At 44.1% G+C, this 57538-nt stretch carries 62 protein-coding genes and 1 other annotated feature (2 of these 63 only partly in view); of the genes, 10 read left to right on the forward strand and 52 right to left on the reverse strand.

Translation table 11 applies throughout. From position 1 onward, the window contains the following. The 13 genes from NX903_RS14000 to snaA all read right to left on the reverse strand — a co-directional run. A protein-coding gene (locus tag NX903_RS14000; protein WP_086344189.1) for a CBS domain-containing protein crosses the window boundary here: on the reverse strand, positions 1-353 show its 5' end (the start). The gene continues 967 nt to the left of window position 1, outside the view; only the first 353 of its 1320 coding nucleotides appear in the window; the start codon lies at positions 351-353; its stop codon lies beyond the left edge, outside the window. Between the two features lie 177 nt (positions 354-530). Further along, the gene (locus NX903_RS14005) at positions 531-1433 is read right to left on the reverse strand and encodes a sulfite exporter TauE/SafE family protein (RefSeq protein WP_086344190.1); all 903 of its coding nucleotides are present in this window, start codon (positions 1431-1433) and stop codon (positions 531-533) included. A gap of 18 nt (positions 1434-1451) precedes the next feature. Continuing rightward, positions 1452-2702 (reverse strand): S-alkyl-N-acetyl-metabolite deacetylase SndA, encoded by a 1251-nt coding sequence (gene sndA, locus NX903_RS14010; RefSeq protein WP_086344191.1) that lies wholly within the window; start codon positions 2700-2702, stop codon positions 1452-1454. Positions 2703-2719: 17 nt separating this feature from the next. After that, positions 2720-3412 carry an RNA-binding riboflavin kinase RibR gene (ribR, locus tag NX903_RS14015; protein ID WP_086344192.1) on the reverse strand — a complete coding sequence of 231 codons (693 nt, stop codon included), beginning with the start codon at positions 3410-3412 and terminating at the stop codon, positions 2720-2722. Between the two features lie 46 nt (positions 3413-3458). Further along, on the reverse strand, positions 3459-4787 hold the full coding sequence (locus NX903_RS14020; RefSeq protein WP_024572706.1) for an LLM class flavin-dependent oxidoreductase: 1329 nt from the start codon (positions 4785-4787) through the stop codon (positions 3459-3461). Continuing rightward, complete coding sequence (locus tag NX903_RS14025) at positions 4784-5065, reverse strand: glutaredoxin family protein (protein WP_032726390.1); 282 nt, start codon at positions 5063-5065, stop codon at positions 4784-4786. Before NX903_RS14025 ends, NX903_RS14020 begins: the two co-directional genes overlap by 4 nt. Positions 5066-5079: 14 nt before the next feature. Further along, positions 5080-6084: an LLM class flavin-dependent oxidoreductase gene (locus NX903_RS14030; RefSeq protein WP_086344193.1), complete on the reverse strand. Its 1005-nt coding sequence runs from the start codon at positions 6082-6084 to the stop codon at positions 5080-5082. Then, a complete protein-coding gene (gene tcyN / locus NX903_RS14035; RefSeq protein ID WP_003229383.1) occupies positions 6081-6860 on the reverse strand; it encodes a sulfur-containing amino-acid ABC transporter ATP-binding protein TcyN in 780 nt (259 codons plus the stop codon). Before tcyN ends, NX903_RS14030 begins: the two co-directional genes overlap by 4 nt. Beyond that, positions 6857-7564: a sulfur-containing amino acid ABC transporter permease TcyM gene (tcyM, locus tag NX903_RS14040; RefSeq protein ID WP_015714510.1), complete on the reverse strand. Its 708-nt coding sequence runs from the start codon at positions 7562-7564 to the stop codon at positions 6857-6859. Before tcyM ends, tcyN begins: the two co-directional genes overlap by 4 nt. Positions 7565-7593: 29 nt before the next feature. Then, a complete protein-coding gene (gene tcyL, locus NX903_RS14045) occupies positions 7594-8313 on the reverse strand; it encodes a sulfur-containing amino acid ABC transporter permease TcyL (RefSeq protein WP_086344194.1) in 720 nt (239 codons plus the stop codon). Between the two features lie 21 nt (positions 8314-8334). Continuing rightward, a complete protein-coding gene (gene tcyK / locus NX903_RS14050) occupies positions 8335-9147 on the reverse strand; it encodes a sulfur-containing amino acid ABC transporter substrate-binding protein TcyK (RefSeq protein WP_086344195.1) in 813 nt (270 codons plus the stop codon). 13 nt (positions 9148-9160) lie between these two features. Continuing rightward, positions 9161-9970 (reverse strand): sulfur-containing amino acid ABC transporter substrate-binding protein TcyJ, encoded by an 810-nt coding sequence (tcyJ, locus tag NX903_RS14055; RefSeq protein ID WP_086344196.1) that lies wholly within the window; start codon positions 9968-9970, stop codon positions 9161-9163. 12 nt (positions 9971-9982) lie between these two features. Next, positions 9983-10519: an N-acetyltransferase SnaA gene (snaA, locus tag NX903_RS14060; protein ID WP_003245971.1), complete on the reverse strand. Its 537-nt coding sequence runs from the start codon at positions 10517-10519 to the stop codon at positions 9983-9985. 152 nt (positions 10520-10671) lie between these two features. Between snaA and ytlI the strand changes: the two genes are divergently transcribed. Next, on the forward strand, positions 10672-11598 hold the full coding sequence (gene ytlI / locus NX903_RS14065) for a LysR family transcriptional regulator YtlI (RefSeq protein WP_024572164.1): 927 nt from the start codon (positions 10672-10674) through the stop codon (positions 11596-11598). Between the two features lie 50 nt (positions 11599-11648). Here the strand turns inward: ytlI and NX903_RS14070 are convergent, their stop codons facing one another. The 14 genes from NX903_RS14070 to sppA all read right to left on the reverse strand — a co-directional run bounded on the left by NX903_RS14070 (position 11649) and on the right by sppA (position 22781). Continuing rightward, a complete protein-coding gene (locus NX903_RS14070) occupies positions 11649-12332 on the reverse strand; it encodes a metal-dependent hydrolase (RefSeq protein WP_003245964.1) in 684 nt (227 codons plus the stop codon). Positions 12333-12394: 62 nt separating this feature from the next. Then, on the reverse strand, positions 12395-13162 hold the full coding sequence (locus NX903_RS14075; RefSeq protein ID WP_004398521.1) for an SDR family oxidoreductase: 768 nt from the start codon (positions 13160-13162) through the stop codon (positions 12395-12397). A 126-nt stretch (positions 13163-13288) separates the two neighbouring features. Next, positions 13289-13420 (reverse strand): hypothetical protein, encoded by a 132-nt coding sequence (locus NX903_RS14080; RefSeq protein WP_009967976.1) that lies wholly within the window; start codon positions 13418-13420, stop codon positions 13289-13291. Between the two features lie 64 nt (positions 13421-13484). Beyond that, the gene (gene argH / locus NX903_RS14085) at positions 13485-14870 is read right to left on the reverse strand and encodes an argininosuccinate lyase (protein WP_003229359.1); all 1386 of its coding nucleotides are present in this window, start codon (positions 14868-14870) and stop codon (positions 13485-13487) included. Beyond that, positions 14867-16078, reverse strand: a complete 1212-nt coding sequence (locus NX903_RS14090) for an argininosuccinate synthase (RefSeq protein ID WP_003229357.1) — start codon at positions 16076-16078, stop codon at positions 14867-14869. Before NX903_RS14090 ends, argH begins: the two co-directional genes overlap by 4 nt. A gap of 169 nt (positions 16079-16247) precedes the next feature. After that, positions 16248-16760, reverse strand: a complete 513-nt coding sequence (locus NX903_RS14095) for a MogA/MoaB family molybdenum cofactor biosynthesis protein (protein WP_003229354.1) — start codon at positions 16758-16760, stop codon at positions 16248-16250. Positions 16761-16844: 84 nt separating this feature from the next. Next, positions 16845-18032: an acetate kinase gene (locus NX903_RS14100; RefSeq protein WP_003223511.1), complete on the reverse strand. Its 1188-nt coding sequence runs from the start codon at positions 18030-18032 to the stop codon at positions 16845-16847. A gap of 172 nt (positions 18033-18204) precedes the next feature. Then, complete coding sequence (locus NX903_RS14105; RefSeq protein ID WP_119899691.1) at positions 18205-18408, reverse strand: hypothetical protein; 204 nt, start codon at positions 18406-18408, stop codon at positions 18205-18207. Next, positions 18380-19369, reverse strand: coding sequence for a class I SAM-dependent methyltransferase (locus tag NX903_RS14110; protein ID WP_086344197.1), 990 nt, complete (start codon positions 19367-19369; stop codon positions 18380-18382). The genes NX903_RS14105 and NX903_RS14110 overlap by 29 nt, the downstream gene beginning before the upstream one ends. Positions 19370-19429: 60 nt before the next feature. Continuing rightward, positions 19430-19933: a thiol peroxidase gene (gene tpx, locus NX903_RS14115; protein ID WP_003223506.1), complete on the reverse strand. Its 504-nt coding sequence runs from the start codon at positions 19931-19933 to the stop codon at positions 19430-19432. 109 nt (positions 19934-20042) lie between these two features. After that, positions 20043-20498: a GerW family sporulation protein gene (gene ytfJ / locus NX903_RS14120; protein ID WP_003223504.1), complete on the reverse strand. Its 456-nt coding sequence runs from the start codon at positions 20496-20498 to the stop codon at positions 20043-20045. A gap of 13 nt (positions 20499-20511) precedes the next feature. Beyond that, entirely contained in the window at positions 20512-21192 is a 681-nt protein-coding gene (locus NX903_RS14125) for a DUF2953 domain-containing protein (RefSeq protein ID WP_004399127.1), read from the reverse strand. 74 nt (positions 21193-21266) lie between these two features. Then, positions 21267-21761, reverse strand: a complete 495-nt coding sequence (locus NX903_RS14130; protein ID WP_014477652.1) for an RDD family protein — start codon at positions 21759-21761, stop codon at positions 21267-21269. Positions 21762-21773: 12 nt separating this feature from the next. Beyond that, positions 21774-22781 (reverse strand): signal peptide peptidase SppA, encoded by a 1008-nt coding sequence (gene sppA, locus NX903_RS14135; RefSeq protein ID WP_043857045.1) that lies wholly within the window; start codon positions 22779-22781, stop codon positions 21774-21776. A gap of 185 nt (positions 22782-22966) precedes the next feature. Here sppA and NX903_RS14140 point away from each other — a divergent pair, with 185 nt between their 5' ends. Continuing rightward, positions 22967-23770: an NAD kinase gene (locus NX903_RS14140; protein ID WP_086344198.1), complete on the forward strand. Its 804-nt coding sequence runs from the start codon at positions 22967-22969 to the stop codon at positions 23768-23770. Positions 23771-23801: 31 nt separating this feature from the next. On the opposite strand, the gene NX903_RS14145 is transcribed toward NX903_RS14140, so the two are convergent. From NX903_RS14145 to NX903_RS14165, 5 genes are all read right to left on the reverse strand, one after another. Next, a complete protein-coding gene (locus NX903_RS14145; RefSeq protein WP_086344199.1) occupies positions 23802-25391 on the reverse strand; it encodes an amidohydrolase in 1590 nt (529 codons plus the stop codon). A gap of 19 nt (positions 25392-25410) precedes the next feature. After that, positions 25411-27000 (reverse strand): acyl-CoA synthetase MbcS, encoded by a 1590-nt coding sequence (gene mbcS / locus NX903_RS14150; protein WP_015714519.1) that lies wholly within the window; start codon positions 26998-27000, stop codon positions 25411-25413. Positions 27001-27178: 178 nt separating this feature from the next. Then, positions 27179-27388 (reverse strand): alpha type acid-soluble spore protein SspA, encoded by a 210-nt coding sequence (gene sspA, locus NX903_RS14155; protein ID WP_003223491.1) that lies wholly within the window; start codon positions 27386-27388, stop codon positions 27179-27181. Positions 27389-27481: 93 nt separating this feature from the next. Beyond that, positions 27482-28687: a tRNA uracil 4-sulfurtransferase ThiI gene (gene thiI / locus NX903_RS14160; protein WP_086344200.1), complete on the reverse strand. Its 1206-nt coding sequence runs from the start codon at positions 28685-28687 to the stop codon at positions 27482-27484. A 3-nt stretch (positions 28688-28690) separates the two neighbouring features. Beyond that, the gene (locus tag NX903_RS14165) at positions 28691-29836 is read right to left on the reverse strand and encodes a cysteine desulfurase family protein (RefSeq protein ID WP_086344201.1); all 1146 of its coding nucleotides are present in this window, start codon (positions 29834-29836) and stop codon (positions 28691-28693) included. Between the two features lie 194 nt (positions 29837-30030). Between NX903_RS14165 and brnQ the strand changes: the two genes are divergently transcribed. Continuing rightward, complete coding sequence (brnQ, locus tag NX903_RS14170) at positions 30031-31368, forward strand: branched-chain amino acid transport system II carrier protein (RefSeq protein WP_003229322.1); 1338 nt, start codon at positions 30031-30033, stop codon at positions 31366-31368. 95 nt (positions 31369-31463) lie between these two features. Here the strand turns inward: brnQ and ezrA are convergent, their stop codons facing one another. Next, complete coding sequence (gene ezrA / locus NX903_RS14175; protein ID WP_014480561.1) at positions 31464-33152, reverse strand: septation ring formation regulator EzrA; 1689 nt, start codon at positions 33150-33152, stop codon at positions 31464-31466. Between the two features lie 196 nt (positions 33153-33348). Between ezrA and hisJ the strand changes: the two genes are divergently transcribed. After that, positions 33349-34155 carry a histidinol-phosphatase HisJ gene (gene hisJ / locus NX903_RS14180; RefSeq protein WP_029318252.1) on the forward strand — a complete coding sequence of 269 codons (807 nt, stop codon included), beginning with the start codon at positions 33349-33351 and terminating at the stop codon, positions 34153-34155. Here hisJ and refZ read toward each other — a convergent pair. Then, a complete protein-coding gene (refZ, locus tag NX903_RS14185; protein WP_014477663.1) occupies positions 34152-34775 on the reverse strand; it encodes a transcriptional regulator RefZ in 624 nt (207 codons plus the stop codon). The two genes, hisJ and refZ, sit on opposite strands and share 4 nt — an antisense overlap. 126 nt (positions 34776-34901) lie before the next feature. Between refZ and NX903_RS14190 the strand changes: the two genes are divergently transcribed. After that, positions 34902-35393, forward strand: a complete 492-nt coding sequence (locus NX903_RS14190; RefSeq protein ID WP_014477664.1) for a GAF domain-containing protein — start codon at positions 34902-34904, stop codon at positions 35391-35393. A gap of 37 nt (positions 35394-35430) precedes the next feature. Here the strand turns inward: NX903_RS14190 and NX903_RS14195 are convergent, their stop codons facing one another. Continuing rightward, positions 35431-37170, reverse strand: a complete 1740-nt coding sequence (locus NX903_RS14195) for a diguanylate cyclase domain-containing protein (RefSeq protein WP_086344202.1) — start codon at positions 37168-37170, stop codon at positions 35431-35433. 294 nt (positions 37171-37464) lie between these two features. On the opposite strand from NX903_RS14195, the gene rpsD reads away from it, so the two are divergent. Then, entirely contained in the window at positions 37465-38067 is a 603-nt protein-coding gene (rpsD, locus tag NX903_RS14200) for a 30S ribosomal protein S4 (RefSeq protein WP_003223474.1), read from the forward strand. Between the two features lie 21 nt (positions 38068-38088). Here rpsD and sr7p read toward each other — a convergent pair whose 3' ends face one another. The 3 genes from sr7p to acsA form a co-directional block, all read right to left on the reverse strand. After that, the gene (sr7p, locus tag NX903_RS14205) at positions 38089-38217 is read right to left on the reverse strand and encodes a small protein SR7P (protein ID WP_284690775.1); all 129 of its coding nucleotides are present in this window, start codon (positions 38215-38217) and stop codon (positions 38089-38091) included. A gap of 129 nt (positions 38218-38346) precedes the next feature. Beyond that, a complete protein-coding gene (gene tyrS / locus NX903_RS14210; RefSeq protein WP_003229300.1) occupies positions 38347-39615 on the reverse strand; it encodes a tyrosine--tRNA ligase in 1269 nt (422 codons plus the stop codon). A gap of 50 nt (positions 39616-39665) precedes the next feature. Continuing rightward, positions 39666-39902 (reverse strand) — a binding site (T-box leader). Positions 39903-39956: 54 nt separating this feature from the next. Next, on the reverse strand, positions 39957-41675 hold the full coding sequence (gene acsA / locus NX903_RS14215) for an acetate--CoA ligase (protein ID WP_004399030.1): 1719 nt from the start codon (positions 41673-41675) through the stop codon (positions 39957-39959). A 160-nt stretch (positions 41676-41835) separates the two neighbouring features. Between acsA and acuA the strand changes: the two genes are divergently transcribed. Genes acuA through NX903_RS14230 form a run of 3 tightly spaced genes read left to right on the forward strand, consistent with a single transcriptional unit; the run spans position 41836 to position 44299 of the window. Beyond that, positions 41836-42468 (forward strand): acetoin utilization protein acetyltransferase AcuA, encoded by a 633-nt coding sequence (acuA, locus tag NX903_RS14220; protein WP_003229296.1) that lies wholly within the window; start codon positions 41836-41838, stop codon positions 42466-42468. 26 nt (positions 42469-42494) lie between these two features. Next, positions 42495-43139 (forward strand): acetoin utilization AcuB family protein, encoded by a 645-nt coding sequence (locus tag NX903_RS14225; protein ID WP_086344203.1) that lies wholly within the window; start codon positions 42495-42497, stop codon positions 43137-43139. Beyond that, entirely contained in the window at positions 43136-44299 is a 1164-nt protein-coding gene (locus NX903_RS14230; protein WP_015714526.1) for an acetoin utilization protein AcuC, read from the forward strand. The genes NX903_RS14225 and NX903_RS14230 overlap by 4 nt, the downstream gene beginning before the upstream one ends. A gap of 10 nt (positions 44300-44309) precedes the next feature. On the opposite strand, the gene motS is transcribed toward NX903_RS14230, so the two are convergent. The 13 genes from motS to NX903_RS14295 all read right to left on the reverse strand — a co-directional run bounded on the left by motS (position 44310) and on the right by NX903_RS14295 (position 56401). Continuing rightward, positions 44310-45038, reverse strand: a complete 729-nt coding sequence (gene motS / locus NX903_RS14235) for a flagellar motor protein MotS (protein WP_003229290.1) — start codon at positions 45036-45038, stop codon at positions 44310-44312. Continuing rightward, a complete protein-coding gene (gene motP / locus NX903_RS14240) occupies positions 45028-45846 on the reverse strand; it encodes a flagellar motor protein MotP (protein ID WP_077671509.1) in 819 nt (272 codons plus the stop codon). Before motP ends, motS begins: the two co-directional genes overlap by 11 nt. A gap of 62 nt (positions 45847-45908) precedes the next feature. Then, positions 45909-46913: a catabolite control protein A gene (gene ccpA / locus NX903_RS14245; RefSeq protein ID WP_003229285.1), complete on the reverse strand. Its 1005-nt coding sequence runs from the start codon at positions 46911-46913 to the stop codon at positions 45909-45911. Between the two features lie 275 nt (positions 46914-47188). After that, positions 47189-48265, reverse strand: a complete 1077-nt coding sequence (locus tag NX903_RS14250; protein WP_003223454.1) for a bifunctional 3-deoxy-7-phosphoheptulonate synthase/chorismate mutase — start codon at positions 48263-48265, stop codon at positions 47189-47191. Between the two features lie 235 nt (positions 48266-48500). Next, a complete protein-coding gene (ytxJ, locus tag NX903_RS14255) occupies positions 48501-48827 on the reverse strand; it encodes a bacillithiol system redox-active protein YtxJ (protein ID WP_014665009.1) in 327 nt (108 codons plus the stop codon). Between the two features lie 23 nt (positions 48828-48850). After that, complete coding sequence (locus NX903_RS14260) at positions 48851-49306, reverse strand: YtxH domain-containing protein (protein WP_004398549.1); 456 nt, start codon at positions 49304-49306, stop codon at positions 48851-48853. Positions 49307-49336: 30 nt separating this feature from the next. Further along, entirely contained in the window at positions 49337-49759 is a 423-nt protein-coding gene (locus NX903_RS14265; RefSeq protein WP_003229276.1) for a DUF948 domain-containing protein, read from the reverse strand. Between the two features lie 161 nt (positions 49760-49920). Then, positions 49921-51219: a UDP-N-acetylmuramate--L-alanine ligase gene (murC, locus tag NX903_RS14270; protein WP_003229274.1), complete on the reverse strand. Its 1299-nt coding sequence runs from the start codon at positions 51217-51219 to the stop codon at positions 49921-49923. A 249-nt stretch (positions 51220-51468) separates the two neighbouring features. After that, complete coding sequence (sftA, locus tag NX903_RS14275) at positions 51469-54318, reverse strand: DNA translocase SftA (protein ID WP_144486737.1); 2850 nt, start codon at positions 54316-54318, stop codon at positions 51469-51471. A gap of 159 nt (positions 54319-54477) precedes the next feature. Further along, on the reverse strand, positions 54478-55083 hold the full coding sequence (gene ytpR, locus NX903_RS14280) for a YtpR family tRNA-binding protein (RefSeq protein ID WP_003229269.1): 606 nt from the start codon (positions 55081-55083) through the stop codon (positions 54478-54480). A 15-nt stretch (positions 55084-55098) separates the two neighbouring features. Next, positions 55099-55908: a DUF1444 domain-containing protein gene (locus NX903_RS14285; RefSeq protein ID WP_009967991.1), complete on the reverse strand. Its 810-nt coding sequence runs from the start codon at positions 55906-55908 to the stop codon at positions 55099-55101. Between the two features lie 14 nt (positions 55909-55922). Then, positions 55923-56246: a thioredoxin family protein gene (locus tag NX903_RS14290; protein WP_003229265.1), complete on the reverse strand. Its 324-nt coding sequence runs from the start codon at positions 56244-56246 to the stop codon at positions 55923-55925. A 38-nt stretch (positions 56247-56284) separates the two neighbouring features. Beyond that, a complete protein-coding gene (locus NX903_RS14295; protein WP_004399150.1) occupies positions 56285-56401 on the reverse strand; it encodes a hypothetical protein in 117 nt (38 codons plus the stop codon). A gap of 79 nt (positions 56402-56480) precedes the next feature. Between NX903_RS14295 and NX903_RS14300 the strand changes: the two genes are divergently transcribed. Further along, the gene (locus NX903_RS14300; protein WP_003229263.1) at positions 56481-56927 is read left to right on the forward strand and encodes a YtoQ family protein; all 447 of its coding nucleotides are present in this window, start codon (positions 56481-56483) and stop codon (positions 56925-56927) included. Positions 56928-56981: 54 nt separating this feature from the next. Here the strand turns inward: NX903_RS14300 and NX903_RS14305 are convergent, their stop codons facing one another. Continuing rightward, positions 56982-57538, reverse strand: partial view of a M42 family metallopeptidase gene (locus NX903_RS14305; protein ID WP_015251442.1) — the 3' portion only. It continues 517 nt past the right edge of the window; 557 of the gene's 1074 nt are visible here — the last part of the coding sequence; its start codon lies beyond the right edge, outside the window — the gene reads right to left on this strand; its stop codon occupies positions 56982-56984.

A 57538-nucleotide genomic window follows, 5' to 3' on the forward strand; every position in this document is an offset into this window, starting at 1 on the left:
AGATTCCCCGCTGCGGTGTAACGCATCATCGCGTCAAGCTCCATCGCGCCGATGACGAATTTATTCAATGTCTTATGGAGCCCTGCCCTGCCTCCGAGCACTTGTCCGTCTATAACATTTACAACCTCTGCATAGGTAAGCTTTTCAATGTTCTCTTTTTTCTTTTGTTCAATTCTGATTGTGCCCACACGTTCAATTGTGCTGACAAACCCTTTATTCTCTGCTTCCTTGATCGCTCTGTACGCGGTTCCTTCGCTTACTTTCATTTCCTTTGCAATTCTTCGGACAGAAATTTTTTCACCGACAGGCAGTGAATCGATATACGTTAAAATTTGTTCATGCTTCGTTGCCAAGCCTTTCACCTCTAAGGACAGTCTTCTTGTTTTTATTATAAGGTTTCAAAGGATTTATACGCAATGAGGCTGGAAAATAAAAAAGAAGCCCGACCGGCTTCTTACAGCGTTGATTTCGTTCCAGTCAAGCGCAAGGACCCCGTGGCTCCTTTTACATCGTAAAGCGGAAAAAACCCTTTATTTTTCTTTTAAATGGACATCAACCGCTGTCTTAACAATATTTCGATTCCCTATTTTAGATAAAACAAATAAAACTGCGAATAGCCATATCGCCCCTATGACCGTATAGATCAATGGATAAACAGCTGTGTTTGTGATCCATTCACTTATTAATGTTCTGGCATTTACCAGAATAATAAATCCTCCTACAAGCACACCCATCAATTGGGGATGAAACTTCTGCACCAGCCATGCTGCGATAGGGGCAGCGATAATTCCGCCGGCCATTAGTGAAAACACCCATAACCAATTGACGTCCTCCCATCCTAATGAAATAAGAAAACCGGCAGTTGCAGATACCGCGATGGCAAATTCACTTGTGTCTACAGTCCCGACAACTTTCCTCGGGCTCAAGCCTTTGCGGGATAATAAAATCGGAGTGGTCACCGGTCCCCAGCCGCCTCCGCCTGTGGCATCTGCAAAACCAGCGATCACGCCCAATGGGATGGATTGTTTTCGGTTTAACGGCACATGCTTCTTCTCAAGAGCCGGCTTATATTGAAATAAAAACCTGATCAATACATATCCGCCCAGAAGGAGCAAAAACAAAGAAATATAGGGTTTCGCCACATCTCCAGGTAATTGGCTGAGGAATGCCGCGCCTAAAAAAGCGCCTATAGAGCCGGGAATGACAAGCTGATAAACGGTTTGTTTGTCAACATTGCCAAATTTAATATGCGACACTCCCGATGCGGCAGTCGTTACGACTTCCGCTAAATGGACAGAAGCCGAAGCCACAGCAGGTGTGATGCCAAACGCCAATAACAAAGAAGTTGAGGTAACCCCATAAGCCATACCTAACGAACCGTCTATTAACTGCGACAATAAACCAATAAATGCAAAAACGATTAATTTCTTCATCAGAACACCCCATCTATATCAATCAGATATTTTTGACTCTTCATTCGAATCTAACAATCTCTTGGCGCTTTCATATAAAAAATAAGAGGCTTTGATAATGGCAGTTTCATCAATTGTAAATGCAGGGTGGTGCCAATCATGATCACCGTCTGTTCCAAAAAACGCAAAGAATCCCGGAATATGCTCAAGATAATAAGCAAAATCTTCCCCCGCGGTTGATGGGGCGGGATCAATGACTTGAAGTTTCGCTTTATGTGCAGCGTCTCGCACCAGCCCCGTAATTGCCTCATCATTACAAAGCGGCGGCGGTCCGGAATGCCACTTCACATTTGCCTTTAACGAGAAAGCAGCAGAAATCTGCTCTGTGACTGCCAAAAAACGCTGTTTCACTTGATTACGAACCTCTGAATCAAATGTACGAACAGTGCCCTCAATGACAACTGTATCCGGAATGACATTCCAAGTGCTGCCGCCGTTGATTTTCCCTACGGTTAAAATCGCGCTTTGCAGCGGGTTTACATTTCTGCTCACAATCGTTTGCAGGGCGACGATAAGCTGAGAGCCGCCGACAATTGGATCAAAACCATTATGCGGCAATGCTGCATGAGCTCCTTTCCCTTCTATCTCTACTTTAAATCGGTCAACAGCAGCCATAAGCGGGCCTGTTTTTAACCCTACAGTCCCAACCGCGATATCCGGTTTATTGTGAAGGCCAATAACCGCATCAATGCCATCCAGTTGGCCGTCCTCTATCACTTTTGCAGCGCCTGCACCCGCTTCCTCTGCCGGCTGAAATAATAAACGAATCTTTCCTTTCAGACTGTCTTGATTTTCCTTCAATAAAAAGGCCGCACCAAGAAGCGCTGCCGTATGAAAATCATGACCGCACGCATGCATGATCCCTTTATGTTTAGACGCATAAGGCAATCCTGTTTTTTCTTCAATTGGCAAGGCGTCAATATCAGCCCTCAAAGCAATCGCCGGACCTTCTGACTCCCCTGCTATGTCTGCGAACACACCCGTTTTTAGAGCAGTAGGGCGAATCTGTACCCCCTTTTCTTTAAGGCATTTTTTTATAAAAGCAGTTGTTTCAAATTCTTCTTTTGACAGTTCAGGATATTGGTGCAGGTGCCGGCGAATGCCGATGAGCTGCTTTTCTAGCGTTGAGAGATTTACGGGATTAGACTCCTCTTTCAACGTCAGGATGTCATTTCCTGTAGTCTGATATGGATAGGAGCCTTCTATATTTCTCCAATAATCCAAAGACATATGTTCCGCTCCTTTCCCTATCCCAATATATTTTCTTCAGACTCTTCAACATAAGATGAAATAAATCGGTTCAATTTATCAGCAAGACCACCCGCCCCAAATCTTATATACTTGCTGGAAACTTTCGGATTATCCTCTTTCAAAAAGCTTAAAAAAGATAAAATATAAATGCGCCTGTAAACTACTTGTGTAATTCCGTACTCAAAAAACCAGTTATCAATGACATTGTATACGCCTCGGTTGACGCCATATAGGTTGTTACATTTCTTGTAAAAGCAGAGATCCGGAAGATTTAACTCCTGATGGGAAAGCAGGCTTTCTTTTTTGTTCGGTGCCATAATTCCAATCAGCTCAAAGCGTTTTGCAGCGCACGAAATATCCTTTTTAATTTGCTTTGTTAACGACTCCAAAGAATCAAACCTTCTTTCTTCTCTAATTTTAAAGAGAATGCTGCATTCGATTTTTTCTCCATAAATGTCTCTATGAAAGTCAAACAAAAAAATCTCCAATGTCTTTTCAAGGTTAGAGCCCACCGTCGGTTTCACACCGATATTCATAACCCCTAAATGAAATTGATGATTGACTGTCGCCAGAACCCCATAAACTCCATTACGCAGCCCATGCATTTTTGCATCTACATTTGCCGTGGGGAATCCAAGTTTTCTGCCTAATTGTTTTCCTTTCACAACCGTACCGGCAATGATCGTCAAAAAAGTCAGCCTCCCCTCTCAGCTTCCGCATTCGATCAGACGAAACCTAATGATGTGATGAATGTAAAACGGATTGATGCTGCGGAATGCCAAGACCGAGATTTTCCCGCAATGTCCCGCCGCGATAATCTTGACGATAAAGCCCTCTTTCTTGAAGAATCGGAATCACCTTTTCTACAAAAGCATCAAGTGTTCCCGGTATATCCGACCCAATGATAAACCCATCCGCCGCCTCAGCGTTGAACCAAGTTTCAATTAAGGATGCGACACGCTCTGGTGTTCCGATGAATAGAGTCCGTGGAAAAGCCATTTCCTGTGCTACCTCCCGCAATGTCAGATTTCTGGCTTTTGCTTCTCTCTTAATCCGGTCTGTTGTGCTTTGAAACGCATTCTTTCCCACATCGCCAATATCGGGAAATGGCTCATCCAACGGGTAAACACTCAGATCATAATCATCAAAAAAACGGGCCAAATAAGTAACAGCATTTTCAATCGGTATCAATTCTGCAAATTCACGATACTTCTTTTCCGCCTCTTCTTCCGTATCTGCCACAATCGGGCTGATCCCTGGAAAAATCCGCACACTTGAAGGATCACGCCCTTCATCAGCAGCTCGCCTTTTCACATCCGCATAAAACGCTTTTGTCTCTTCTAATGAATTGGAATGGGTAAAAATCGCATCCGCATTTTTAGCAGCAAACTGCCGGCCTGTTTCTGATGAACCCGCTTGAAACACTACAGGCTCTCCCTGCTTAGAGCGCCCGATATTCAAGGGCCCCTCTACTTGAAAATACTTTCCTTTATGATTCAGGCGATGAAGCTTCGCCGGATCGAAAAACTGCCCTGTTTTCTTATTGTGTATAAATGCGTCATGCTCCCAGGAATTCCACAGCCCGCGCACAACATCCAAATGCTCTTGTGCGATCTCGTAACGTTCAGTGTGTTCTGGCAAATTAGACTTACTATGGTTGCGCGCCGCTCCTTCCTGTGGAGAAGTAACAAGATTCCAGCCAGCCCTGCCCCCGCTGATATGGTCCAGCGACATCAATTGTCTGGAGATAGTGAATGGCTCAGTAAAAGATGTAGAGAACGTCCCTACTAAACCAATATTTTTGGTAACCGATGCCAGCGCAGATAAAATGGTGATCGGTTCAAAACGGTTTAAAAAATGAGGAATCGATTTTTCAGAAATAAATAAGCCGTCTGCAATGAAAATAAAACTAAACAAACCTTTTTCAGCTGTTTGCGCCTTTTTCATGTAAAATTCAATATTCGTGCTGGCCGAGGGATCAACATCGGGATGACGCCAGCCGTCAGTTGTTCCCCCGACACCGTGAATCATGGCTCCAAACTGAATAAAATCTGAACGTGTCATCTTTTTGCCTCCTTTATCTGTGCATGATTAGCAAGTGCAAGATCAAGGTGTTCAATGCCGATTTCAGTTATCCCTTGATACTGATTGCCGCGCCCGATTTCGACCACAGGCACATGGCGCACCCCATATTTCACCTGTAAAATATCCCGAAGCTTTTCTTTCTCTGAAACATCGATATTTTGGAACGGGAACCTTTTTTCATTCAAATAATTCTTGACTTCCTCACAATACGAACAGCCTTTTTTACTCCAAACCACAATGTTCAAAACATCACTCATTCTTCTGTCCCTCCTTAACGTTTTGCAGCTAAAACTGCATCGCTCAGCAGCTGATAAGACAGCTGTTTTTCTTCAGCATTTTTGATCGGTGTAAAAATAACAAAATCATTGATTTTGTATGTGCCTGATAAACGTGTTAATTCTTCTGCCACTTCTTCCTTTGTTCCGGCAATAATCCCGGTTTTTTGCACGATGATGTCATAGGGCTCTGTGACGTTTTCCAGATAAGCCTCAGCCTGTTCGCGGGAACCGACGTTGACCTTACGCCCGTCTTTCAAAATCACTTTTATCGATTCACGCGACACAATATGTTTTTCCGCTTCTTCTTTTGTATGTGCCGCAAAAACAGCGGGAGCAAGATGAAATTCAGCCTCAGATCCTGGGGGGAGATGCGCGTCAAATGCTCGGCGGGCTTCCTTCAGCACTTCCTCTTCACCGTTAATAAAGTAAGCAAAGACAAAAGAGATTCCCAGTTTTGCAGCCGAAATGGCACTCTCTGTGCTTCCTCCTAATAGAAAAATACCCGGCTCCCGATCAACCTGCGGCCTAGGACGCAATGCTGCATAGCGGTGGGTATCAGGAAAATCATCCCGTACGAAATGAGTAAGCTCCTCCAGTTTTTCATCAAACTGACGCACCGGTTTTTCATAATCGGCCTGCAGTGCGTCTGTGGACAGCTGAAACCCGCCGGGCGCTTTGCCCACTCCAAGATCTATACGGCCGGGAGCTAACGCTGATAGAAGATGGAATTGCTCCGCTACTTTATAAGAGCTGTAATGCTGCAGCATCACTCCGCCTGATGCTAAACGAATTTTTCTTGTGCTTGCAGCAAGATAGCCTAAAAGAACCTCGGGTGCAGACCCTGCAATCTCATCATTGTTGTGATGTTCGGCCACCCAAAATCGGTGATATCCACACTCTTCAGCCATTTGTGCCAAGTTCACTGTATGCTGTAATGTATCAGCTGCTGTCTCCCCTTCACCAATCAAGCTTTGGTCTAAAATACTTAAGCGGATCATATCACCGGCTCCTTTATGTGTTCTTTTGGTTCAAATAAATATTCCGGCGAAACACGGCGGAGAAACTGCCTCGTTCTGTCTTTTTTGGTATGGCGGAAGACTTCCTCCGGGGTTCCTTGTTCAACAATGACTCCTTCATCCATAAAAACAACTTGATCAGAGACCCTTCTTGCAAACTCCATTTCATGTGTAACAACAATCATGGTGGCTCCGGTTTTCACGATTTCCAGCATTACCTCAAGCACTTCACCGACCAGCTCCGGGTCAAGCGCTGCCGTCGGCTCATCGAACAGCAGCACATCAGGATGAATGGCAAGCGCCCTTGCTATCCCAACCCTTTGCTTTTGTCCTCCCGATAACTGACTCGGATAAGCGTTCAATTTATCTTGAAGCCCGACCTTTCTCAGTTCATTTTCCGCTACGGCATACGCGTCTTGCTTTCTCATTTTCCGGGCAATCGTCAAGCCCTCCATGACATTTTCAATTACCGTTTTGTGAGCAAACAGGTGGTATTGCTGAAATACCATTGCCGTCTGTTTTCTGAGCCAGTGAACCTCTTTTTTCGACGGAAAGCTGCAATTAATCACTTTGTCATGTATAGAAATGATCCCTTCGTCTGGACGTTCTAATAAATTCAGGCACCGTAAAAAGGTGGTTTTCCCTGATCCGCTCGGCCCGATAATCGTCACAACTTCTCCCTTGCGTACCGTGAGATTTATCCCTTTTAATACATGGTGGATGCCAAACTGTTTATGGATATTTTTAATCTCAATCATAAAGTGCCTCCTTGAAATCTGGCTGCCTTTCTCTCTAATACTCCATTTACGGATTCTAGGATTAGAGTCAGCACCCAATAGATAATCGCTGCTCCGATAAACGCTTCTAAAAATGCATAATTATCAGAAGCAACGATAGTCGCCGTCCCTGTAATCTCTGGGACAGCCACTATAGCCGCGATAGAGGTGGTATGCAAAAAGCCGATACCCAAATTTGTGAAGTTTGGGATGGAAACCATCAGCGCCTGCGGCAATATTACACGCCGAAAGGTTTGGCTGTGTGTCAAGCCGATTGAATAAGCCGCTTCGACCTGTCCGGTATCCATCGCCAGAATGCCCGACCGGATGATTTCTGTGAGATAAGCTCCGGCAGTTAAAGACAAGGCCATGATGACAAACATGGAGACCGGTATCTCATTGGCGGACCAGCCGAGATGAAAAAAACTGCTGACTTGATCTGCAACAGGCGGTATCCCTAAATAAATCAACATAATGTGAAGGATTGCAGGTGTACTTCGAAAGAAAGACACATAAAACCTTGAGCAAGCCACCAAGCCCTTAATTCTAAAAATTCTAACAATTATATTTCCAAGAGCCACGAGAAATCCAAACACAATCGGCAAAACAGCCATCATCAATGTCAGAGGAATGGTCTTTACCATTTCTTTCATGGCGGAAACGATAAATGGAAAGTCAAATTGCAATCTTCTCCCCCCTCATCCGAAGAAATATATCAATGTATGTTCATGTCAAAAACAGTAACAATCCTTGTTTGATTCTTCTTGATTCGTTTTTCTGCCACTCGAAAGAACCATTCGAATAAAACTGCAACAGCATAATAAACAATCGATAGCGCAATGTAAACTTCAAGAGAATGGTTGCTTGAGGTAATCAGTGTTTGGCCCCTTCCGGACATATCCATAACACCTATTGAAAAAGCTAGAGATGTATCTTTTAAAGAACTGATCACCATGTTTCCCATATTCGGAAACGCCTGGACAAGTGCCTGGGGCAGAACGATTCGCCTGAAGGCCTGACTACCGCTTAAGCCAATACTGTACGCCGCTTCCGTTTGGCCTTTATCTACACTGCCCACCCCCGCTCGAATGATTTCTGCGGCTGCCGCTGCATTGCTTAACGCGTAGGTTGCGACAGCAGCATAAAACGGGTCCATTTTTGATGTATCAATCCCGATAAGCCCCGTAAGCACCGGGATTCCGTAAAACACGATGAAAAGCTGCACCATGATAGGCGTTCCCCTGAAAAATGAGATATACACTTTTGCCAATTGATTTACAATTGGAATATTGTAGATGCGGGGCAGTGCCAGAAAGAGTCCTAATACAAAACCGAAAAGCAAGGACAGTGTTAAAATGTATAATGTAACCGGTAAATAAGCGGTTAACGTCGGCACAAAATCTCCAATCATGTTCATATCAAACGCTTTTTCCATCACTGCTCCCTCTCTTTTTACCTAATACTGCTCTTTGGAATAGTCGTCACCAAGCCATTTCAAACTGAGCCTTTTCAGCGTTCCGTCATCAATGATTTCCTGTAAGGCTTTATCAATATCGTCACTTAACGTTTGTTCATTTTTGTTAAACATAAAATACACTTTGGCATTTGAAAGCACATTACCGACGGTTTTTTCTTTAATAGCGCTCGTCTTGTTTTGAAAGTCTACTGCAAAAGGCGTTGAGATCGTTGCGTCCGCACGCCCCGATTTCAGCTGATTCGCAGTCTCATTTGCGCCTTGGCCCTCATAGGCAATCTCAAACGGCCGTCCATTATCCTCATTCCATTTTTTCAGTACAAGCGCTCCGTTGGAGGTTGCACTCGTAATCACCCGTTTTCCTTTTAAGTCTTCAATTCCACGGATCGTATCGTTATTTTGAAGCACAGTAATTTTTAAAGGAAAATGGTTGTAAGCAACCTTGTTAAACAGAAATTTTTTCTCACGCTCTTTGCTTTTCTCCATTTGATGTGCCACGATATCGACTTTATGCTGTCCGAGGCTGACAAGCAGGTTGGAAAATTCCATCGTTTTAAATGTGAATTTATAATGTGGCAGGCGCTTATCAAGCTCTTTGATCAGTTCGACATCATAACCGGTTAAATCGCCTTTTTCATCGATAAAGCAAATATTCGGAAATTGGGTTCCAGTTCCGACCGTGATCGTCTGTACCTTCTTTTGCCCGGCTCCCGTCGTTTGACTGCCTGCACCGCAAGCTGACAGAACTGTTATAAGCGAAAATAATATTGTCATGAATGCTGCTTTCGTTTTCATCTCATCGCCCCATTTATTTTTCAAAACTTGATTTTGAATAATCTGCCCCGAGCCATTTTCGGCTTAGTTTTTTTAGCGTTCCGTTTTTCTCCAGCTTTTTAATCGCTTGATCCGTGTCATCCGCCAAGGTTTGGCTGCCTTTATTAAACATAAAGTACACCTCGGTATCTAATAACACGTCACCGACTGTCTTTTGGCGGAAGGCGTGCGTTTTATTCTGAAAATCGACGGCAAACGGTGTAGCTATCGTTGCATCTGCGCGCCCGGTTTCAATTTGATTGGCGGTGTCATTGCTTCCCTGTCCCGCATATTTCAAATGAATTGGGCTGCCGTGCGTTTTGTTGTACTTTGTAATATAATCTGCCGCATTTGACGTGGCGCCAACTATGACTGTTTTTCCGTGTAAGTCTTTTAATGTATGAATCTTGTGATTATCCTCTTTCACCGTGATGTACATCGGCGAGTAGTTATATGGGACTTTATGATACAAAAAACGCTTTTCTCGTTCTTTATTTTTGGCCATATTGTGCGCAATCACATCAATTTTTTTATTTCCGAGACTCGTCAGCAAATTTGAGAAATCCATCGTTTTAAATTCAAATGTATATTGAGGCAACTCCTTATCGATGGCTTTCATCACTTCAATGTCATACCCGGTCAAATCGCCTTTTTCATTTAAAAACGCAATATTCGGAAAATCTGTTCCAGTGCCGACTATGACTGTTTGAGCCTGACGATCTGTTTTGTTATTTGTTTGCGAACATCCCCCGCCAAGTAATGCTAACACTGACAGCAGCAAAACCAATCCTTTACGCTTATTCATAGGCTCCTCACATCATGCCCAGCTGGGCGCACCTAAAAGCGTTGGGTTAAATCGTTCCGGAATCAGAACCTTGTGCATCATCACACCTATGTCCCCGTCTTTTTCCTGCTCAAAATACACTTCATACCCTCTCCTTCTGTACATGTCAGCAAGCCAAGGATGCTTGCGCGCGGATGTGCCGAGTGTCAGCGCAGGAGCCTTCAGCATATCTCGAAGCACTTTTTCTTCAACATACGTAAGCAGCTTACTTCCGGCGCCTTGCCCTTTATATTCCGGCAGTGTCGCAAACCACCACACAAATGGATATTTTGAAGGAGGCGTCTCACTCTCCCACGGGAACCTGATTGTAATCGTTGAAATCAGCTTCCCATCCCGCTCCAGCACAATCGCTGAATGATGTTCAATATTTTCTGATACCATTTGGATATCAGCTCTCGTGGATGGCCAATCAATATCCAGCTGCCGAATGGGCTGAAATGCGCTGTTAACCAGTTTCAACAGCTCCGATGCATCTTCAACAGTTGCCAGTCGAAAAATATCATCACTCATTTTTGTCACTCCTCTTCACAAAATATATAATTCCTATTTGTTTACTAAGCTTTTATTGTTTATACTATAAAGCATACTCTGATCTTTGACTAATCAAAAAAAGTAAACCTTCACTTCAGTAATTTTAATGATGAAAAACAGGAGGGAGCACATTGGAGTTACGCTCAATCAAAACGTTTCATACGATTGTAAAATTTGGAAGCTTCTATAAAGCTGCAGAAATACTCAACTACTCGCAGCCGACGATATCGATGCGTATGAAGCAATTGGAGCAAGATTTAGGCGTACTGCTGTTTGAAAGAGGAAAAAGCCTGCAGTTGACAAAAGCAGGGAAACTTTTTTATGAACGAACAGGAGATCTTTTGATGCAATACGAGGCGCTTAAACACAATCTCTCCGACTTAAAGGAAGAAGAGGCAGGCATTATCAACATAGGGGTTTCAGAGCCAACCGCCAGTCTGATATTCCCCGAGATTTTAAAGGATTTCTTAAAGGATTACCCAAAGATAACGGTTAATATCAAGGTTGATGACGCCAATACCTGCAGTCAAAAGCTTTTAGACGGGACGATTGATTTTGCAGTCTGCGGCGAGCCGGAGCTGATTCTTGAAAATTACTACCATCCATTTTTTTATGACACATTAAATGTGATTATATCTGATCAACATCCGCTCGCTGAGAAGAAGGCTGTCCATTTGTCTGATTTAGCAGAAGAGCGCTTCATATTTACGCCCGCCAATTGCCCCATTCGCTTACAAATTGAACAGCATTTACATAGAGAACTCGGGAATCGCTACAAAAAAATGGAGCTCACAAGCAGCATGTCACATGAATATTACGTACGTGAAAACATCGGAATTTCAATCTTTACCAGCACCGCACATTCTAAACCGTTCAACGGCACTAAAGTTATTCCAATTCTGAACCTGGATATCACCCCGCCCATAGGGCTGTTGACAAATCAAAAAGAAGTTCATTTTGACCGCGCCACGAAGGACTTGATCGCCCGGATAACCAAACGTTTTCAGCAGCGCAGCAAAGAATTGGAAGGAACCTCTGATAAGACCATTACAGGATAACTGAAAAAATAAAAACCACCTCCTGATTCATCAGGAGATGGTTTCACGGTTTAAAGCTCGATCGTCTCACCGACCGACATGACTTTGCCGACTCCGCCCGGCAGGCTGTCAGCGAATGCTTCTGGGTCTTGTTCGATGACCGGGAATGTATTGTAATGCACCGGCACGACCTGTTTTGCGCGCAGCCATTCAGCGGCAAGCTTGGCGTCTTCAGGCCCCATCGTAAAGTTATCGCCAATCGGCAGGAAAGCAAGGTCGATATGATTCAATTCGCCAATGAGTTTCATATCAGAGAAAAGAGCCGTATCGCCCGCGTGGAAAATCGTTTTATCCTCTACAGTCAGCAAAATACCGGCAGGCATGCCTGTGTAAGTGATCGTTTTGTTTTCTTCATCTGTGATGGCTGATCCATGAAAGGCCTGTGTGAGCTTCACTTTTCCAAAATCGAACTGGCGGGAGCCGCCGATGTGCATTGGATGAACATTCAAGCCTTTCCAGCCTAAGTACACAGCGAGCTCGTTCGGTGCTATAACCAGCGCGTTATTTTGCTTGGCGATTTGTTCAGTATCACCGACATGGTCATTGTGGCCGTGCGTTAGTAAGATGACATCCGCTTTTACATCCTCCGGCTTTATATCCGTTAATGAATTCCCTGTTAAAAACGGATCAAAAATAATATGATGGTCCTTCGTTTCCACTGTGATTACAGAATGTCCGTGATATGTCACTTTCATTTCTTTCACCTCGTCACATGATTTTGATTTTTTTATTTTCCCTTTTTAAAAAGCTGAAAAACTTATGTTGTTTGATTCTTGTTAATGACATTGAGGCCTCCGGTGGCTTCAATGACAGTCCCTGTCACAAGGTCTGAGTTCTCCTCACACAAGAAAGCGATAATCCGGGCGATATCCTCGCCTGTACCGGATCTTCCTATCGGCGTTTTTTCTTTGCCAATTCGCATTCTGGCTTCCTCTATCGATGCTTCTTTCATGTCGCCGACAATGTCTCCCGGGCAAACCATGTTGGCGGTTATGCCGAATTCGGCTTCTTCAATGGCAATTGTCTTCGTCAAAGAAGCCAAGCCCACTTTCGCAGCGCCAAATGCCGATCGGTGAAGCCAGCCGGGCGCGTGAGCCGCACCTTGGAATCCGTACGTAATGATGCGTCCAAATTGCTGTTTTCTCATAATAGGAATAACCGCTTTGAATAAATGAAAGACGGCGCTTAAATTTCCTTCCAGCATGCCATACCATTCATCATCAGTATAATCGGCTAACTTTTTACGTTCAAATATGTATGGTCCAGCGTTGTTAATCAAAAAGTCGATCCTTCCGAAGCGGTTTAAGGCAGCCTCTGCAATACGCAGCAGATCTTCTTTTTTGGTGACATCACCTTTTACAAATTGCAGCCGGTCAAGACAATCGGGACAGGCTTCCTTCAGGCGGCTGACTGCCTCCTCATCCTGTCTGTAATTGACTGTTACTGAATACCCCTTTGCAAGCAACGTTTCAGTCACTTTGCGGCCTAAACCCTTCGAACCGGCAGTAATTAAAGCATGTCGCACATGAATACCTCCCAAAGCAACGTCGCCGCTTTCAATAAAGTGTTTCTTCTTCTACTTTACTATAAAAGGCTTGCAATATCACTTTTTACACTTTGGCATACAAAAAAAGCTGTCTGTACAGACAGCTTATTCTGCAGGAGATGAAGACTCCTGATCAGGCATATCGACATAACCGCTTTGATATGCTTCTGAAATGAGCCTTGTTGTCTCCTGGCTTTCTTGTTCATCATAAATATAGCGTTCCGGTTCTTTTTTCATCATTCTGCCTCCCATCATTATAGAGGTAGGTTGGCTATAATGACGGGATTTTATGAAGGAAATTTTAACAAACTCCTGCTGCCACGCAAGCTTTCGCTTTTTCAAGCGCCTGTTCCACCTGTTTGAATCCGGTGCCCCCGGCGCTCATTCTTTTTTCAACTGCGTAGTAAGGGTCTAACACAGTGTAAATATCTTCTTCGAATAGTGTGCTCGCCTGCTGAAACTCGCCAAACGGCATATCGCTTAAATAGATCCCTCTTTCGATGCATGTGTACACAAGTTTCCCGACCACTTCATGCGCTTCTCTGAACGGCATTCCTTTTTTAGCTAAATAATCGGCCAGTTCCGTCGCGTTTGAAAAGTCTTGTTTTGTTGCTTGCTTCATGACGTCTTTGTTTACAGTCATTGTTTGGATCATGCCTGTGAAGATTTGCAGGCTGCCCTCCACCGTTTTCACCGTGTCAAACATGCCCTCTTTGTCTTCCTGCAGATCTTTGTTGTAAGCGAGCGGAAGTCCTTTCATGATCGTAAACAGACCCATCATATCGCCGTATACGCGCCCTGTTTTGCCGCGGATCAGCTCCGCCATATCAGGATTTTTCTTTTGCGGCATCATGCTGCTTCCTGTTGCGTACGTATCGTCAAGCTCGATGAATTTAAACTCCTGCGAGCACCATAAAATGATTTCTTCAGAGAACCGGGATAGGTGCATCATCAGCATACTGCTGTTGCTTAAAAACTCCAAAATGAAGTCTCTGTCGCTGACGCCGTCCAAGCTGTTTTCATAAATGGAATCAAAGCCGAGCAGTTCCGCTGAATAATCACGGTCGATTGGGAAGGTTGTTCCCGCGAGCGCCCCGCAGCCGAGCGGAGATTTGTTAATCCGCTTCATCGAATCCTGAAAACGCTCCTTGTCGCGCTCAAGCATCCAGAAATACGCAAGCAGATGGTGAGCGAATGAAATCGGCTGGGCACGCTGCAAATGTGTGTAGCCCGGCAGAATCGTTTCAACGTTCGCTTCCGCCTTTTCGATCAGCGCACTTTGGAATGCCTCAATCAGCTCGATGATGTGGCCGACATGATTCTTCAAGTATAAATGCATGTCAGTCGCCACCTGGTCATTCCGGCTTCTGCCGGTATGCAGCTTGCCGCCAAGAGGACCGATTTCGTCAATGAGCATTTTCTCAATATTCAAATGAATATCCTCATAATCGACTGAGAATTCCAATGCTCCCTCGTCTGCTTTTTGCAAAAGGGTATTCAGGCCCTCTCGGATTTTCAGCTCTTCTTCTGCTGTCAGAATACCGCATTTTTTCAGCATGGCAGCATGTGCGAGAGACCCTGTAATGTCTTCAGCAACTAAATTTTGGTCAAATGATATGGACGCGCCGAACTCGTCGACCCATTTTTCCGGTGTTTTTTGAAATCGGCCTCCCCAAAGCTTCTTCATGCTTTAATCTGCTCCTTCTTTTTCACGATGCTGTTCACTTTTGTCGGAAGTCCCCAAAGCTCGATAAATCCGATTGCTGCATGGTGATCAAATGCATCGTCTTTTGTATATGTTGCAAGTTTTTCATCATATAGAGAGTATTCCGATTTACGTCCTTCTACAATTGCATGGCCTTTAAACAGCTTCACGCGGACAATGCCTGTGACATGCTTTTGCGTTTCTTTTAAGAAAGCGTGCAGCGCGTCTTTTAACGGTGAGAACCATAAGCCGTTGTAAATGATTTCTGACATTTTTTGCTCGATGATCGGTTTAAAGTGGGCTACCTCTTTCACCAGTGTCAAATCTTCTAATTCTTTATGCGCTTTGATCAGTGTCATCGCACCAGGGCATTCGTATACTTCCCGGGATTTAATGCCAACGAGGCGGTTTTCCACGTGGTCGATACGTCCGACACCGTGCGCGCCCGCCATTTCATTCAGCTTCAAGATCAGCTCAGAAAGCGAGTAGGAAACACCGTCAATGGAGACAGGCACGCCTTGTTCAAATGCAATTTCAATCACTTCCGGCGTGTCCGGCGTTTTTTCCAGCGGAGCTGTTAAATCGTATGCACCTTCTGGCGGCGCCGCCCATGGATCTTCTAAAATACCGCACTCATTGGCGCGTCCCCAGAGGTTTTGGTCGATAGAATACGGGCTGTCAAGATTGATCGGAATCGGAATGCCGCGGCTAGCCGCATATTCAATTTCTTCTTCACGTGACCACTGCCATTCGCGAACCGGCGCGATGACTTCTAGGTCAGGGTTTAATGATTTAATGGAGACTTCGAAACGAACCTGGTCATTTCCTTTCCCTGTGCATCCGTGGGCAATCGCCTGTGCATCTTCTTTTTCCGCAATTTCAACCAGTTTTTTCGCGATCAGCGGTCGAGATAATGCCGAAACAAGCGGGTATTTTCCTTCATACATTGTGTGGGCCTGCAAAGAGATAAGCGCGTAATCCTGTGCAAATTCTTCTTTTGCATCGATCACGTAGGAGTTTGTCGCGCCGACTTCAAGCGCTTTCTGCTGAACAAATGCCAAATCTTTGCCCTCACCGACATCCAGGCAGCAGGCGATTACATTATATCCTTGCTCCTGAAGCCATTTTATTGCGACGGAAGTATCAAGACCTCCTGAGTATGCTAATACGACTTTTTTCTGTTCTGACATGATAAAAATCCCCTCTCAACCGTGTTTCTATTTTGTATAAAAATAAATTATATTTAATAAAAATACATTTTGTATGTATACACTTTAACAAGTACGTTTCGTTTTTTCAAGCCTTTTATAAAAAAAACTTCACCTGAATTTCAGGTGAAGTTTCATAGTATTTATTCATTTACTTGTCTTTTCTGATTTCTCTGACCACATGCGCAAGTTCGGGAATAATCAGCTTATTCATTGCCAGCTTTACTGCGCCGCTTGAGCCTGGCGTTGAGAAAACAGCGGTATGCTGAATGACGCCGGCAGTTGCTCTCGACATGATTGCGGCAGAGCCGATATCCTCTGTATAACTCAGCATCCTGAATATTTCTCCAAAGCCGGGCAGTTCTTTCGAAAACAGCGGCGTTATGGCTTCAATTGTGACATCACGATCTGCTATGCCTGTCCCTCCGTTTAAGAGTACCGCGTCTGTCTGTTCATCCATGCAGCCCGCAAGCACTGACCGCTGCAAAGCATCCTTTTCGTCTTTTACAATTTCATATGCAGCAATATGATGACCGGCTTCTTCTAAAAATGAGATCATCAGCTTGCCGCTTTTATCGGTTTCCTCTGTCCTCGTGTCACTGACAGTAATCACTTTGCACCGAACGATATCGGGAGCTTCTTGTTTATGCTCTTGAACGCTCATAGGCCCACCTCTTTTATGTTTTCTGTCTGTCACTATCATGCATCAACAAAAAAGCACATTCAAGAGAATGTGCTTTCATGCGATTTATTTTGCTAAACGAACAACGTCGCGCGCAATCATGACTTCTTCATCAGTCGGAATGATCATGACTTTTACTGGAGAATGCGGATAGCTGATGAAAGCTTCCTCGCCGCGCACGTTATTAAGCGCAGGATCCCAGTATACGCCCATGAATTCTAAACCGCGAAGAACGCGTTCTCTGACTTCCACACTGTTTTCACCGATACCGGCAGTAAAGATGATCGCATCTACACCGCTCATTCTTGCAGCGTAAGAACCGATGTATTTGTGGATTCTGCTTGCGAATACTTCAAGAGCCGTTTCCGCGCGCTCATTTCCTTCTTTCGTTGCTTCGACGATGTCACGAAGATCGCTTGAGAAACCGGAAATGCCGAGCAGTCCGCTTTTTTTGTTTAATGTATTCAATACTTCGTCAGCCGTTTGGCCTGTTTTCTCCATGATGTATGGAATCAGGGCAGGGTCGATGTTTCCAGAACGTGTACCCATTGCTACACCGGCAAGCGGCGTAAAGCCCATGGATGTGTCAATTGATTTTCCGCCTTCAACAGCCGCAATACTTGCTCCGTTTCCAAGGTGGCAGGAAATCAGGCGCAAGTCTTTTAACGGACGGCCGAGAAGCTCTGCCGCACGCTCAGTTACATATTTATGTGAAGTGCCGTGGAAGCCGTATTTACGGATGCCGAATTTTTCATAGTATTCATACGGCAAGCTGTACAGGTAAGACTGCTCAGGCATTGTTTGGTGGAATGCCGTATCAAATACAGCTACCGCAGGAACATTTGGAAGCACTTCTTTGAACGCTTTAATTCCAACGATATTTGCCGGATTGTGAAGCGGTGCCAATTCAGAAATATCTTCGATTTCCTTAATGGTTTCATCCGTTAATAAAACAGAATCGCTGAATTTTTCTCCGCCGTGAACGACACGATGGCCAATTCCGTCAATTTCATTCAAGTCTTTAATAATGCCGAATTCCGTTAACTTATTCAGCAGCATTTTAACAGCTACCGCATGATCCGGAATATCAGTTACTTCTGTATTTTTTTCGCCGTTCACAGAAATTGTGAATACACTGTCGGCGATACCGATTCGTTCAACTAAACCCTTCGTTAAAACGGTTTCTGAAGGCATTTCGAAAAGCTGAAATTTCAAAGACGAGCTTCCTGCGTTAATTGCAATAATTTTGGACATGATTGACGCTCCTTTATACTCTGTATCAACAACTTCGTTTTTCGTACTTTTTTCCCGGTGAATATCAACATCTTCTCCGAAAAATATCTGACTTTTCCATTTAAACATTGTCATGTCGGCTTTTCAAGTCAACTTGCGTATTGATAACGCTTACAATAAGAAGTCGTTATTTTCAGACACATTCCCTATAGATTTTGTATTGATGAACGCTTACAATTTGCGGTTTTTCCCTCTGTATTTTGTGTTTCAAAGCTGGATTCAATTCGTCAAGTCCGGTCTTCAAAAGCATAAATAAAAGCAGCTTAGGCATCGACCTCATACGGCTGCCTAAGCTGCTTTTAAAACACTTACTTTTCTTTTTTAAACCATTCATCAAATTGAGCCATCATATCAAGCATCGCCTTTTGATTGGAGAAAGACGGAAGATTCGCAAGCAGAATTTGCCCCGGCGCTTTCGTATTCTCTCCTTGTTTCTGAAGCACAAGGATGCTTTTGGCATGAGCTTCGTCTTTAAAAATAGATTTTGGCAGCTGCAACAGTGCGTTGATATGAACCTTATCTTTGAAAAACTGTTTCAGCTTGCCGCTTTGGGAGCTCTCAAACAAATGATTCGGAATCATAAAAAATAAGTAGCCGCCCGGTTTGGTATGCTTGACGCTCTGTTCAATAAACAGATGATGAGCGAAGGAATGGCCTTCGTCAGCTTTAAGCTCAAACGCTTCTGCTCCTTCGTCATTCGGATAATAGCCGACTGGCAGATCACAAATGACCGTGTCAACTGGATCGATAAACAACGGCTCAAGGCTGTCCTGGTGGAAAAGCTCAAGCTCTTTTTTCAGAAGGTTCGCTTGGGCATAGGCGATCTTCAAGAGCACATCATCAATTTCAATGCCAAAGCTGTTTGCCGTTTTTTCAGACAGCTGGTTCAGCACGGTAAACAGAAGGTTCCCAGTTCCCAAGGCTGGATCAAGAATGGTCAGTTCCTTTTTGTCCGCCATAAACTTATTCACCAAATAGCTGATGAAAAGCCCGATCGTATCCGGCGTCATTTGTCTGTTTGGATGGGAGATATCTTTCATTCCTTTAAGGACGGCAAGCTGAAAAGCCTTGCGTACCCACTCATGCTCATACGTGCCGAATTCCGCTTTTTCAAGCAGAGCCTGAAGTTGTTTGGTTTTCTGATCAGCAGGCAGTTTCAGCTGATCCGTTTTTTCAAGAAAATACATTTCTCCTGCTTCGGCCAGCGCCTCTATATATGAAATCTGCAATTCATTCTTTATCATAATCGCTGCTTCGTTTAACAGCTCATACACCGCACCTACATGGTCGTTTTGCATATTGTGTTCCTCCTTGCCATGAAAAAAGCTCCGGCGGCAGCCTGGAGCTTTTTTCCCTGCTTACTTCACTAATGCCTTAGCAGCCTCAATTGGCTTTTCATAGTTCGGGTGGTTTGTTGCTTCGCTTACATATTCAGCGTAAACGACTTTTCCATTCTCATCAAGGACAAATACGGAACGCGCAAGCAGACGAAGTTCTTTAATATACACACCGAACGCTTCGCCAAATGACATATCTCTGTGGTCAGACAGTGTTTCCACTTTGTCAATTCCGTTAGCGCCGCACCAGCGCGCTTGCGCGAATGGAAGGTCTGCACTGATTGTGTAGACGTTGACATCTCCAAGCTTTGCAGCTTCTTCGTTAAAACGGCGTGTTTGTGCATCACAAACACCTGTATCAATTGAAGGGATAACAGAAATAATCGTTACCTTTCCTTTCATGTCAGCTAACGATTTTTCTTCAAGGCTGTTAGTCAGCACTGTGAAATCAGGAGCTTGATCTCCTACCTTCACTTCTTGTCCGACAAGTGTAACCGGACCGCCTTTGAATGTAATTTCAGCCATTATAATTCCTCCCTTTTGTATGTATGTCTCTATCATAGTAAAGTTTCCTGCAAACTGCAAAGTTTATGCCAAAAAAAAGTTAACTGCGGCCAGCGCAGTTAACCTTTTTTTAATAATTCATATTGTTCATTTGGTTTTGATTTTGGCCCTGGCCTTGGTTCTTGTTATTTTTCTTGAACATTTGCTGGATGCGTTCGAGTGTTTGAGGGGCTGCGTCTAAAATTTTCTCTATTAAATGGGTATTTTCATCTAAATGAAGCATTCTGATGCCTGTCGATCCGACAATTAAAAACGCGATCGGCGTAATGGACACACCGCCCCCGCTTCCGCCTCCGAAAGGAAGTTTCTGTTCTCTTGTCTCATCGTCTTCCGATTTCTTTTCGGCCGGCTTTCCGCCAAACTCGCTTCCGCCTGCGGCGAATCCGAATCCAACTTTAGAAACAGTTAAAATCACACTTCCATCAGGCGTTTCTACTGGATCTCCGATGATGGTGTTAACATCAATCATTTCCTTCAAGTTTTCCATTGCGGTTTTCATTAAACCTTGGATGGGATGGTCTGCCATATACGCTTCCTCCTTAAACTGATGAATCATTCTTTGAAGTCATTCTAGCCGACGGATTCTTCTTTAATACGGATAGCTCCCGTCCGTATTTGACGAATTTGAAAGCTGCAAGCATAGCATGTCCAAAGCGAAAAAAGAATATACACTGAAAATGGGTCTTGGAAACAGGGACTTGAAACGACGGGATCACCTCATAGACAGGTTTATTCACAAAGTCCAGGTGGTCGTAGAGCATTGCTGCGATACCGCCTTTCACACCCCATACAGCACCTGTTAACACACCTGTCACTGCCGCGTCCTGAATTCCGATTACTGTAACCCATTCTAGTTTTGTGATATGTAAATGCGCGAGAAAAGACGCGCTGATTTTCCGTAGTCTGGTGACCTGATGCAAAAGCATTTCGATTTTATTAATGCTTTGCTGCACATCGTTTTGTGTAATTTTTTTCTTTCCGCTGCTTTTTTTCATTTTGGATTCAGTTTTTTGTTTGATATCCACTGTTCCGTCTTCTTTGTTCACCTTAATCGCCGGGATTGTTTTTTTGATCCTTATAAGGCCAAACAGCGCCGTAATCTTCAAAGTCAATTTGTCATTATCATCGGCATGAAGATACTCCAGCGCGACATGGATTTTCATTCTGAGAAGCAGTACGATCCCTATGAGAATAAGAATGGCTGTCAGTACATACACCATATTCTTCACTTCCTCTAGGAGCATTATCGCCAATTCCTAAAAAAATAAACCCGGACGGAGGTCCGGGTTTTCGGTTATTTGCGGTATAATTTTTCATGCACCACGGTGGTATCCGCGATGTAATCATGAATCCCTTGTTTTGTAGGTGAAAAAGCAACAACGATATATAAAATCCAAATCTTATCAATATACCGTCCAACCACTTCACGAAAAATCACTGTACTCCATGTCAGCTTGCTATCTTGCTTCACAGAAACCACTTTGAGGCCGAACACCATTTTACCAAGCGTCTGCCTGAAGTATTTTGTCATTAGTGCGAAATAGGCAAGATACACAATAAGCGTTGTCACACTGTAGGCCGAGAAGGTAAACATGCCGGATGTTTTCGGCAGATCCAATACGGTAAAGAGGGGAGAAACGAGCAAATGGTTTAATCCCCATATCACGAGCCAATCAAGCAGGAAAGCCCAGAAACGAACCCAAAAGCCAGCATAGGCATGTGTCAGCTGCTCCGCTTCTTGCGGGCCTTTGATGTCATTGCGCTCTAACTCTTCATATGTCGCGTCCATTATTGTTCCCTCCTACTTCGCATAGAGATACATCATTCTCGGCGAACCGGATTGCGATAGAATTTCTCTCATATTCAAAAAATCAATTTCACTTTTAAACATTTTGTTCGCACCCATGGAAAACAGTGAGCCTAATCCGAAGCTTTCCTCATAAGAAATGACAGAGGCGTTTTTCAAATCCTTGTGATCCTTTTTCATGGCCGTAATGGTATCGTCATAAAAACCAAGCTCATCAACGAGGTTCAGTTTTTTCGCCTGCCGTCCGTCATACACGCGGCCGTCCGCAATTTTCTTTACCTCTGCTTTCGGCATGCCGCGCCCTTTTGAAATGACATCAACAAAGCCTTCATACGAATTATCAACCATCGATTGCATGATGTTTTTTTCTTCTTTCGTCATCTCACGGGAAGGAGACATAATGTCCTTATGGGCCCCGCTCTTAATCGTTTCAAAAGAAATGCCAAGCTTATCGGCAAGCTTTGAATAATTGACGCTTTCCATAATGACGCCGAGTGACCCGGTCAGGGTTTCCGGTGTCGCAAAAATCTTATCAGCCGCTGTTGAGATGTAATAGCCTCCTGATGCTGCCATCGAACCCATTGACACGTAAATCGGTTTTTTAGTTTCTTTCTTGATTTCTTCCAGTTTCTTATGTATTTCAGCACTTTCATACACTCCGCCACCCGGAGAATTCACCTTCAGAACGATACCTTTGACCGCCTTGTCATCTTTTGCGCGCTCAAGGTTTTTTAAGAACGTTCTGTGGTTATATCCGTCTGCACCAAGCAGACTGCTTGAGTCCCCATTATCCTGAATGGTGCCGCTGACCTCTAATACGGCAATTTTACTTGAGAGACTGCCGTTTTCCAGCGTCTTTTCCTGCGATTCATCCGTCAGTGATGTGAGATCCGTTTGAGCGCCTTTGACGCTTTCAAAGAAACTCATAGAGATGCTGACGATAATAGACACGCCGAAAATCCCCAGAGCAATCACTAATGCAATCCATCTTTTTGCATTCATTTTTTCTCCTCCTTTTTCCCAAACTCTCTCATTATACGATTCAATATGAAAAATGTTTCAATTAATGAGAAAGCTCCGGCTTAACGGGCTGCCGGCAAACGTGGTACACTTATGGCCAAAGGTATTTTATCACAAATACTGGATGGCAGAAAAACTTAAATATGACAGCAAAGGGGAAATGGGATATGACCGATCAACGCCGTAATGTTTATTTTTTTCACAAACAGGATCAGGAAACAAACGAACAAGCCCGCTCGTTAACACAATTGGCTAAAGAGCATGGATTTACCGTTGTGAACCAGCACTCAGACGCCAATATTATCGCTAGCATTGGCGGGGACGGCACATTTTTGCAGGCAGTCCGAAAGACAAATTTTCGTGACGACTGCTTGTACGTCGGCATTACCAAAAAGGGGAAAGCTCATTTATATTGCGACTTTCATAGTGATGAGCGAGAAAAAATGGTCGATGCAATGACGTTTGAACAAATTGAAGTCAGAAAATATCCGCTGATTGAAGTGACAGTGGATAACGCTAGTCCTTTTCATTGCCTAAACGAGGTTTCCATCCGTTCAAGCATCATTAAAACCTTTGTGATGGACGTGCTGATTGACGATCTGCACTTTGAAACGTTTAGAGGTGACGGAATGATCATCTCAACGCCTACAGGCAGCACCGCCTATAACAAGTCTGTTGCAGGAGCGGTTGTTGATCCGCTGCTCCCATGCATGCAGGTATCTGAGCTTGCTTCTCTTAACAATAACACCTACCGGACACTCGGCTCGCCATTTGTCCTCAGCTCTGACCGAAAGCTGACCCTTCGTGTGGTGCAGGACGGCAACGAACACCCAATCATCGGCTTGGACAATGAAGCACTCAGCACGAGAAATGTGAAAACGATCGAAATCAAACTGTCTAATAAGAAAATCAAAACAGTCAAACTAAAGGACAATTCATTTTGGGAAAAAGTGAAGCGTACTTTTTTATAGAAAATAAAAGGACAGGCTGCTGCCTGTCCTTTTATGATTTCTCATATACAATCTGGCCGTTAATCACGGTTTTTTTAATCTCTAAAAGATGAAGCTGTGCGGGGTCAATGGCAAACGGATCACCACTGAGAACTGTAAAATCCGCGTCATAGCCTTCCGCAATTTTTCCGCGTGACTTCTCTTTATAAATGATACCGGCGCTACCTTCTGTATAAAGCTTTATCGCTTCATATACAGGTAAACATTCACTTTCATTATAGCTTGGCCCGTTTTGCTCATGACTGCTTTTCCGGAGGACCGCGGACTGGATCCCTAGAAGCGGATCAACAGGCTCAATCGGGGCGTCTGAACCGCCCGCGCATAAAATGCCTTTAGATATGAGGGTTTTCCAGGCAAATGCAGTCTTCATCCGGTCTTTTCCGAGACGGTCAATGACCCACGGAAAGTCGCTTGCAACGAAGTGCGGCTGAAGGTCAAGTGCGATCGGCATGCGTGCTGCTCTCTCGATTAATTCGTTATCAAGCACTTGAGCATGAATAAGCCGATCATGCCGGCCGTTTTTGGGCGGATGCTTTTCTATTGCGTTCAGCACTTTTTCAAAAGCAAGATCGCCGATTGCATGAACAGCAACCTCCATCCCTTTTTCTCTCGCTTTGCGAATGAGCCGGCCAAGGGTTTCGTCATCGTGAACCTGAACACCATTTGTTGATGGATCATCCTGATATGGTTCTTTCAATAAAGCCGTTCTCCCGCCAAGCGCCCCGTCCGTAAAGATTTTCATAGCACCGAACTCCACATACGGGCCGGACAGCTTCTCCAGCTGCTCCCATCGATCGACAGCTTCATGATGAACGAGCAAATGGCAGCGAAACGGATACTTTCCGCCAGCGGCAGCTTTCTCATAAGCTTTCATCGGCACCGAAACATCACCATAATAGGACAAGTCTTCCGAATGACCGCCCGTCAGGCCTTTTGTCCAGCAATCCTTTATTGCAGCCGTTAATGCCTCATCAACATAGTGTTGAGAGACTGGCGGGACAGCCTTCAGAATCAAATCCTGCGCCTTATCAAACAGGAGTCCGGACGGCTCTCCATTTGCATCTTTTACGATGACTCCGCCGTCAGGGTCAGGAGTATTTCTTGAAATTCCCGCTGCTTGAAGAGCCGCAGAATTGACAGCTATTGCATGCCGGCATATACGCTTGAGCAAGACGGGTCTGTCTGGAAACAGGCGATCAAGATCATGCTTAGTCAAGTAGTCAGGTGTCTCAAACTGATTTTCATTCCAGCCCTCTCCAATGAGCCAATCGTTTTTAGGAAGCTGCCGCTCTCTTTCCTTCGCAGCCTGTAAAATTGCATCTTTCGACGTCAGTGCGGACAGATCGAGCTGAAGCTGTTTCTCACCGTGGCCGATCAAATGTAGGTGGCTGTCAACAAAACCGGGGAACATCACTGCACCGTTCAGGCTGATTTCTTCTGTTTCCGGTGACCCGTACTTTTCCTTCAAAAGTTCATAGCTGCCGGTGCCTTTTATAACACCATCCTCAACATAAACTGCCTCAGTCCGATCGCCTTCTTCGAGCATCGTATAAATGAAACCGCCGTGCCATATCGCCTTCATTCACGTTCACTCTCTTTCTTTACGCCTTTTTATTGGCTTTGAGCTGTTCTTCACGTTTTCTTAATTCCACTCGTCTGATTTTTGCAGAAGCCGTTTTCGGCAGGCTTTCCACAAATTCAATTTCTCTAGGATATTTGTATGGAGCGGTAATCGTCTTCACATGGTTTTGCAGCATTTTGACAAGCTCATCACTGCGTTTTTCATGATTTTGCAGGACAACATATGCCTTTACGATGGAGCCTCTGATTTCATCAGGGCTTGCGACAACAGCACATTCTTTTACTTCTGGGTGCTTAACAAGCGCGTCTTCCACCTCGAAAGGCCCGATCGTATAGCCGGAGCTGATAATAATATCGTCATTTCGGCTTTCAAACCAGAAGTAACCTTCCTCATCTTTTCTTGCTCTGTCTCCCGTTAGGAAATAATCGCCGCGAATTTGTGTTTTCATTCTTTCCGGATCTTTAAAATACTCTTTAAAGAGCGCAGGCGTACTGAGGTGAACAGCGATATCGCCAACCTCACCAGGTTTGCAGATTTCACCGTCTTCATTTATGATCTCCACCTGATTTCCCGGTGTCGGTTTTCCCATGCTTCCCGGTTTAATAGGCGTATCTTTCAAAACACCAACCAAAAGCGTGCTTTCTGTTTGGCCATATCCGTCCCGTACCTTAATGCCAAAGTGCTTTTGGAAAACATCAATGACTTCACGGTTGAGCGGCTCGCCTGCGGAAACAGCGCTGTGCAGGGCAGAAAGATCAAAGCGGTCCAAGCCCTCGACCTTCGCCATTAAGCGGTATTCTGTCGGCGTACAGCAGAAAACATTGATTTTGTAGCGATTTAAAAGCTCTAGATATTTTTCTGCTTTGAATCTGCCGTGGTACACAAAACCGGTTGCTCCGCTGCCAAGCACCGCTAAAAACGGACTCCATACCCACTTTTGCCAGCCAGGGGCAGCAGTTGCCCAGACGATATCCTTTTCAGAAATGTCAAGCCAAGCGCCGGCAGAAGTTTTTAAATGAGCAAATGCCCATCCATGTGTATGTACAACACCTTTCGGCTGACCTGTTGTCCCGGATGTATAAGATAAGAAAGCCATATCATCTCTTGTTGTGTCAGCTGTTTTAAATTGGCTTCCGTCCGCTTCAATTGATAAGAGGTTTTTCCAGCCGGCATCATTTTCACCAATAGACAGTGTAATCAGTTTGTCAGCCGTACTGACATCCCGGAAAGCGCCAATAAATTCGGAGTAGACGATAGCGCCTTTTACCTCTGCATGTTCAATCCGGTATTCAAGATCTTTCGCGCGAAGCATTTCGGAGCACGGAATGACAACCATTCCTGATTTCAGGATAGCCAAATAAACAGCATAGGCTTCAAGCACCCGCGGAACCATTACAATCAGCTTGTCTCCCTTTTTAAATCCAAGATCAGCTAAGGCCGCTCCGATTTTATTTGTTTCTTCCATCAGCTTTTCATACGACCAAGATTCTTGCTTACCCGACTCGTCCTCCCACAGAAGAGCGGTTTTTTGTCCAGCGGCACTGAACTTTTCCATTTCATTCACTAAATTATATTGCATAGGGGCAATTAAATCTTCACGTTTTAACACGAACAACTCCTCACTTTCTCCACCCATTATACATAAATACAGGCTCTTTCCGTAAGGATATGCCTAAAAGCAACCTCTGTAAACATAGATTTTATAGGCCGCTGGTCCTTTTTTATATATAAAAAATGAAAAGGAGTGGGGATACCCCCACTCCTAAGCCATTATGTGAAATTGTAAATTAGAATTGTCCTCCGCCCATGTTTTGTTGAGCAAAAGATACAAGACGTTTTGTGATCTCTCCTCCAACAGAACCGTTAGCGCGAGAAGTTGTGTCTGCTCCAAGGTTTACACCGAATTCAGAAGCGATTTCTAATTTCATTTGGTCGATCGCTTGAGCAGCTCCTGGTACTAAAAGGTTGTTGCTGTTACCTGAGTTATTGTTAGCCATGTGTCTCACCTCCTTGTGAGTATAGAATGTGTCAAAACACATGGCTTCATTCAGAAAAACTTTGGTAATTGTATACAGGAGCTGAAAATTAATTTAAAAGAGTTCAGCGAATTTATCGTTAGCTTCTTGTTCGCTATACAGGGTCATTGTCTCAATGTTATCTACCGCTTCTTGAATATACGGCTCGAAATCAACAAAGCTTTCAAAGTGTTCAATTTTCTCTTTTTTAGGGCGTGTTTTCGGGCTTGGCGGTGTAAAGATCGTGCAGCAGTCTTCAAACGGCTGAATGCTTGTCTCATATGTGCCAATTTCCCGTGATTTTTCGATGATTTCTGTTTTGTCCATGGCGATTAATGGACGCAAAATCGGTGTTGACGTCACCGCATTAATTGCATACATGCTTTCAAGCGTTTGGCTCGCTACCTGACCGAGGCTTTCTCCCGTAATAATGGCAAGCCCGTTTCTCTTTTCTCTGATTCTGTCGGCGATCTGAAGCATGAGGCGGCGGGTTGCCGTCATTGTGTAATTTTCAGGAATTTGTTTTTGGATGAGCTCTTGCGTTTTTGTAAATGGAACAATATGAAGTGTCATGCTTCCCCCAAAACGGGACAGACATTTCGCCAGATCCATTACCTTTTGCTTTGCGCGCTCACTCGTGTATGGCGGGCTGAAGAAATGAACAGCTTCTACCGACAGTCCCCGTTTCATCGCATAAAAACCGGCCACAGGGCTGTCAAAACCGCCAGAAAGCATCAGCATCGCTTTTCCTGCTGAACCAACTGGCAGCCCGCCTGCACCTTTTTCATCACGAATTGTCAAAAATGTTGCTTCTTCCCTGATTTCGATTCTGAGCGGGATGTCTGGGTTGCGAACATCGACCGTCAATCCTTCTGTATTTCGCAAAATATGGCCGCCGATTTCAGCGTTCATCTGGTTTGTATCTAATTCAAATTGCTTATACGCTCTCTTTGTCGCGACTTTAAACGTATCACCTGGTTTATATTGATCTTTGATAGCCTTTAGTGCGGTTGCCCTAATATCATCAAGGCGGCTGTCACACTTAATTGCCAGGCTGAAGCTTTGAATCCCAAACACTTGCTTTAAATGAGGAAAAAGAGCCTCAGGATCCTCTCCATTTAATGTAATCGTCATACGATCCCTGTTGGAAAAGTATTTTAAATTCGGATAGTCTTTCAAAACGAGTCTGATGTTTTGTTTTAAGCGCTCAATAAAGCTTTTTCTGTTTTTGCCTTTGGTGGAAATTTCCCCAAAACGAATTAATATATGATCGTAATTCATGTTCTACCTCATCATTTCCCTTAATTTTTTGATACCAGGACGAAGCGCGTTCATAAACGGTTCTGCCACATCGCTTGTCTGGCTGTAATTTAAACTGATTCTGATGCTGCTTCCGGCAATCTGCTCTCCTTTGCCCATCTCTAAGAGAACTTTACTGGGCTTATGTTCTTTTGCCGAGCAAGCCGATGTTGTGGAGACGAAAATATCCTGTTCCTCAAGCATGTGTAAAAGCACTTCCGCTTTAATCCCCGGTACAGAGAAATTAATAATGTGCGGCGCGCTATTCATTTGAGGCGTGTTGATAACGACGCCCTCAATTTCACTCAGCCTTTTCATAAACAATTCCTTTGCGGCAGTCATCGTGTCAAGCCGTGTGTCAAAATCAGCAGAGGCCAGATTAATGGCCTTGGCAAGCGAAACCGCACCAGCAGTATGTTCTGTTCCGGCCCGTATGCCTTTTTGCTGAGAGCCTCCCGTTATGAGCGGAATAAGGCGTGTTCCTTCTTTTACAATAAGTGCGCCTGTCCCCTTTAGGCCGTGAAATTTATGCCCCGAAATTGAACATAGATCAATGCCGGCCTTTTCAATTGCCAAGGGCACTTTATAGATGCCCTGCACATAATCGACGTGAAACAAAATGTTCGAATGCTCTTTCAGCACTTCTCCTGCCTCTTCAATCGGCTGCACGGAACCGACTTCATTGTTCACATGCATCATGCTGACAAGCACAGTATCGGGACGGATGGCTGCTTTTAGTTCTTCAATAGAAACAAATCCGTCTTCATTCACAGAAAGATAAGTGATATCAAACCCGAACAACTCTTTCAGCTGTTCTAACGATTCCGTAACAGATGGATGTTCAATAGAAGTGGCAATGATATGTTTGCCTGTTTTTATCTTTGACAAAGCCGCTCCTTTTAAAGCCGCATTATTGGCTTCTGTGGCGCCTGACGTAAATACAATATCATATTTTTTTAGGCCTAAGGACCTTTTGATTTGATTTTTGGCTGCTTGAAGCAGCTGTTCCGTTTCGGCTCCATATCGGTGCAAAGATGAAGGATTGCCAAAGTATCGGCTGCTTGTCTGTTCATACACGTTCAAGACTTCATCGTAAGGCTTCGTCGTTGAACTATTATCTAAATATATCATCTTTTTTACTCCTTTATGAAAGCGGTACAAGGTATGATATTTATGTTACCATAACAAAATTTAATAGAAAATTACGAAAAACTAGTATTGACTTCTAATTTTTTTACCATATAATAAGATTTGTTCGTTTCGTCATATTATCTGACAATTAATTGACAGAATATTTTAACATAATTATTAGGAGGATTTTTTTCATGAAACACTCACTGCCTGTCAAAGATACCATTATTATTGGTTTCATGCTATTTGCGTTATTCTTTGGAGCAGGAAATATGATCTATCCGCCGGAACTTGGACAAGCAGCCGGACACAACGTCTGGAAGGCCATCGGCGGATTTTTACTGACAGGGGTAGGCCTGCCGCTTCTCGGCATTATCGCCATCGCATTAACCGGTAAGGACGCTAAAGGCCTTGCTGACAAAGCGCACCCTGTTTTCGGCACAATCTTTACTGTCGTGCTTTATTTATCAATCGGACCATTATTCGCCATCCCGAGAACAGGAACTGTTTCATATGAAATTGGCGCTGTTCCGTTTTTGACTGGCGTACCAGAAAGACTTTCTTTATTAATATTTACACTTATCTTTTTCGGCGTTACGTACTATTTAGCGTTAAACCCATCCAAGGTTGTCGATCGAGTCGGAAAAATTCTGACTCCCATCAAATTCACAATTATTTTAATCATTGTTCTCAAAGCCATCTTCACACCGATGGGCGGATTGGGCGCCGTGACAGAAGCATATAAAGGAACACCGGTTTTTAAAGGATTTTTAGAAGGCTATAAAACAATGGACGCACTTGCTTCAATTGTATTTGGCGTTGTCGTTGTAAATGCTGTAAAAAGCAAAGGCGTTACACAGTCTAAAGCTCTTGCTGCAGCCTGCATTAAAGCAGGTGTGATTGCCGCTTTAGGGCTGACTTTCATTTATGTATCCCTTGCTTATTTAGGTGCAACAAGCACAAATGCCATCGGTCCTGTTGGTGAAGGAGCTAAAATTTTATCTGCGTCTTCCCATTATTTATTTGGTTCATTGGGCAACATCGTACTCGGAGCAGCGATTACAGTCGCATGTTTAACAACAAGCATCGGCCTTGTCACATCTTGCGGCCAATATTTTTCAAAACTTATTCCGGCATTATCATATAAAATTGTCGTTACGATTGTCACGTTATTCAGCTTGATCATTGCGAATTTCGGACTCGCGCAAATTATCGCGTTTTCTGTTCCTATTTTATCAGCTATCTATCCACTTGCCATTGTCATTATCGTTCTTTCCTTCATCGATAAGATCTTTAAAGAAAGACGCGAAGTGTACATCGCTTGCTTGATCGGTACAGGACTTTTCAGTATTTTAGACGGTATCAAAGCAGCCGGTTTTTCACTTGGATCTTTAGATGTGTTTCTAAATGCGAATCTTCCTCTTTACAGCCTCGGCATCGGCTGGGTGCTTCCAGGAATCGTCGGAGCGGTTATCGGCTATGTGCTTACCTTATTCATCGGACCATCCAAACAGCTTAATGAAATAAGTTAATGTCACAGAACGCCTGCGTTATTGCGCAGGCGTTTTGTAATGAAAAAAAGAGCCTGCTCATTACACTGCGGGCTCTTTTTCATAGTCGTGATTATCTAAGCGGATATGTCTGCTTTGATTTTTTCAACTGCACCTGGCGCAGCCTTTTCTACAGCGGCAGCTGCAATTTCATAAGAGTCGTCATAATCAAAAGCATAAAAACGTCTTTCCGCTTCTTTCAGCTGTTCAGATAAAATATGATTCTGGCTTCTGAACCGGTTTCCGAACTGAATGATTTTTTCAATGAGGATGACCTGCTCGACAAGTTCCTCTGATTCCCGGCTTGCCCTGTTGACGATTTCTTCTGCTTGTTTCAAATGGGCTCCGGCTTCTTCCATATTTAATGGAAGTTCGTTTAGTTGATTGACTGTTTCTTGAATATGATGATGCGCGTTCTCCAGCATCTCTTGAATATGGCTCGGAATGCCTGGAATGTTGCTAGTCTTCAGCAGTCTAGCTGTCTCAGAAATTGTTTTTTTCAAATTGCTGAGCGTCTCCCTCGCCTGAAGCTCTTCTTTTCTCAGCGCTTGCAGATTTTCACGATACTCGGCATGCTCTTTTTTCACTTCTTCAATTTGCTTCTCTATTGAAGCAACTTCTTCTACTAAAAGTGAGTAAGCGACATGCTCTGCATCAAGCTTATCTTTAACGGATGATAGCAGCTTTCCAATTTCATCAAGGCGCTTTTCAAAAGCCTGCTGTTTGCCGAGCTCACCGGCTGTCAGCCTGTAGCTTTCCTTCACCAGCTCAGTTTCCGCCTTCGTATGCTCTTTCTCTTCTTTAAGCTTGTCGTAAGCAATAATCAATTCAGGCATTTTGCTTAGTACGGATTGACCGGCTTCAACTTCGCCCTCCAGCTGCTGATAAACAGATTGAATATTTTCGTCAATGAGCTGCAGGATTGCGGACGCTTCATCAATATCCAGCTCAGTCATCAGGACATGTTCCGCTCGTTTCAGCTGGTTTGACAGATTTTCTAATTCCTTATCAAGCTGGATATGCTCAAGCTTGTACCCTTTTTCTTTCATTTCGCCATAGCCATCCTTGAGCTTTGCAATCTGTCCGGGCACCGTCTGTTTACAGTCAGCTAACAGCTTCGGCACATCATCTATGTATGACTGAAGCCGTTCAAGATTGCGGTCCTGCTCAAGCAGTACTTTTCGTGCAGTAATATAGTTTCCGCCTTCTGTTTCTTCTTCAAATTGTTTGATGCCGCTCCAAATTTCGTCCAGATCCTTTTCAAGGCTGTCATAAAGCTCCCCGTAAAGGTGGCTGTAAGCCAGCAGGTTTTTTCGAGATTTCGAATAGCGCTCCCTCACCTGTTCAATCTCTTCACGGCTCTTTTCCTCACTTGTGACAAGATCGCTGATTTCCCGAAGAATCTTTTCAATGCTTGATTCAGCCGCTGTCAGCAGGTCGTCGATATGAACGAGCACTTGATTGGCCTTTTTAAACCGGTATTTGTCTGCATTTTCCTCGGCATCATAAAGGAGCTCTTCAACTTTCGGCATGTGGGCTGTGACAATCTCATCCCATTCTTCACGCCACTTCTCAAAGAACTCTTCTGTCTGACCCGTCATTTTTAAATGTTTTATTTTAGACATTTCTTCCACGATCGACCGATTCAGAATTTCAATCTTCCACGATTCCAGCCGGTCGATTTCGGCGTAGATTTTTTTCCTGAAAAAGTAGCCTGCCGCAAACAGCGCAAGCAGTACAATTAATAATCCAATGACAAACTCCATAATGAGCCCCCTTGCTGTTTACCTTAATCTGTCAGGGTGTTTTATTTATTCAGAAAGATTTCAGGATATGTATTGAGAAAAACTGTCGTTTTCATTGTTATTATGATACCATGTAACAAACATTTTTTGACCAGAAATCAAAAACTTTTTGTGCAAAATCGGCAGGATTTGACTATTTTTTCATGGGGTGACATCAATGCAAAAGCGAGACGGACATATTCACACACCATTTTGCCCTCACGGCTCCAATGACACACTCAGACAATATGCAGAAGAAGCCTTAAAAAAAGGGTTCGAATCGATTACTTTTACCGAACACGCCCCATTGCCGCCCTCTTTTACCGATCCCACGCCGCTGAAAGACAGCGCGATGGCGCAAGCTTCTTTGGAACGCTATATTCATGAAATTTCCGGATTAAAAAAAGAATATCGCGGACAGCTTAGCATACGGACAGGGCTTGAAGTCGATTATATCGCTGAATTTGAAGACGAAATTACATTATTCCTAGACACATACGGGCCATATTTAGATGACAGCATCTTATCCGTTCATTTTTTGCGCACAGACTCTTCCTATCTATGCCTTGATTATGACGAGCATACCTTCAAAGAGCTGATTTCAGCCTGCGGAAGCATTGAAGCGGTATATGAACAATATTACCGGAGTATCTATTCTTCCATTGTAGCATCTCTCGGCGTTTATAAGCCAAAAAGAGTCGGTCACATCACACTCGTCCAAAAATTCATCAAGCTGTTTCCATACAGCATGTCAGAACATATTCGCGGCCTCGTTTCCCTGTGCCTGAATGCCATTGAAGAAAACGGAATGGAGCTCGACTTCAATACTTCCGGCTTAAGAAAAACTTATGCTGGCGGTATTTATATCGAGGATTGGATGCTGAATGAAGCGAAGCAAAAGAAGATCCCGCTTGTGTTTGGGTCAGATGCCCATCAAGCGGGAGATGTCGGATATGCGTATGAGACGTTTTTGGAACGGTGCTAGTTGGTGAGCGCCACGTCTCCTGTCCGGAAGACGCTTCTGATCCAAATCTTGATTTCTTCAAAATACATTTTATAAAAATACGGCTCGTGCGGCTGCATGTAGAGTACTTCTGAAATATATTGAGGCTGGAGATAGGGCATCATCAAGAGAGATTTTAATTGGAGAATAAAATGAGGCAGCGGCAGCGTTAAATATTCACGCTGTTTTTCTCCTTCCTCAATGATCAGCTGGAAGATATACTTTTCCTTCATTAGATATGTCGACATAATTTCCCTGATTAATGTGGAGTCAATTGTGACTTCCCGGTAGACAAAACGAGTTAATTGACGATGATTATGCTGATAGGATAAAATATCGAAAACCAATTGAAGAAGCTGTTCCTGCGTGCTTTGAGAAGAGATATTGCTTGCCGCTGTTTCAAGCGTTTTGCTGTAGCCCTCGTAAAACTCTGAAACTAAGTGTTCCATCAAGCCTCCTTTGCCTTTAAAATAGTAGGAGATGTGCGCAACATTTACATCAGCTGACTTTGCGATTTCACGGACAGACGTGCCAGAAAATCCTTTTTGGTTAAAAAGCATGACAGCAGATTCAATAATTTTGTCTTTGGTGCTTACTTTCATACGGCTCACTCCTTCCTCTTGATACTATTCAAGCAGAAAGCCGCTGTTCCTGTAAGAACTTATCGACAAATGCCGGCAGAAAAGCCGGAACTTTGTTTTATATTATAGAAAAAGTGAGGGTTTTCCATGTTCCATGTCGAAAAACAATCTGGAGATAAAGAAAAAGACTATCAGCTTCTGCTAAAACAGCTCGAAGCCATGACCGAAGACGAAACAGACCAAATAGCTAACTATGCAAATGCCTCAGCACTGCTGTATCATTCGCTGCCTGAAGTCAACTGGGCGGGTTTCTATTTTGCCAAAGAAGAGGATGGACAGCTTGTGTTAGGTCCGTTCCAAGGCCTCCCGGCATGTGTTCGGATTCCTTTCGGCAGAGGGGTTTGCGGCACAGCGTACGCAAACGGAAAAGTGGAACGTGTTGAGGATGTAAACGCGTTTCCTGGACATATCGCCTGCGATGCAGCGTCCCAATCAGAAATTGTGCTTCCGATTCGTGTAGACGGAAAAATTGTCGGCGTCTTGGACATCGACAGCCCAGTGAAAAACCGTTTCGACGAAATTGATGAAAAATACTTAACTCAATTTGCCGAAACGCTAGAAAAAGCGTTAGCGCAGTAATATAAAAGCCCAAAACTGATATCGTTTTGGGCTTTTTTTATTTTATTGAGTCATGAACCATCAAGCGGTTTTTCCCGCTCCGTTTCGCGCTGTAGAGCGCTTCGTCTGCCTCATGCACAAGCTCTTTCAGCGACTTTTTTGTTTCTGTCGTCCAGCAGGAGATACCGCAGGAAATGGTTACCTCGGGTTTCGTATTTTTTCTGACCGCGTAAACCAGCCGCTCGGTAATCCGTTTCCCCACTGCAACCGGCACATTTGGCAAATAAATCGCCAGCTCCTCTCCTCCCCAGCGGGCACCGACATCATGCTTTCGGATGTTGCTTTTAATCACTGAAGCGACTTGAATTAAAATCTCGTCTCCAGTCTGATGGCCGTACGTATCATTTACATTTTTAAAATTATCAATATCAACAAGAATAAAAACACCCTTTTGGTGGATTTTCATGCTGTATTGAATTTTTTCATCTAAATACGCTCGTGAATACAGTTCAGTCAGCTGATCTGTTTTCACGAGATGCTCAAGGCGGTCGCGAAGCATTGAATTGGTTACAGCCAGTGTCGCGTGATGAATCAGCGCCTGAAACAGCTTGTACATTTCAAATGTAAAAGCGTACAGCTCCTGTTTCAATAAAACCGCAAAGCCTAAAAGCCGGTCGTTTTGAATCATCGGAGCAGCCATCAGCGAGCCGTACCCCGCCTTCCCAAAAACAGACTGGCCATTCCCGATGAAAACCCCTTTTTCACCTTCATACAGCTTTTCTTTCAGCTCATTATAAAAATCTGACGGCTTCGCTTCTTTAAAAAATGCTGTGCTGCCTGGAAGCAATGTTAGGTTTTCAAAATGGTCTATATGAAAAAATCCCACTTCTTCTGCCTGAAACGATTCTGCCATTCTCACAGCCAGATCATTCATTGTATCAGTCAGTGTCAGCCGCTGATTCAGGCGGCGTGATGTTTCATTGATCAATTCCAAATTTGCGATGCTTGCTTTGGATTGTTCGTAGAGCTGGGCATTTTCAAACGCTTTTCCCGCCGCGTTTGCTAACAGCGACATTTCATCAAGGCAGGCATCAGCAAGAAAGCTGTCACCCATTCCCTCAGCCTTCAACACCCCGTATGTGCCCTGCTGTCCTTTGATCGGAATATAGGCGGCAGATTCATTTTTCCGCAAAATGTCTCCGGACAAATACACTTTGAGCGCAAAGGAATCGGATTTTTCCCCTTCCATATACAGCTCTTTTGCAGGTATCCCTAAACATTGGTCTTGATCGTGCGATATAAATAAAGAAAACTCAAAAAGAGAAAATGTGCTGGTCAAGCTTTCTAAAAGCTGCTTCAGCACATCTGTCTGATCAAGCAGTGAATGGAACAGCTCTGTCATTTTGTATATCTTTTTTTGGTAGATCGTTTTGTTATAGAGTCTTTCCTGTTTCATCGACTGGTTTAAAAATGAAGCAACCACGTTCGGAAGCCCTTCAGGAATCTCTTCATCCTGCCTGCATGCAAGATGGAAACGCCTGCCAGAGCCGTCCTCAATCAGATAACATGAAGCGTTTATTTTTGAAGCGGAAAAACGCGCTTCACCATCTGCCAGTTTTGTCACAAAGTCTGATGGTGACGGTGTAAGCGAAACACAAAGGGTTGAAAAATAGGTTTGAATAGCCGAAGTCAGCCATATTAAAGAGTCGGTGAATGTGACTTTTTCAGATTTGGTTAATAAAAAATCGAGCATATGATAATGAAAGGCGGATAATTGATCTTTAGTTTGTTCTACCATGTTTTTATCACCTAAAAGTTTACCACTAATTTTTGTTTATTATATCATAAACGGTGAAGCAATAATGGAGGAATGGTTGACTTCAAAACAAATAAATTATATAATGACCTTTGTGTGAAATATTGCAGCCTTTTTGTTCAGCTTCTATGTTTTCATTTTGTTCCTTATCAATAAGGTGTATCGTGTAACTCTCTGCTGCTGGAGCGAGGATACATGAAAACAAAATGTGCATGGTCGAATAGAGCAGACGGTTTTTATTTTCCACAAAAATAAAACCAAAGGAGGAGTCACATTATGGCTCGCTATACAGGTCCATCTTGGAAACTGTCCCGCCGTCTAGGAATCTCTCTTAGCGGTACAGGAAAAGAATTAGAAAAACGCCCTTACGCTCCAGGTCCACACGGCCCAGGACAACGTAAAAAATTATCAGAATACGGTTTGCAATTGCAAGAAAAGCAAAAGCTTCGTCACATGTACGGTGTAAACGAACGTCAATTCCGCACTTTGTTTGACAAAGCTGGCAAACTAGCTGGTAAACACGGTGAAAACTTCATGATTCTTTTAGATTCTCGTCTTGATAACGTTGTGTACAAGCTAGGTTTAGCACGTACTCGCCGTCAAGCTCGCCAATTGGTTAACCACGGTCACATTCTTGTAGACGGAAGCCGCGTTGACATCCCGTCTTACCAAGTAAAACCTGGTCAAACAATCGGTGTTCGTGAAAAATCAAGAAACCTTTCTATCATCAAAGAATCTGTTGAAGTAAACAACTTCGTTCCTGAATACCTTACTTTCGACGCTGAAAAGCTTGAAGGTACTTTCACTCGTCTTCCTGAGCGTTCTGAACTTGCTCCGGAAATTAACGAAGCGCTTATCGTTGAGTTCTACTCTCGTTAATCGTTTTAAAAACCCCTGCCGCTATGCGGTCGGGGTTTTTTTATCGTCTATTTTGTCTTTTGCCTCTTGCTGGCCAACACTATCCTGCGCCTGCTGCTCCCAGTAATCCTGCTGCAGCCGTTCTTTTGCAATCGTACACATGAGATTCACGCTTTAGCGCTCCTTTCATTTAAAAGGTGTTGATTGGTCGTGTTTGCCCTATCTAATATACTCTTTTCCTTTCATTCCTATGCGGTAAACAAAAAGATCCTTTGCCTTCAGTGGCAAAGGATCTTTTTCTTATTTATACGTCACAAGGAAGTATTTTTTCTTCCCGCGGCGCAGAACAGTAAATTGGTTTTCGATACGGTCTTCACCTGATAGGGTATAATTTATTTCCGTCTGTCGTTCACCGTTAATGTAAACAGCTCCGTTTTGAATGTCTTCACGCGCTTGGCGTTTAGAAGGAGATAATTTAGATTGCACCAACACATCTACAAGTGAAAGCTCTTGGGTGCTGTCAACTTCCATAGAAGGAACATCTTTAAAGCCTACTTTTACGTCTTGAGCGGAAAGCTCTTTAATATTGCCGCTGAACAGCGCTTGGGAGATGTTTATGGCTTGCTCCAGCGCCTCGCGTCCGTGAACAAGTGATGTCACTTCTTCTGCCAGGCGTTTTTGCGCTTCACGTTTTTCTGGCGCCGTTTCTGTTTTTTCAGCGTACGCTTCAATTTCCTCTTTTGAAAGGAACGTAAAGTATTTCAAGTATTTGACAACGTCACGGTCGTCTGTGTTGATCCAGAATTGATAGAATTCATATGGCGATGTTTTTTCTTTATCAAGCCAGATCGCGCCGCCTTCCGTTTTTCCGAACTTCGTGCCGTCTGCTTTTGTGACAAGCGGAATCGTTAGGCCGAACGCTTTTGCTCCTTCTTCTTCTGATTTTCTGATCAGTTCAAGACCCGCTGTGATGTTGCCCCACTGATCGCTTCCGCCGATTTGCAGTTTACAGTTTTTGTCTCTGTAAAGATTTAAGAAATCATAAGATTGAAGAATCATGTAGCTGAATTCCGTGTACGAGATGCCGGATTCAATTCTTGAGCTGACCGTATCTTTTGCCAGCATGTAATTGATGCCGAAATTTTTACCAACGTCACGAAGGAAATCGATCACATTCATTTTGCCGATCCAGTCAAAGTTGTTCGCGATGACAGCTGGGTTTTCTGCTGCTTCAAAATCTAGAAATCTGGACAGCTGGTTTTTGATTTTTTGGGACCATTCGGATACGATGTCAGCAGTGTTTAATGTACGCTCTGCTTTTTTTCCGCTTGGATCACCGATGAGGCCCGTCGCGCCGCCCACAAGCGCAATCGGATGATGCCCTGCAAGCTGAAAACGGCGAAGTGTTAAAATAGGCAGCAGGTGTCCGATATGCAAGCTGTCTGCTGTCGGGTCAAAGCCTGAGTACAAGCGGATTTTTTCTTCATTCAGCTGTTTATTTAATCCTTCTTCATCTGTCATTTGCTGAATCAATCCGCGGAAGGATAAGTCTTCAAGTAAGTTAGTCATAAGATAAAGCTCCTTTTTTGATTAAAATAAAAAACGCCCCTTCGTTTACACGAAGGGACGATTGATTATCGCGGTACCACCCTACTAATAAGAGAATGCAAACATTCGTCTTATCACTTTGCCTGATAACGGATCAGGTCCGTTCTTTCACTACTGAAAGCCTGGCCGGCTTTGTTTGCAAAAGCGGTTCATGAGTGTATTCGATATATCCGTCTGTGCTGATTTTCACCGGCCATCAGCTCTCTGGAACGTAAGGATATTCTACTTGTCTCAATCTTTACCTTTTCATATGAAGCTATATCATTTTTAACATAAATAAAATCCTGTGTCAACGCCGCCTTTTAATCCTCCATTGTTGACAGATCTCCAGCCGGCAGATTAAGCTCCCATGCCTTCAGCACGCGCCTCATGATCTTTCCGCTTCGGGTTTTCGGAAGCTTATCTTTAAATTCGATCTCACGCGGAGCCGCATGGGCTGCAAGACCCTGCTTTACAAATAGGCGGATCTCTTCTTTCAGTTTATCAGACGGCTCAAATCCTTCCCTGAGTGCAATAAAAGCTTTAATGATTTCTCCACGCACCGGGTCAGGCTTTCCGATTACGCCTGCTTCTGCAATAGCCGGATGTTCGACAAGCTTGCTTTCCACTTCAAATGGGCCGACGCGCTCACCGGAGGTCATGATGACGTCATCAACTCTGCCTTGGAACCAAAAGTATCCCTCTTCATCCATGTAAGCAGAATCCCCAGACACATACCAGCCGCCCGGCATGAAATACGATTCATACTTTTCAGGGTTATTCCAAATGGTATGCATCATGGAAGGCCAGCCCTTTTTGATGGCGAGATTGCCCATTCGGTACGGCGGAAGCTCGTTGCCTTGATTGTCAACGATCGCTGCCTCCACTCCTGGAATCGGCTTACCCATTGAACCCGGTTTAATATCCATGCAAGGATAGTTGCAGATAAGCTGACTGCCCGTTTCTGTCATCCACCATGTATCATGAATTCGTTTGTTAAAAACTTTATGTCCCCATCTGATGACTTCCGGATTTAGCGGCTCACCGACACTGAGCACATGCCGGAGTGAAGTTAGATCATATTTCGCAGCCATTTCATCTCCCGCTCCCATCAGCATCCGAAAAGCGGTCGGCGCGCTGTACCAGACATTGACGCCAAGCTGTTCAATCGTACCATACCAGCTTTCCGGGCTGAAACGTCCGCCGACGATGACATTTGTCGCTCCGTTCAGCCACGGTGCAAAAATGCCGTATACCGTACCTGTCACCCAGCCTGGATCAGCCGTGCACCAATAAATGTCTTCTTCCTTTAAATCAAGGACCCACTTTCCTGTTTGATATTGCTGAATCATCGCTTCATGGACATGCAGCACGCCCTTTGGCGTACCAGTGGAACCTGATGTATAGTGAAGCAGAAAGCCGTCTTTTTTATCCATCCATTCGATATCCAGTCTTGTGCTTTCCTGTTTCGCTGCTTCATCATAATTGATGATATTCGTGCCGCTCTCAGCCTCTCCCCCGACTACGAAGACATGCTGCAAGTGAGGCAGTTTGTCTACCGGTATTCTCTCCAGCAGCTCAGGTGTTGTGACAACAACCTTTGCCTCACTGTTTTCAAGCCGATCTTTCACCGCTCCCTCCATAAATGCTTCGAACAGCGGCCCGGCGATGGCGCCAATTTTGATTGCGCCAAGCATAATAAAATAAAGCTCGGGTGATCTCGGCATAAAAATAAAAACGCGGTCCCCTTTTTCCACATTTCCATACCGTCTCAGCACATTCCCGGCTCTGTTTGATTCTTCCTTCATTTCTTTAAATGTGTATTTTTCATCCCTTTTTGCGTCTTTATAATAAAGCGCTACTTTGTTTTTTCGAAACGATTCGGCATGGCGGTCAATCGCTTCATACGCCGCATTCAGTTTCCCTGTCTCATGCCAAGAGAAATGTTTCTCTGCCTCGGCCCAATCAAAATGCCGGTACGTTTCTTCATAGTTTTTTAAGTTATGATCCCCCTCTATTGCTGGTAACGCTTTCAAATTCATGCCCAAACATCCCCCTTTGCTGAAGTTGTCACAATTATTATAGTATATATTCATATTCTTCTCAATTTTTAAAATATAAACCATGTTGAAAACGCTTTATAATTTGGTATTCTTAAAGAAGGCATGTATTTTTGATAAGAATTGATGGGACGGTGAATTAGTGGAACATCATAAAACATACCATTCAGCAAACATCAAAACAGCAACCGGCTCTTTACTGATAGAAGGGCCTGTCTCTCCAGAGGATTTGGCAGGTTATGAGTTTCATAAAGATTTAACCGCATTTCGCCCGCCTCGCGAGCAGCATGAAGCGCTAGTCGACATTGCAGGCCTTCCCGAAGGGCGCATTATTATTGCCAGAGACGGCCGAACCATTGTCGGCTATGTCACGTATTTATATCCTGACCCGCTCGAAAGATGGTCTGAAGGAAATATGGAGGATTTGATTGAGCTCGGAGCCATCGAAGTAGCGCCGGACTATCGGGGATGCGCTGTCGGAAAGACGCTCCTGACCGTCAGCATGATGGATGAACAAATGGAAAACTACATTGTGATGACGACAGAATATTACTGGCATTGGGATTTAAAAGGGATGAAAAAAGATGTGTGGGAATACAGAAAGATCATGGAAAAGATGATGAATGCAGGCGGATTGGTCTGGTTTGCAACGGATGAGCCGGAGATCAGCTCCCACCCTGCAAACTGTCTGATGGCCCGCATTGGAAAAAACGTCAGCCAAGAATCAATTGAGCAATTTGACAGGCTCCGTTTTTATCATCGTTATATGTATTAACTGACACTGGCAAAGGGGAAAAAATAATGATTGTTGAGCAAATCATGAAAAGAGATGTCATTACATTAACGAAGACGGATACGCTTGAACAAGCAATATGCAAACTGAAGGAATTCCATATCAGGCATCTGCCTGTTGTAGATGAAGAACGACACGTGATCGGCATGATTACAGACAGAGACATGAAACAGGCCAGCCCGAGTATTTTTGAAGAAAACAAACGAAGCCTATTTCTCACACGAAGCGTAGATTCAATTATGAAAAAGGATGTTGTCTGCGCCCATCCGTTAGATTTTGTCGAAGAAATATCAGCCGTGTTCTACGAGCATGGCATCGGCTGCCTTCCAGTGGTACACCATCAAAAATTAATAGGCATTTTAACAAAAACCGATTTGCTGCGGACGTTTGTCAAATTGACAGGCGCTGACCAGCCGGGATCGCAAATTGAGATAAAAGTAAACGACATCACCAAAAGCCTCGCTGAGATCAGCAGTCTTTGCCAAGACCTTCAAGTGAAAATATTAAGCGTGCTTGTTTATCCGCATGACGATCCCGGTGTAAAAGTGCTTGTCTTCCGTGTAAAAACGATGAATCCGCTGCCGTTTTTGCAGGCATTACAAAGAAATGGACACCACGTCGTATGGCCGTCAGAGCAAAGGGACCTGCTATGAGAGACAGTGTATTTATCTATTCTCCATCCTACCAAACCTATATGTTTCATCAGGAGCATCCCTTTAATCAGCAGCGGGTTCTGTTAACATATGATTTGCTTAAGACGATCAATGCCTTTGATGATGGAGACATTGTCACCCCCAGACTCGCTTCAGAAGAGGAGCTTTCCCTTGTCCACACGGACGATTACATTCAGGCCGTAAAGCTTGCGGGCGCCGGAAAGCTTCCCGCTGAAGAAGGAGAAAGCTACGGGCTCGGCACTGAAGACACACCCGTCTTTGCCGGCATGCACGAAGCGGCATCACTCTTGGTCGGCGGCACTTTAACGGCCGCAGACTGGGTCATGTCAGGACAAGCCCTGCATGCGGCAAACCTTGGCGGAGGGCTTCATCACGGCTTTCGCGGGAGAGCTTCAGGGTTTTGCATATATAATGACAGCGCTGTGGCGATTCAATATATCCAGAAAAAATACAGATCCAGGGTACTTTATATTGATACCGACGCCCACCACGGGGACGGTGTGCAATTTACCTTTTACGATAATCCTGACGTATGCACGCTGTCCATTCATGAAACAGGAAGGTATTTATTCCCTGGAACCGGTCAGATCCAAGAAAAAGGCAGCGGAAAAGGATATGGCTATTCCTTTAATATCCCGCTTGACGCTTTTACAGAGGATGATTCTTTTCTTGAGGCTTACCGGACAGCAGCTTCAGAAGTCGCCGCTTATTTCAAGCCCGATGTCATTATCAGCCAAAACGGCGCCGATGCCCATTACTACGACCCGCTGACGCATTTATCAGCAACAATCAATATATACGAAGAAATCCCCCGTCTTGCACACACTTTGGCTCATCAATATTGCGGAGGGAAATGGATTGCAGTCGGAGGCGGCGGATATGATATTTGGCGTGTCGTGCCCCGCGCCTGGGCCAGAATATGGCTTGAAATGAAGGGAATTGACCCGGGACACGAGATCCCGCCGGAATGGATTGCTAAATGGCAAAAACAATGCCCCGTAGCCCTTCCGTCGAGCTGGAGCGATCCGGCTGATTTATATCCTCCGATTCCCCGCAAGCCTGAAATCACAGAAAAAAATGCCCAAACTGTCAGCAAAGCATTATATGCGATACGTTCTGAACAGCAAAGAACAAAGTAAAAAACGACCTTTACGAAGAGGTCGTTTTTGATTTTTTGATCACTATTTCCACACGCCGATTTTCCTTCATGTGTTCATTTGTCTTGTTATCCTTCACCGGCTTTGTATCCGCATAACCGACAGCAATAAAGCGCTTGGAGGGAAGCTTCTCTTTAGACGTGAAGTATTGAATCACTCCACTTGCCCGTGCTGCTGATAGCTCCCAGTTCGACGGGTATCGGTATGTCGAAATGTTTCGGCTGTCTGTATGCCCCTCCACCTGAATGTCATTTGGAATTGTTTGAAGAAGAACGGCAATTTGGTGAAGAAGTGTTTCGGCATTTTTCAGCACCTTTGCCTCACCTGTATCAAACAGCACAGCCTCCTGAAGAACGAGCACGACACCGCGTTCATCCCGTTTGGCTGTCATTTGGGCCTTTAAATGATTGTCTTTTATATATGTATTTACTTTCTTGAGAAGCTGATCCTGCTGATCCTCTTGCTTCTTCGTATCAGATGGGGATGTATTCTTTTTTTCTATGGATGTTTGGTCCGGCTGAAGCCCGTTGCCTTCCTTCTGGATCGAGTCCACTGCCGCTTTAAATTTTTGCAGATCGATTTGGGACATCGAAAAGAGTAAAATAAAGAACACAAGGATCAAGGTGATCAAATCTGTAAAGGTTACCATCCAGCTGGATGAAGATTGACTGTTTTTTCCGCTTCCATTCCTTCTTTCAAAACGTTCTCTTCTAAGCTTCATGTACAGATCCCTTTTTTGTTTTTACTTGTTTTGGCTGCTTCTGCCATTCTTCCCGTGAGCTGAAAACGACCAGCTGGCTTTCAAGGTTGCGCGGGTTTTTTCCGGATTGAACACCGATAATCCCTTCCACCATTACCTGCTTGATAAAAATTTCACTTTCTGTTTTCTCTTCAAGCTTAGCCGCGATCGGGTTGAAGACCATATTTGCCAGTAATGAACCATATAAAGTCGTCAGAAGCGCAATGGCCATGTTTGGTCCGAGCATATGCGGGTCATTTAAGTTTTTAAGCATCAGCACAAGCCCGACGAGTGTTCCGATCATTCCCCACGCCGGAGCGAATTCTCCCGCTTTTTCAAAAACTCGCCGCCCTTTTCGGTGCCGTTCCTCCATTGCTGCGATTTCTGAATCCATGACGAGCCGAATCGTTTCTTCATCCCAGCCGTCAATCGCTAAAAGCAGCCCTTTTTTCAAGAATGGATCTTTGATTTCCCGAGCCTGATCATCCAATGATAAAAGCCCGTGTTTTCGCGCGTGATCGGAAAGGGAAACAAAGGTTTTCACAAGATCTTTCACATTGTTTTCCTGGCGGATGAATGCCTGCTTTAACACAGAGGGCGCTTTTTTCAGCTCTCTTGGCGGAAAACTGATAAAAACAGCGGCGCAAAGTCCCCCTGTTACGATGAAGAAAGAGGTCAGATCAAGAAAAGAGCGGAAACCGCTTACTCCAGATCCCGAAATAATCCCGATAACAATAATAATCGTTCCTAACACAAATCCAACAGGTGTAAGATAATCAAAACGTTTCATCATTTCTCCCCATGAAAAAAGCAAGAATTCACCATAAAGGTGAAGCTTGCTCTTTGTTTTTCTTATGACTTGGTTGACTTTCTAAGCTCTATACGGTGCGGCAGTTCGACGATATGCTCTTCAACCGGCTCTTTATTCATGAGCTTCGTCAGCAGTCTCATCGCAACGGCGCCGATATCATATGTCGGCTGAACAACTGTTGAAAGCTGCGGACGAACCATGAGGCTTAATCTTGTATTATCAAAACCGATAATGTCGAGATCCTCCGGAATGGATAAGCCCTGATCCTGAGCGGCATGGATAATGCCGAGTGCCATTTCATCAGTTGCAGAAAGAATGGCTGTCGGTTTTTTATCCAGGCTCATCAGATGCTGCAGTGCTTCGAGTCCGGAATCATATGTGTAATCCCCTTCAGCTACAAATTGTTCATTAAACGGAAGGTTCGCTTCTTCAAGCGCACGTTTGTAGCCTTGGAGTTTTTTTGAACGGTTGATCGGTTCTGCCATTGGTCCGGAAACGAATGCGATGTCTGTATGTCCTTTATCAACCAAAAGCTTCACAGCATCATAAATCGCCTGTTCGTAATCGATAGCGACTGACGGTGTTTCCTCCTGCTCTTCTACAGAAGCGGCAAGTACAATCGGCACTGGGGAACGCTTAAATTCCGCCACATGCTCGTCCGTAATGTTTCCGCCCATAAACACGATGCCGTCCACTTGTTTGCCGAGCATTGTGTTTAACAAGTGCAGCTCTTTCTCCATGTTTTGGTCAGAGTTGCTCAAAATAATATTGTATTTATACATTGTCGCGATATCTTCAATTCCGCGTGCAAGCTCTGAATAGAAAATGCTTGAGATATCGGGAATGATGACACCTACAGTTGTTGTTTTTTTACTTGCCAGCCCTCTTGCCACCGCGTTTGGACGGTAACCGAGACGTTCAATGGCTTCCAAGACTTTTTTCCTCGTTGTCGGTTTTACATTCGGGTTGCCGTTCACGACACGGGAAACGGTTGCCATGCTTACATTAGCTTCTCTCGCTACATCGTAGATCGTAATATTGCTCATCCTAAAACCACTCCTTTTACTGGATACACTTATCCTTATCTATAGCATAAACACTTTATGTAGAGAAATGTCATAATGTCCGAATTTATGTCGTTTATGATTTGTAAGCGTAAGTCAGTAGTGTACATTATTTTTCATTATTCATCAAATTTAATTACTTCTCATGAAATTATACACGTTTTTATAGATGATGAAAACGTATACTTGGTTTTTATAACTAAATAAACGAGAAAGCATAAAAAAAGGCCGCAGGCGCGGCCTTTTGGATTGTTCAATTAAGCGTTGACTTTCACCATTGGCTTCAGTTCATTCAGCCATTTTTCGAATTCAGGAATCGCCATTTGCTGAGCAGAGTCAGAAAGTGCGACCGACGGATCAGGGTGAACCTCAGCCATTACGCCATCTGCACCGATCGCTAAAGCGGCTTTAGCTGTCGGAAGCAAGAGGTCACGGCGGCCTGTTGAATGCGTAACATCAACAAAGACTGGCAAATGCGTTTCTTGTTTCAAAATCGGCACAGCTGAAATATCCAGCGTGTTTCTCGTTGCTGTTTCATATGTTCTGATTCCGCGCTCACAAAGGATAATTTGGTCATTTCCTTGTGACATGATGTATTCAGCAGCATTGATGAATTCAGAGATCGTTGCAGCAAGACCGCGCTTCAGAAGCACTGGCTTTTTCACGGCGCCGGCCGCTTTCAGCAATTCGAAGTTTTGCATGTTGCGCGCTCCGATTTGAATGACATCAATGTAGTCCAGCGCTTCTTCGATATGAGCCGGAGTTACGATTTCACTGATAACCGCCAGATCAAATTCATCCGCTACACGTTTTAAAATTTGAAGGCCTTCAACACCAAGCCCTTGGAAATCGTATGGGCTCGTACGAGGCTTAAAGGCTCCACCGCGCAAAATTTTAATCCCTTGTTTTTTCGCAGCTGCAGCGACTTCAGCTACCTGCTCATAGCTCTCTACCGCACATGGGCCTACAATGAATCTTTGCTGGCCGTCTCCGATTTTTTCGCCTTTGATATCAACAATTGTATCTTCAGGTTTTTTCTTGCGGGAGACAAGCAGCGCTTTGCTGTGATCTTCTTCCTGAAGCTCTAAACCGGCTTTGAATATCTCTTTAAAAATGTGCTGGATGGTTGAATTTTCGAACGGCCCGTCATTGTTTTCAATGATATTGTTTAACATTGTGCGTTCTCTGACAGGGTCAAATCGGTTGACACCCTGTGCTTCCTTCGCTTTACCGATCTCTTTTACAACATTTCCGCGTTCGTTGATTAGTTTTAAAATTTGTAGGTTTAATTCGTCTGCTTTCTGCCTTAAAAGCTCTAACTCTGTGTTGCTCATTTTTTTCATCCTTTCCCTGCACATTCATTTTTTATTTTGTAGTTATCATGCATCTTACTATAAGTAATTCCAAATGGAAATACTGAAATACAAAAAATTTTATAAAAACTCTACTTTATTACCCAAACGCTTTTAAGTGATAAAGTAATCTATGAAGCTATCCTACATGATGTGAGGGCAATGTTCAAGGGTTTTTTACAAAAAAAAGCGCCAGATGTTATCTGGACGCTTTTTTCTATGACAAATGCTGCTCAATAGCGGCTTCTGTAATTTGTGAATGTGAGGTATGCCATTTCACTTCACCGTTCTGGATGATGAATACCTGAGGGCTTTCATGCTTGACCCCATATGTTTCTGCAATGAAATTGGACAGCGGCCGGGCTTCTTGTACTTGAAGATAGTAAGCCGGCACATCCTCATGCTGATTTGCAAAGGCATCAAACTCATGAAATGCTGCCTGGCTGATCGGGCATGTGGTGCTGTGTTTAAAGAAGACGAAAGCGCCTTCCTGTTCTGCAATCCGTTTAAATTCTTCCTCAGATTGAATAAGCTGTTTAGCCATGACTCAAGCTCTTCCTTCCCTGCTCAGCGATTCAACTGCTCAGCCTGTTTTTGTGCATCTTTCAGTTCGTCTTTTACATCTTCTTTCGTCTGGAGGACTTGATCTTTTGTTTCATCGGCTGCCTGCATCGCTTCTTCCCTCATATCCTGCATTGCAGTCGATGAATCCGTTTTGTCAGATTTGGAACGGTCTCTTAAATCCTTTACCTTGTTCATGATCTGCCCAGACTGATCCGCTACAAGCTGTGTGATATTGGAAGTTTTGTCTTTTGCGATGCTGACATATTGCGTGCCTTTTTCCTTCGCATCTGCCGTCATTTTATCAGTTTTGTCCCGTAAAGCAACAGCCTGGCTGCCGAGATCGTCGCGAAGTTCTTTGCCTGATTTAGGCGCTAGAAAAAGAGCTGTAGTGGCACCGATGATTCCCCCGATTAAAGTTCCGATTAAAAAATCTTTACTATTAATTCCATCTTTGCTCATCATTATTCCTCCTCTTAGTATTTTTTTCTCTTATAGGGCTGATTTTTTCTTTTGCTTCCATTTCTCCCAAATTTCCATTGCTGCTTGACTCCATGTGACAACTTGATTGATCTTATCTTGATTTTCTCTAACTGATGCCGATACAGACCCTGCCGCTTGTTTCATGGATGTATTGAACTGCTGTACAGAAGCTCCCACTCCTTGAACAGCATGAACGACCGTGTTCAGCTTTTCTGATTTTTCCTGAATATCTTCAGCCAGGCGGTTGGTCTTATGTAAAAGCTCGGCTGTTTCAGTTGTGATGCCCTTCATTTGTCCCTCCAGCCCTTCAAGAGTGGATGCGACGTTTTTTAGTGTCAGCTGCAATGACTTCAATGTTTTAGACAAGTAGATCACTAATACGAGAAATGCAACTGCGATGAGTGCAACGCTTAAATAAAGAATAATAATCATCTCAAACCTCCTTGCTGCAGGATATACTGCTGTTTACCCGTTTTCTTCAATCATAAACATGTGTACTGGGCTGTATACATACTATTCTCCGTTATGTAAGAAAATCCTTTAATAAGCTTTTCCATCAGATAAATAAAAAGCAGTGAGATCACTGCTTTTTATTATGCCATGACGTTTTCGTAGGCTCTCATATATTTTTGGATATCTCCTGCTCCCATGAAGATGAGAACGGCTTTATCATGAGCTTTTAAAACAGATGTGTCATCTTCTTCAATCAGCTTGGCATTATGAATTTTTCCCTGGAGATCGCCGATCGTCAGCTTTCCGGCATTCTCACGGGCTGAGCCGAAAATATCGCATAAATACACACAGTCAGCGCCGCTCAGGCTTTCTGCAAATTCGTCAAGGAACTGCTGCGTCCGCGTAAATGTATGAGGCTGGAATACCGCGACAATTTCCCGATCAGGATATTTCTGTCTTGCCGCCTCAATTGTCACTTTTATTTCTGTCGGATGATGAGCATAGTCATCGATCAGCACTTGATCCCCAAGCTGCTTCTCATTGAATCTGCGTTTGACGCCCCCAAAGGATTTGAGAGCATGCTTAATGATGCTGGAATCAATTTCTTCATAATGGCATAACGCAATGACCGCCAATGAGTTTAATACATTGTGGTGGCCGTACGCAGGAATATAAAACGTATCATAGAACGTATTGCGGACAAAGACATCAAAAGTTGTCCCTTCCGTGCTTTTTACGATGTTTCTGGCTTGAAAATCATTTTCTTCCCCCGTGCCGTAATACACAACCGGGACGTTCGCATGGATTTTCGGCAGATGCTCATCGTCTCCGCAGGCAATAATGCCTTTGTTGACTTGAAGAGCCATCTCTTGGAAAGCGTCAAATACATCGTCAATGCTTGAGAAGTAATCAGGGTGATCAAAATCAATATTCGTCATAATCGCATAATCTGGCTGATAGCTTAAGAAATGGCGGCGGTATTCGCACGCTTCAAACACAAAGTATTCGCTGTTTTCATTTCCCTGGCCTGTTCCGTCTCCGATTAAGAAAGACGTCGGTTTTGCGTTTTGGATCACGTGAGCCAGCAGACCCGTAGTCGACGTTTTGCCGTGTGCGCCCGTAACGGCAACACTCGTGAATTTTTTCATGTAGTCGCCTAAAAACTTATGATAACGTATCACCGGAATTCCCTCAGACATCGCTTTTTCTATTTCAGGATGCGTGTCTGGGAATGCGTTTCCGGCGATGACTGTCATGCCGGGTTTAATATTTTCCGCGCTAAAAGGAAGAATCGTAATATTTCTTTTTTCAAGCGCTGTTTGCGTAAAAATAAATTTTTCGATATCCGATCCTTGGACAGTATATCCATTATCATGAAGTATTTGGGCAAGCGGACTCATACCGGTCCCTTTTATTCCAACAAAATGATAAACAGTCATAATTGTACCTCCAACAAACGTCTATCTGTTCCCCAGTATATGACGCTCATTTCAATTTGCGACCGCGGCGGCTGAAAAGCCTCCCTTAGCGGCGTATTTTATATGTTTTGTTATGTTTAGTATCAGGTTATTTCTTTCCGATTAAACCCAGATATCAAGATTTGTCTATGCACAGCTGCTGTAAAGCGGCATAGCTGTTAAATGCTCTAAACACTATCATACCATGTTTGGTGTGAAAATGAACCCATATTATTCGTTTATTAAATCACTTGCTGTGATCAGCACCTCTCGAGGCTTGCTTCCTTTTGCCTCAGAGATCATGCCTTCCGCTTCCATCATGTCGATCAGCCTTGCCGCACGATTGTAACCGATTCTGAATCTTCTTTGCAGGCTTGAAGTGCTCGCACTGTTTTGCTCTACAACAAACTCACACGCTTCGTAAAACAGTTCGTCCTCTTCTTTCAGGGCTGATCCTTGTCTTACGAGCTCTTCTTGTTCAAATAAATAGGTCGGCGGCATTTGGCTTCTGACGTGGGAAACGACGCGGTCGATTTCCCGGTCTGACACAAAGTTACCTTGCAGACGGACCGGTTTTCCCGATCCGTTTTCCAAAAAGAGCATATCCCCTTTTCCGAGAAGCTTTTCTGCACCGGCTATGTCAATAATTGTTCGGGAATCAACCTGGCTTGAGACAGAAAAGGCGATTCTCGTCGGGATATTCGCCTTAATCAGGCCTGTTATGACATCGACTGACGGACGCTGAGTTGCGACGAGAAGATGGATACCGCACGCTCTGGCTTTTTGGGCGATCCGCGCAATGCTTTCTTCCACATCGTTTGGAGCCACCATCATCAAATCTGCTAGCTCATCAATAATGACAACTAAATATGGCAGCTTTTCACCCATTTGGTGTTCAGCGGTTAATTGATTAAAGCGGTCAATGTCGCGGACACCTGAATGGGCAAAAAGCTCATAGCGGCGCTCCATTTCCTCAACAACCCATTTTAAAGCAGCGGTAGCCGCTTTGGCGTCAGTAATGACCGGGCTGACGAGGTGAGGAATTTTATTGTAAGGGGCCAGCTCTACCATTTTCGGATCAATCAGCAGCACCTTTACCTCACTCGGGTCAGCTTTATAAAGCAGGCTGACTAATATTGTATTGATGCATACGCTTTTTCCGGAGCCTGTAGCGCCGGCAATCAAGCCATGCGGCATTTTCTTCAAGTCGATAACAACAGGATTTCCTGAAATATCTAATCCCAGCGCAGCTGTGAGCGGTGACTTGCTTGTCCTGAAAGCTGAGCTGCGAATCATTTGGCGCAAATCAACCACCTTGCTCGTGCGGTTCGGCACTTCAATTCCGATCGTGTTTTTCCCCGGAATCGGCGCTTCAATCCGAATATCTCTCGCTGAGAGACTGAGTTTAATATCATCGGACAAGTTGGTGATTTTATTCACCTTTACACCCGGTTCAGGATGCACTTCAAATCTCGTGACAGACGGACCCTGGGTTACATGGACCACATTGGCGCGGACATTGAAGTTTTTCAAGGTCAAATCAAGAAGCTGACGCTGTTCTTCGATCCACGCAGCATCATCTTGAACCTGCGCTGGCGGGACATCAAGCAGTGCAACATTCGGAAATACATAGCTGCCGCGGCGCTCCTCTGCTTTTTGCTGTTTATGCGTATCTCTTTTCAGCATCATCACATTAAAAGGAACGGATGGCCCTTTTTGAGAAGATGCGCTTTGTTCGGTCCTTTTCGCCTGTACACCAGGCCTTTTTTTCGGCTCTTCTGAAGCTTCGCGAGGTTTGTCTGCGCGAATTCCCTGCCGGTTTTCAAGAGTTGCAGTAAACGATTTGGAACCCTGCTCCATGTGTTCAGTTTTCCCAAGCTCTGTATGGCTGTCTGGCTGAACATCTATCTTCGTTTCCTGAGCCTCTCTCAGGATGTCATAATGATTATTTATTATGCTGTCTGATGGCTCTTCTGATTCTTTTGCCACAGTTTCTGCTGGAGCCAGAGCCTCTGATGAATACTCATGATCAGTAAATAAAGGCTCTTCCTGACGAATGTCCATTTGTTCTTCTTGAACGAACGGGGACTCAGCACCTTCCGCCACGTTTTCATGATGATTGTATACTGGGCTGTCTGACGGCTCTTTTGCTTTTTCATCCTCAGATATTGCCTCTGTCTGAGATTCAGGAGCTGTTTGCTCTTCATCAAGTTCAGCGGAGAAAACAGGCTCTTCAAATGTCTCTGACTGCTGCTCCCTTTGTTCTTCCTCAGCCGTTGCAGGCTCTTCGCGGCCTACTTCACTGTCTGAAAGCCCTTCAGCCGCCGTATCTGTGAGCATCTCAGGCGGTGTTTGCTCTTCGGCATGTTCAGTTGGGAAGAAAGGCTCCTCTTTTTCCGGCTGTTGAACGCCTGACTCAAATGGCACTCTGTTACCTGACGGCTCGGCTGGCCGTTTCGCCAGCGCCTCATCATGCTCCGTATCCTTTCTGTTTAAAACGCCAGAAGGCTGTTTTTTAAATTGGGTATCCGGGAAGAAAGGACTTTCTTTTTTGTGTGTGTCTGAAGCAGGATAGCCGCGTTCACGTTCGATCTCTTCTGACAGCAGTGTTACCTTCTCTTTTACCGATTTATCCGGTTCGTTCAATGTTTCAGAAGGCTTTTTCGGCACATCCTTTTTAACAGATGGTTTTTGATTGAATCCATAGACAGGCGAAGGGATATTTGTCGGTTTAAACGGTTTCTTCGCCGGCTCTGCTGCTTGATATGTATGCTGCTCTTCTTCATTTCTGGGACGCTCTCTGTAAGGTGCAGCACTTGGACGAGGCGCGGATTTCGGTTCGTCCGATGGTGTGCGGCGCCTTCTCAGGTCATGATTTTTGTATCCGTCAGGCACGACTGGAAAACGGAATTTGCCTTTTGGATATTCATAATATATTTTAGGATCTTCCAATCTTTTTAATTGTCCTTCAGGATGATGTACTTCTTGTTGCTGCGGAATTTGAGCGGGTTTTGTCTCCCGTTCAGCATCCTCTTCGCTTTCGCCTAAAAACAAATCAAAAAATTTATGAAGCCAACTCATAATTTATCTCTAACTCCCTTATAGTTTTCTGGGACGGTTTTTAGTATACCACTGCTGGTCGGCCCAGAAAAGATTAAGCTATCAGCAGAAACAAAGCCGCTAAACAAGGGCTTAGCGGCTTTTCACATGATTCGTTTTTTTTGGCGGATTTATGGGAGTCTAAAACTGAAATGCGTCTCCCGCCTCATAGTCTCCTTCTAACACAAGGATTCCTTTTTCAGCAGGGGCATCCGGCAAATCAAGCTCTTTCGCTGAGCAGATCATCCCGCTTGACGGAACGCCGCGAAGCTCTGCATCCTTAATGACAAGTCCGCTAGGCATCACAGCACCGACTTTGGCAACGACAACTTTTTGGCCTTGGTCAACGTTAGGCGCGCCGCAGACGATCTGAAGCGTTTCTTCTCCTACGTTGACTTTACATACGCTTAATTTATCCGCATTCGGATGTTTTTCTTTTGACTCTACATACCCCACAACAAACTTCGGAGATAAATCAACGACTAATGTTTCTTCAACGCCGTTTCTGTTTAAAATCTCATTCACATCTTGCACGAATGTTTCTGAGAGCGCAACAGGGCCGTTTTCATCAATGGTCAAGTAAGAAGACGCGTTGAAAATGTTGAAGCCCGTTGTTTCTTTTGTTTCGTTATTGAAAATTTTGACGACGTCGCCGTGTTTTTCATAGCCTAATTGTTCGCGTGTCACATCTTGAAGAGAGATCAGGAGCGTGTCTCCCACACCTTCTTTATTATAAAAAGCGTTCATAAATAAAAATCCTTTCTAATCCTTTTTCGGACGGCTTTTCGCCAGGATAAACACCGGTTCCAGCTTTCCTTCATTGTACAAAAATGAAAGGGCGGTAATCGGGACGGTGCCGCCTGCAAAGAAGCTCATCGACATTTGTCCTAGAATATCATACCCCGATTCATTCCGGATGTCAGCAAGAATCAAAACGTCCTGATGAGGAACAGAGATCGCCAGCTCACCTTCTGCATGCTGCTTATATTCATTTAAGATCGCTTCGTTCAAAATCCGGCTTGCGTCGTATCCGTCGTTTGCCCTGAAGAAATAAAAGTAATTGCCGGCAACCGTATCCTCTTTGACAACCGTCGGCAGGGAACGGAGATTAAATGCGGCCGTCTCTCTGATCCTCTCTTTTGTCCAGTTTTCTTTCTCAAGCATGCGCTGGTCAATTAAACGGTAGGTTTTCCCGAGATCTAGCGCGTAATAAATTCTTGTCTCTGCGGTATGATCGTCATAAATGAGCGGGATATCTTCGCTGGACTTGTCCGGGAAGGAAGTCGAGCGGATGACCGGATAAATGCGAGTTTCTTTCCCGGTCATTTCCTGAGCCTTCCCTTCCATTGCCGTCATCGCTTCGGAGACATAGTACACGATCTCATCAATGGCTTCGTCTTTTTTCAGTTCCCATTTTGCAATAATCGGCGGCAAATCGAGCGTAATCCCTTTTTTAGTCGTTTGATCCTCAACACGGAGGGTGTCTTTTTCTCTGTCAAACAGAAAGGAGCGATTCTCGTGCTGAAGGCGCTGTTTCAGTATATCTGACAGCTTCCTTGAGGTCATTTTCAAACCGATGTCCTCCTTTACGCTTTAGCGAGAGAGTCTGTTAAAAACTGTTCAATTTCTTCTTTTGTTTTGCGGTCTTTGCTCACAAAACGATTTACTTCTTTTCCTTCATTAAACACCACAAAGCTTGGGATTCCGTAAATTTCCCACTCTGCACATGTATCAATGAATTTGTCACGGTCTACGTAGTAGTAGGTGAATTCAGGGAAATTCGCTTCCAGTTCAGGCAGGAAAGGCTCTACAAAACGGCAATCCGGGCACCAATCGGCTGAAAACATAAATACAGACCAATCATCCTTTACCGCTTTTTCCAGCTCTTGAGTTGATTCAATTTTTTTCATTTCATATCCCTCCAGTTGTTTATGTTCTTACATGTTTTTTATCGATACTCGTCCATTTGGATCATACCAAACTGCTTGAGGCAAAACCACTTATATGCAACGAATGAATATGTAAGATTGGCTTTCCCATTATCATTATCATATTTTATTTGCATTATCAAGCTCGTTTCGTTTAACATCGTGTACATGAGGGTGAAATTTACAGATGGATATACATAAGGAGGGATTTTTATTATGGAGTTTATCGTCTATTTAGCAGGAGAAATCCACAGCAATTGGCGCGAGGAAATTAAAGAAAAAACAAAATCACTGAAGCTCCCGATTACGTTTGTTGGCCCGATGGAGAATCATGACCGCTCAGACAATATTGGTGAAGAAATTATGGGCGTACAGCCAAATGCCGTTTTAAAGGATGACAAAGCCTCTGACATCAACAACTTCAGAACCGCCGTCCTGATGAATAAAGCAGACTTTGTGATCGCCCTGTTTGGCGAAAAGTACAAACAGTGGAACACGGCAATGGATGCATCATATGCGATCGCAAAAGGAAAACCCCTGATTATCATCCGGCCGGAATCGCTCCACCATCCTTTAAAAGAGCTTTCCAATAAAGCGAATATTACGGTTGAAACCGTTAACCAAGCCATTAAGGCCCTTTCCTATCTATTTGAAACAGAATAGGAAAAAAGCTTGTCGATCCGGGCTTACTGCTCGTTCAACAAGCTTTTATGAAACCTACATATTTTCTTTAATCGCATCCACTGTCTGCTTATCGCAGGCTGTTACAAGTTTGATGAGCATTTCTTTAGCAGCAGCATAATCATCAATATGAATGATAGAAGCGTTTGTATGAATATAGCGGGAACATATTCCGATAACCGCTGACGGCACACCGCTGTTCGAAATATGAACCTTGCCTGCGTCTGTTCCCCCGCCGGATACAAAATATTGATATGGAATATCATGCGTTTCAGCCATATCAAGAACGAATTCCCTCATTCCGCGATGCATGACTGTCGTTCTGTCAAGAATGCGCAGCAAAAAGCCTTTTCCAAGCTGGCCGAATTCATTTTTGTCTCCGCTCATATCGTTTGCCGGGCTGGCGTCAAGGGCGAAAAACAAGTCCGGTTTAATCATATGAGAAGCCGTCTGCGCGCCCCTTAGCCCTACTTCTTCCTGAACCGTTGCACCCGCATAGAGTGTATTCGGAAGCTCTTTACCGTGTAATTCCTTCAGAAGTTCAATGCTTAAGCCGCATCCATATCTGTTATCCCATGCTTTTGATAAAATTT

This window comes from Bacillus sp. FSL R5-0576, from assembly GCF_038004765.1.
Taxonomy (GTDB): Bacteria; Bacillota; Bacilli; order Bacillales; family Bacillaceae; genus Bacillus; species Bacillus subtilis.

Excerpts from the sequence above, each read along its gene's own strand:
- hisJ (WP_029318252.1), top strand. The coding sequence starts at position 33,349 with ATGCAAAAGCGAGACGGACATATTCACACACCATTTTGCCCTCACGGC.
- NX903_RS14260 (WP_004398549.1), bottom strand. The coding sequence starts at position 49,306 with ATGAGCAAAGATGGAATTAATAGTAAAGATTTTTTAATCGGAACTTTA.
- NX903_RS14230 (WP_015714526.1), top strand. The coding sequence starts at position 43,136 with ATGAGAGACAGTGTATTTATCTATTCTCCATCCTACCAAACCTATATG.
- NX903_RS14100 (WP_003223511.1), bottom strand. The coding sequence starts at position 18,032 with ATGTCCAAAATTATTGCAATTAACGCAGGAAGCTCGTCTTTGAAATTT.
- argH (WP_003229359.1), bottom strand. The coding sequence starts at position 14,870 with ATGAAGAAGCTTTGGGGAGGCCGATTTCAAAAAACACCGGAAAAATGG.
- ytpR (WP_003229269.1), bottom strand. The coding sequence starts at position 55,083 with ATGAACGCTTTTTATAATAAAGAAGGTGTGGGAGACACGCTCCTGATC.
- tcyL (WP_086344194.1), bottom strand. The coding sequence starts at position 8,313 with ATGGAAAAAGCGTTTGATATGAACATGATTGGAGATTTTGTGCCGACG.
- NX903_RS14195 (WP_086344202.1), bottom strand. The coding sequence starts at position 37,170 with ATGGTAGAACAAACTAAAGATCAATTATCCGCCTTTCATTATCATATG.
- NX903_RS14265 (WP_003229276.1), bottom strand. The coding sequence starts at position 49,759 with ATGATTATTATTCTTTATTTAAGCGTTGCACTCATCGCAGTTGCATTT.
- murC (WP_003229274.1), bottom strand. The coding sequence starts at position 51,219 with ATGACTGTTTATCATTTTGTTGGAATAAAAGGGACCGGTATGAGTCCG.
- NX903_RS14300 (WP_003229263.1), top strand. The coding sequence starts at position 56,481 with ATGGAGTTTATCGTCTATTTAGCAGGAGAAATCCACAGCAATTGGCGC.
- ytfJ (WP_003223504.1), bottom strand. The coding sequence starts at position 20,498 with ATGGCAGACCATCCCATCCAAGGTTTAATGAAAACCGCAATGGAAAAC.
- rpsD (WP_003223474.1), top strand. The coding sequence starts at position 37,465 with ATGGCTCGCTATACAGGTCCATCTTGGAAACTGTCCCGCCGTCTAGGA.
- NX903_RS14140 (WP_086344198.1), top strand. The coding sequence starts at position 22,967 with ATGACCGATCAACGCCGTAATGTTTATTTTTTTCACAAACAGGATCAG.
- NX903_RS14095 (WP_003229354.1), bottom strand. The coding sequence starts at position 16,760 with ATGAGCGTTCAAGAGCATAAACAAGAAGCTCCCGATATCGTTCGGTGC.
- brnQ (WP_003229322.1), top strand. The coding sequence starts at position 30,031 with ATGAAACACTCACTGCCTGTCAAAGATACCATTATTATTGGTTTCATG.
- tpx (WP_003223506.1), bottom strand. The coding sequence starts at position 19,933 with ATGGCTGAAATTACATTCAAAGGCGGTCCGGTTACACTTGTCGGACAA.
- NX903_RS14145 (WP_086344199.1), bottom strand. The coding sequence starts at position 25,391 with ATGAAGGCGATATGGCACGGCGGTTTCATTTATACGATGCTCGAAGAA.
- NX903_RS14020 (WP_024572706.1), bottom strand. The coding sequence starts at position 4,787 with ATGACACGTTCAGATTTTATTCAGTTTGGAGCCATGATTCACGGTGTC.
- thiI (WP_086344200.1), bottom strand. The coding sequence starts at position 28,687 with ATGAATTACGATCATATATTAATTCGTTTTGGGGAAATTTCCACCAAA.
- motP (WP_077671509.1), bottom strand. The coding sequence starts at position 45,846 with ATGAAACGTTTTGATTATCTTACACCTGTTGGATTTGTGTTAGGAACG.
- tyrS (WP_003229300.1), bottom strand. The coding sequence starts at position 39,615 with ATGACTAACTTACTTGAAGACTTATCCTTCCGCGGATTGATTCAGCAA.
- sppA (WP_043857045.1), bottom strand. The coding sequence starts at position 22,781 with ATGAATGCAAAAAGATGGATTGCATTAGTGATTGCTCTGGGGATTTTC.
- tcyN (WP_003229383.1), bottom strand. The coding sequence starts at position 6,860 with ATGATTGAGATTAAAAATATCCATAAACAGTTTGGCATCCACCATGTA.
- snaA (WP_003245971.1), bottom strand. The coding sequence starts at position 10,519 with ATGAGTGATGATATTTTTCGACTGGCAACTGTTGAAGATGCATCGGAG.
- NX903_RS14225 (WP_086344203.1), top strand. The coding sequence starts at position 42,495 with ATGATTGTTGAGCAAATCATGAAAAGAGATGTCATTACATTAACGAAG.
- NX903_RS14250 (WP_003223454.1), bottom strand. The coding sequence starts at position 48,265 with ATGAGCAACACAGAGTTAGAGCTTTTAAGGCAGAAAGCAGACGAATTA.
- sndA (WP_086344191.1), bottom strand. The coding sequence starts at position 2,702 with ATGTCTTTGGATTATTGGAGAAATATAGAAGGCTCCTATCCATATCAG.
- NX903_RS14070 (WP_003245964.1), bottom strand. The coding sequence starts at position 12,332 with ATGAAAGTGACATATCACGGACATTCTGTAATCACAGTGGAAACGAAG.
- NX903_RS14005 (WP_086344190.1), bottom strand. The coding sequence starts at position 1,433 with ATGAAGAAATTAATCGTTTTTGCATTTATTGGTTTATTGTCGCAGTTA.
- NX903_RS14110 (WP_086344197.1), bottom strand. The coding sequence starts at position 19,369 with ATGCAAAACGACCATGTAGGTGCGGTGTATGAGCTGTTAAACGAAGCA.
- NX903_RS14125 (WP_004399127.1), bottom strand. The coding sequence starts at position 21,192 with ATGGTGTATGTACTGACAGCCATTCTTATTCTCATAGGGATCGTACTG.
- NX903_RS14130 (WP_014477652.1), bottom strand. The coding sequence starts at position 21,761 with ATGGACGCGACATATGAAGAGTTAGAGCGCAATGACATCAAAGGCCCG.
- acsA (WP_004399030.1), bottom strand. The coding sequence starts at position 41,675 with ATGAATTTGAAAGCGTTACCAGCAATAGAGGGGGATCATAACTTAAAA.
- NX903_RS14025 (WP_032726390.1), bottom strand. The coding sequence starts at position 5,065 with ATGAGTGATGTTTTGAACATTGTGGTTTGGAGTAAAAAAGGCTGTTCG.
- NX903_RS14290 (WP_003229265.1), bottom strand. The coding sequence starts at position 56,246 with ATGAAAAAAATTGAATCAACTCAAGAGCTGGAAAAAGCGGTAAAGGAT.
- motS (WP_003229290.1), bottom strand. The coding sequence starts at position 45,038 with ATGAAGCTTAGAAGAGAACGTTTTGAAAGAAGGAATGGAAGCGGAAAA.
- refZ (WP_014477663.1), bottom strand. The coding sequence starts at position 34,775 with ATGAAAGTAAGCACCAAAGACAAAATTATTGAATCTGCTGTCATGCTT.
- NX903_RS14295 (WP_004399150.1), bottom strand. The coding sequence starts at position 56,401 with ATGCAAATAAAATATGATAATGATAATGGGAAAGCCAATCTTACATAT.
- ccpA (WP_003229285.1), bottom strand. The coding sequence starts at position 46,913 with ATGAGCAATATTACGATCTACGATGTAGCGAGAGAAGCTAATGTAAGC.
- tcyJ (WP_086344196.1), bottom strand. The coding sequence starts at position 9,970 with ATGAATAAGCGTAAAGGATTGGTTTTGCTGCTGTCAGTGTTAGCATTA.
- ytxJ (WP_014665009.1), bottom strand. The coding sequence starts at position 48,827 with ATGGCTAAACAGCTTATTCAATCTGAGGAAGAATTTAAACGGATTGCA.
- tcyK (WP_086344195.1), bottom strand. The coding sequence starts at position 9,147 with ATGAAAACGAAAGCAGCATTCATGACAATATTATTTTCGCTTATAACA.
- NX903_RS14190 (WP_014477664.1), top strand. The coding sequence starts at position 34,902 with ATGTTCCATGTCGAAAAACAATCTGGAGATAAAGAAAAAGACTATCAG.
- NX903_RS14030 (WP_086344193.1), bottom strand. The coding sequence starts at position 6,084 with ATGATCCGCTTAAGTATTTTAGACCAAAGCTTGATTGGTGAAGGGGAG.
- NX903_RS14090 (WP_003229357.1), bottom strand. The coding sequence starts at position 16,078 with ATGTCAGAACAGAAAAAAGTCGTATTAGCATACTCAGGAGGTCTTGAT.
- NX903_RS14165 (WP_086344201.1), bottom strand. The coding sequence starts at position 29,836 with ATGATATATTTAGATAATAGTTCAACGACGAAGCCTTACGATGAAGTC.
- sftA (WP_144486737.1), bottom strand. The coding sequence starts at position 54,318 with ATGAGTTGGCTTCATAAATTTTTTGATTTGTTTTTAGGCGAAAGCGAA.
- NX903_RS14080 (WP_009967976.1), bottom strand. The coding sequence starts at position 13,420 with ATGAAAAAAGAACCGGAACGCTATATTTATGATGAACAAGAAAGCCAG.
- sspA (WP_003223491.1), bottom strand. The coding sequence starts at position 27,388 with ATGGCTAACAATAACTCAGGTAACAGCAACAACCTTTTAGTACCAGGA.
- ezrA (WP_014480561.1), bottom strand. The coding sequence starts at position 33,152 with ATGGAGTTTGTCATTGGATTATTAATTGTACTGCTTGCGCTGTTTGCG.